Origin of the sequence: Commensalibacter communis, assembly GCF_947179015.1 — a bacterium.
In the GTDB taxonomy this organism is placed as follows: Bacteria; Pseudomonadota; Alphaproteobacteria; order Acetobacterales; family Acetobacteraceae; genus Commensalibacter; species Commensalibacter communis.
Window position 1 is genome coordinate 980,417 of sequence record NZ_CAMXCM010000001.1, and the last position, 41,750, is coordinate 1,022,166.

At 37.7% G+C, this 41,750-nt stretch carries 31 protein-coding genes and 2 tRNA genes (1 of these 33 cut by a window edge); 14 read left to right on the plus strand and 19 right to left on the minus strand.

The window, feature by feature from the left end; translation table 11 throughout:
• The 3 genes in view from galE to galK are tightly spaced (at most 27 nt apart) and all read left to right on the plus strand, a layout consistent with a single transcriptional unit that may run on beyond the window.
• Positions 1-599: the 3' portion of a UDP-glucose 4-epimerase GalE gene (gene galE, locus PQG54_RS04600; protein WP_271788651.1), read on the plus strand. The gene continues 415 nt to the left of window position 1, outside the view; only the last 599 of its 1,014 coding nucleotides appear in the window; the start codon falls outside the window, past its left edge; it ends in the stop codon at positions 597-599.
• A 27-nt stretch (positions 600-626) separates the two neighbouring features.
• The gene (galT, locus tag PQG54_RS04605; RefSeq protein ID WP_271788650.1) at positions 627-1,667 is read left to right on the plus strand and encodes a galactose-1-phosphate uridylyltransferase; all 1,041 of its coding nucleotides are present in this window, start codon (positions 627-629) and stop codon (positions 1,665-1,667) included.
• Between the two features lie 2 nt (positions 1,668-1,669).
• The gene (gene galK, locus PQG54_RS04610; RefSeq protein ID WP_271788649.1) at positions 1,670-2,821 is read left to right on the plus strand and encodes a galactokinase; all 1,152 of its coding nucleotides are present in this window, start codon (positions 1,670-1,672) and stop codon (positions 2,819-2,821) included.
• Positions 2,822-3,048: 227 nt separating this feature from the next.
• On the opposite strand, the gene PQG54_RS04615 is transcribed toward galK, so the two are convergent.
• Positions 3,049-4,629, minus strand: coding sequence for a BCCT family transporter (locus PQG54_RS04615; protein ID WP_271788648.1), 1,581 nt, complete (start codon positions 4,627-4,629; stop codon positions 3,049-3,051).
• A 213-nt stretch (positions 4,630-4,842) separates the two neighbouring features.
• On the opposite strand from PQG54_RS04615, the gene betI reads away from it, so the two are divergent.
• The 3 genes from betI to betA are packed head-to-tail and all read left to right on the plus strand — an operon-like array spanning position 4,843 to position 8,676.
• Complete coding sequence (betI, locus tag PQG54_RS04620) at positions 4,843-5,463, plus strand: transcriptional regulator BetI (RefSeq protein WP_271788647.1); 621 nt, start codon at positions 4,843-4,845, stop codon at positions 5,461-5,463.
• A complete protein-coding gene (betB, locus tag PQG54_RS04625) occupies positions 5,456-6,925 on the plus strand; it encodes a betaine-aldehyde dehydrogenase (RefSeq protein ID WP_271788646.1) in 1,470 nt (489 codons plus the stop codon). The genes betI and betB overlap by 8 nt, the downstream gene beginning before the upstream one ends.
• Positions 6,926-6,966: 41 nt before the next feature.
• Positions 6,967-8,676 carry a choline dehydrogenase gene (gene betA / locus PQG54_RS04630; RefSeq protein WP_271788645.1) on the plus strand — a complete coding sequence of 570 codons (1,710 nt, stop codon included), beginning with the start codon at positions 6,967-6,969 and terminating at the stop codon, positions 8,674-8,676.
• Between the two features lie 71 nt (positions 8,677-8,747).
• On the opposite strand, the gene PQG54_RS04635 is transcribed toward betA, so the two are convergent.
• Positions 8,748-9,230: a kinase inhibitor gene (locus PQG54_RS04635; RefSeq protein WP_271788644.1), complete on the minus strand. Its 483-nt coding sequence runs from the start codon at positions 9,228-9,230 to the stop codon at positions 8,748-8,750.
• A 164-nt stretch (positions 9,231-9,394) separates the two neighbouring features.
• On the opposite strand from PQG54_RS04635, the gene PQG54_RS04640 reads away from it, so the two are divergent.
• Complete coding sequence (locus tag PQG54_RS04640; RefSeq protein ID WP_271788643.1) at positions 9,395-9,904, plus strand: lipocalin family protein; 510 nt, start codon at positions 9,395-9,397, stop codon at positions 9,902-9,904.
• A gap of 78 nt (positions 9,905-9,982) precedes the next feature.
• Here PQG54_RS04640 and PQG54_RS04645 read toward each other — a convergent pair whose 3' ends face one another.
• The 4 genes from PQG54_RS04645 to rpsB all read right to left on the minus strand — a co-directional run bounded on the left by PQG54_RS04645 (position 9,983) and on the right by rpsB (position 14,298).
• Positions 9,983-11,086 (minus strand): aldose epimerase family protein, encoded by a 1,104-nt coding sequence (locus tag PQG54_RS04645; protein ID WP_271788642.1) that lies wholly within the window; start codon positions 11,084-11,086, stop codon positions 9,983-9,985.
• Positions 11,087-11,712: 626 nt separating this feature from the next.
• Positions 11,713-12,453: a DNA repair protein RecO gene (gene recO / locus PQG54_RS04650; RefSeq protein ID WP_271788641.1), complete on the minus strand. Its 741-nt coding sequence runs from the start codon at positions 12,451-12,453 to the stop codon at positions 11,713-11,715.
• 29 nt (positions 12,454-12,482) lie between these two features.
• Complete coding sequence (gene tsf / locus PQG54_RS04655; protein ID WP_271788640.1) at positions 12,483-13,388, minus strand: translation elongation factor Ts; 906 nt, start codon at positions 13,386-13,388, stop codon at positions 12,483-12,485.
• Positions 13,389-13,509: 121 nt separating this feature from the next.
• Positions 13,510-14,298: a 30S ribosomal protein S2 gene (gene rpsB, locus PQG54_RS04660; protein WP_271788639.1), complete on the minus strand. Its 789-nt coding sequence runs from the start codon at positions 14,296-14,298 to the stop codon at positions 13,510-13,512.
• 232 nt (positions 14,299-14,530) lie between these two features.
• On the opposite strand from rpsB, the gene PQG54_RS04665 reads away from it, so the two are divergent.
• On the plus strand, positions 14,531-15,880 hold the full coding sequence (locus PQG54_RS04665; protein WP_271788638.1) for a hypothetical protein: 1,350 nt from the start codon (positions 14,531-14,533) through the stop codon (positions 15,878-15,880).
• 10 nt (positions 15,881-15,890) lie between these two features.
• Positions 15,891-16,778 (plus strand): EamA family transporter, encoded by an 888-nt coding sequence (locus PQG54_RS04670; protein ID WP_271788637.1) that lies wholly within the window; start codon positions 15,891-15,893, stop codon positions 16,776-16,778.
• Between the two features lie 75 nt (positions 16,779-16,853).
• Here the strand turns inward: PQG54_RS04670 and PQG54_RS04675 are convergent, their stop codons facing one another.
• From PQG54_RS04675 to PQG54_RS04725, 11 genes are all read right to left on the minus strand, one after another.
• The gene (locus PQG54_RS04675; protein WP_271788636.1) at positions 16,854-18,803 is read right to left on the minus strand and encodes a tyrosine-protein phosphatase; all 1,950 of its coding nucleotides are present in this window, start codon (positions 18,801-18,803) and stop codon (positions 16,854-16,856) included.
• 248 nt (positions 18,804-19,051) lie between these two features.
• On the minus strand, positions 19,052-19,435 hold the full coding sequence (locus PQG54_RS04680; RefSeq protein ID WP_271788635.1) for a lysozyme inhibitor LprI family protein: 384 nt from the start codon (positions 19,433-19,435) through the stop codon (positions 19,052-19,054).
• A 30-nt stretch (positions 19,436-19,465) separates the two neighbouring features.
• Positions 19,466-20,794 carry a c-type cytochrome gene (locus PQG54_RS04685; RefSeq protein WP_271788634.1) on the minus strand — a complete coding sequence of 443 codons (1,329 nt, stop codon included), beginning with the start codon at positions 20,792-20,794 and terminating at the stop codon, positions 19,466-19,468.
• A gap of 77 nt (positions 20,795-20,871) precedes the next feature.
• Positions 20,872-21,138 (minus strand): hypothetical protein, encoded by a 267-nt coding sequence (locus PQG54_RS04690; protein ID WP_271788633.1) that lies wholly within the window; start codon positions 21,136-21,138, stop codon positions 20,872-20,874.
• A gap of 34 nt (positions 21,139-21,172) precedes the next feature.
• Positions 21,173-23,362 carry a xanthine dehydrogenase family protein molybdopterin-binding subunit gene (locus PQG54_RS04695; protein WP_271788632.1) on the minus strand — a complete coding sequence of 730 codons (2,190 nt, stop codon included), beginning with the start codon at positions 23,360-23,362 and terminating at the stop codon, positions 21,173-21,175.
• Positions 23,355-23,819 carry a (2Fe-2S)-binding protein gene (locus PQG54_RS04700; RefSeq protein ID WP_271788631.1) on the minus strand — a complete coding sequence of 155 codons (465 nt, stop codon included), beginning with the start codon at positions 23,817-23,819 and terminating at the stop codon, positions 23,355-23,357. The genes PQG54_RS04695 and PQG54_RS04700 overlap by 8 nt, the downstream gene beginning before the upstream one ends.
• Before the next feature lie 99 nt (positions 23,820-23,918).
• Positions 23,919-26,597 carry a cation:proton antiporter gene (locus tag PQG54_RS04705; RefSeq protein WP_271788630.1) on the minus strand — a complete coding sequence of 893 codons (2,679 nt, stop codon included), beginning with the start codon at positions 26,595-26,597 and terminating at the stop codon, positions 23,919-23,921.
• A gap of 413 nt (positions 26,598-27,010) precedes the next feature.
• Positions 27,011-31,537 (minus strand): glutamate synthase large subunit, encoded by a 4,527-nt coding sequence (gene gltB, locus PQG54_RS04710; RefSeq protein ID WP_271788629.1) that lies wholly within the window; start codon positions 31,535-31,537, stop codon positions 27,011-27,013.
• A gap of 91 nt (positions 31,538-31,628) precedes the next feature.
• Positions 31,629-33,038: an NAD(P)-dependent oxidoreductase gene (locus tag PQG54_RS04715; RefSeq protein ID WP_271788628.1), complete on the minus strand. Its 1,410-nt coding sequence runs from the start codon at positions 33,036-33,038 to the stop codon at positions 31,629-31,631.
• A 130-nt stretch (positions 33,039-33,168) separates the two neighbouring features.
• Positions 33,169-34,140, minus strand: coding sequence for a complex I NDUFA9 subunit family protein (locus tag PQG54_RS04720; protein WP_271788627.1), 972 nt, complete (start codon positions 34,138-34,140; stop codon positions 33,169-33,171).
• Between the two features lie 180 nt (positions 34,141-34,320).
• Positions 34,321-35,340, minus strand: a complete 1,020-nt coding sequence (locus PQG54_RS04725; RefSeq protein ID WP_271788626.1) for an Ldh family oxidoreductase — start codon at positions 35,338-35,340, stop codon at positions 34,321-34,323.
• A gap of 151 nt (positions 35,341-35,491) precedes the next feature.
• Here PQG54_RS04725 and PQG54_RS04730 point away from each other — a divergent pair.
• From PQG54_RS04730 to PQG54_RS04750, 5 genes are all read left to right on the plus strand, one after another.
• Positions 35,492-35,577, plus strand: a tRNA-Leu gene (locus PQG54_RS04730).
• Between the two features lie 195 nt (positions 35,578-35,772).
• Positions 35,773-37,098, plus strand: coding sequence for a restriction endonuclease (locus PQG54_RS04735; RefSeq protein ID WP_271788625.1), 1,326 nt, complete (start codon positions 35,773-35,775; stop codon positions 37,096-37,098).
• A gap of 109 nt (positions 37,099-37,207) precedes the next feature.
• Positions 37,208-37,298 (plus strand) — tRNA-Ser (locus PQG54_RS04740).
• A gap of 230 nt (positions 37,299-37,528) precedes the next feature.
• On the plus strand, positions 37,529-38,080 hold the full coding sequence (locus PQG54_RS04745) for a tyrosine-type recombinase/integrase (protein ID WP_370866894.1): 552 nt from the start codon (positions 37,529-37,531) through the stop codon (positions 38,078-38,080).
• Positions 38,081-38,085: 5 nt separating this feature from the next.
• Positions 38,086-38,598 carry a tyrosine-type recombinase/integrase gene (locus PQG54_RS04750; RefSeq protein WP_408869479.1) on the plus strand — a complete coding sequence of 171 codons (513 nt, stop codon included), beginning with the start codon at positions 38,086-38,088 and terminating at the stop codon, positions 38,596-38,598.
• Positions 38,599-38,973: 375 nt separating this feature from the next.
• Here PQG54_RS04750 and PQG54_RS04755 read toward each other — a convergent pair whose 3' ends face one another.
• Together PQG54_RS04755 and PQG54_RS04760 are read right to left on the minus strand one after the other, a co-directional pair.
• Positions 38,974-39,657 carry a hypothetical protein gene (locus tag PQG54_RS04755; RefSeq protein WP_271788622.1) on the minus strand — a complete coding sequence of 228 codons (684 nt, stop codon included), beginning with the start codon at positions 39,655-39,657 and terminating at the stop codon, positions 38,974-38,976.
• A gap of 730 nt (positions 39,658-40,387) precedes the next feature.
• A partial coding sequence (locus tag PQG54_RS04760) for a hypothetical protein (RefSeq protein WP_271807703.1) occupies positions 40,388-41,750 on the minus strand: 1,363 nt, incomplete at its 5' end.

Sequence of the window (41,750 nt, forward strand, 5' to 3'; positions counted from 1 at the left end):
CGATGGAAACTGGTGAACCAACGCAACCTTATGGACGTAGCAAACTATTTATTGAAAAAATATTGCAAGATTTAATTATTGCAGAACCTGATTGGTCCATTACGTTACTGAGATATTTTAATCCTGTCGGCGCCCACGCTTCTGGATTGATGGGTGAAGATCCACAAGGTATTCCCAATAATTTAATGCCTTATATGACCCAAGTGGCTATTGGAAAAAGAGAATCATTGGCTGTATTTGGTGATGATTATGAGACGGCAGACGGCACTTGCGTACGTGACTATATTCATGTGATGGATCTTGCCGATGGGCATTTAGCAGCACTGAAATATAACCAAGATCATCAAGGGGCGCATATTTTTAACCTTGGCTCTGGCCATGGAAATAGTGTGTTAGAGGTTATTGCTGCATTTGAAGATGTCTTTGGTAAAAAATTAGCTTGGCATTTTGCCCCTCGCCGTGCTGGTGATCTTCCTGCTTATTGGGCGGATGCTGATAAAGCTAAAGAATTATTGCATTGGGAAACTAAACTAAGCCTTCATGACATGGTGAAAGATTCATGGAATTGGCAAAGTAAAAACCCTAAAGGGTTTGTGTAATATTATCTAGAGATTAGGAGATTCCAAATGCCTGACTTCAACCCCGTCGACCACCCACATCAACGCTATAATCCATTGACTGATGAATGGGTGTTGGTATCTCCTCATCGTGCGAAACGACCTTGGCAAGGACAAACAGAAGTTCCCGTTCAAAAAGAGACCGTTCACCGCGACCCTAATTGCTATCTATGTGCAGGAAACAAACGCATAACAGGCGATATAAATCCTCAGTATAAATCCACTTATATATTTAATAATGATTTTGCTGCTTTACTGCCTGACACTCCTTTTTACCAAAAGAATGATGATCCTTTATTCAAAATAGAATCTGTTCAAGGAACGTGTAAGGTCATTTGTTTTTCACCAGACCATAGCAAAACTTTGCCTGAACTTTCTGTTTCTTCTATTCAAGACATCATCCAAATATGGATTGAACAGTTAAACGAACTGGGTCAACAATATAAATGGGTGCAGCTGTTTGAAAATAAAGGTGCCATGATGGGATGTTCCAACCCACATCCTCATGGTCAAATGTGGAGCAGTAATTTTATTCCAAACGAAATCCATCAAGAGGATTTATGCCAAGAGCGTTATTTTCAAGAGCATCAATCTGCATTATTGATGGATTATATGCAAAAAGAATTACAGCAAAAAGAACGTATTGTTGTTGAAACTGAATATTGGGTAGCCCTCGTTCCTTATTGGGCAGTTTGGCCCTTTGAAATTCTTTTACTACCCAAGCAAATTGTTCATCGCTTGAATGAATTATCATCAGAACAACAAGCTGATTTAGCAATTATTTTAAAAAGCTTAACCACAAAATACGATAATTTATTTAATTGTTCTTTCCCCTATTCGATGGGGTGGCATGGGGCGCCGTTTACAGAGAAAACGACAGAACATTGGCAACTTCATGCACATTTTTATCCTCCACTCCTCCGCTCTGCAACAACCAAGAAATTTCTTGTCGGTTATGAAATGCTTGCCCAAGCACAACGTGATATTACCCCAGAACAAGCCGCAGAACGACTGCGTATATTAAGTAATACTCATTATAAAGAAGTATAATTATGCAAAAAATGATTAAAGAAATACAACTTTTATTCGGAAAAAAATATGGTTATTCAGCTGGACTTATTGTTCAAGCACCTGGTCGAGTTAATTTAATTGGTGAGCATACGGATTACAATGATGGGTTTGTTTTGCCTTGTGCAATTAACTATAATACATTGATTGCCAGTAGACCAAGAACCGATTATCAAGTCAATATGATTGCTGCTGATTTCGATGGTAAAGACAGTTTTGAACTAAATAAACCTATTACACAATCAGAAAATAGCTGGGCGAATTATGTCCGAGGCGTATTTAAATATATTCAAGAAATACATCCTGACTTCACAGGAGTGGATTTAGTTATTCATGGTAATGTTCCTTTGGGGGCTGGGTTAAGCTCCTCCGCAGCTTTGGAAGTATCAGTCGCGACAACGCTTAAAACCCTGTATAACTTAACTATTGATCCAAAAGAGCTTGCCAAAATTTGCCAAAGAGCTGAAAATCAATTTGTTGGTATGAATTGTGGCATCATGGATCAATTCATTTCTACGCTTGGTGAAAAAGATCACGCTTTATTGATTGATTGTCGCAGCCTTGAAACAAAATCTATTCCAATCCCCTCTGATTTATCTGTAGTGATTATTAATAGCAACGTCAAACATGGTTTGGTTGATAGTGAGTACAATCTACGTCGTCAACAATGTGAGGAAGCAGCAAATATTTTAAATGTCCAAAAATTACGCGATGCAACAATTGAATTATTAGAACAACAAAAAGAAAATATGAATGATGTTGTCTATCGCCGGGCTAGACATATCATCACTGAAAATGCTCGCACATTAGAGGCTGCAACGGCATTAAGTGAAAATAACATTACAAGAATGGCAGAACTGATGCAGGAAAGCCACCATTCTATGAAAGATGATTTTGAAATTACTGCCCCTGCTGTTGATGCTTTAGTTGATATTGTTAAAGCGGTTTTAGGTGACAAAGGTGGCGTTCGAATGACTGGTGGCGGCTTTGGTGGCTGTGTTGTTGCCCTTGCCCCAACTGAAATGGTTGATGATATTCGTCAAGCGGTTGAAAAAGAATACCAAGCCCAAACAGGTTTAAAAGAAAGTTTTTATCTTTGTCATGCTACTAATGGTGCTGGTTCTGTTAATCAATAATGGGAATAAATGATTTATCCTGCAATATAGATTCGCAAGCAGTTTATCTTACTATTTAGTAATTCTCCAGTTTATTGCTGGTTGTTTAGCACCTGATATATTACATTAATACAGTAATTTAACGCACTTTACAGATTAAATCACTGAAAGATTATATTGGATTTAATACTATAAATACCAATATAATCATTTCGATACTTTTTATTTCACTTTAAAAAGCTGAAAAATTAATCCTTCACTTTCTCTTGTTGATCTAATTCATTTGTAATATTTTTATCAGCAAATAAAGGGTCGCGTTTTAATGCGGTGGCAAGACCATAGATATAAAGCAGCAGAATAGCCGAGAATGGTAAACCACATAAAACAACACCATTTTGCATAGCACCAAAGCTGCCTGCTAGTAAGAGGCTGATACTGACGATTGTAATCACAATTGACCAAAAGATTCTTAGCCAAACAGGAGAATCTTCGTCATTTGTTTTTCCTTTAGTAGATAAGCTTGCAACCATCATCGTCCCAGAACCGACTGGGCTAAGGAATAGAATAAAACACATGATAATGACAATAAATGCAACATAAGGATTCAAAGGCAAGAATTCCAAGAATTTAAATAAAGATAAAGCTTGGTCAGTCAATGCTAGTTGCCCTAACCCTGTTTGACCTTGTTGAAATACAAGTTCAATTGCAGAATTACCAAAGATGGATAGCCACGCTAATGTGAATCCTAAAGGTATCAAACAAACACCCAAGGTTACTTCTCGAATTGTTCTGCCTTTTGAAATACGTGCAATAAACAGCCCTACAAATGGTGCCCACGCAATCCACCAAGCCCAATAAAATATTGTCCAGTCAGCCAGCCAATCTGATGCTTTATTATTATAAGTATATAAATTAAAACTTTGTTTAACAAATTGACTTAAATAATCTCCTACATTCTGTACGAGTGCATTAATTAAATGAGTCGTTGGCCCAGTAAAAAATACAAATAATAACAATAAACATAACATACGAATATTGACGTTGGATAAAATGGCTAATCCTTTGTCAATTCTGACAACTGCCGTAATCGTTGCAACCATCATCATTGCAATAACGACAACGACAAGGTTGAAGTGATTATTCGCAATTTCAGGAAATACAAAATTTACGCCTGACAAGATTACCAATGCACCAATACCCAAATTGGTCACAAGTGAAGTAACGGTTGCCAATATTCCAAATCCGTCGACAAGATCACCAATGATTCCGTATATTTTATTACCAAAAATTGGATATAACGCAGACCTTAACGCCAAAGGAAAATTTAATCGAAATCCGAAATACCCAATGGTAATTCCAACAAGCGCGTATAAAGCCCAGCCATGAACGCCCCAGTGCAGAAAAGTATAAACCATTGCCTGACGAGCGGCATCACGTGTCCCTGGCACCCCTTCAGGAGGTCGTAGGAAATGATCCAAAGGTTCGGCAGTGCCATAATATAACAAAGCAATACCGATACCTGCGGAAAATAACATTGAAGTCCATGCTAAATACCCAAACTCAGGTCGATCATCATCTTTTCCCAAAGGCACACTGCCGTATTTGGAAAATCCCAACCAAATGACAAAACCTAGGCAGGATATCACCACCAAGATGTAATACCATCCAAAAAAATGGTTAGCTTGTCTTTGTGACCATTGTAAAATATTGGCACATATATCTGGAAACAAAACAAAAGCTATTCCAAACAGTGTAATGGAAACAGCTGACCCTAAAAATACAAGCAAATTTAGACCTGTTTTATCTCTACTTACTACGTCATGAGGCATTATAGACTCCGAAAAGATCTGAAAATAGCAAAGCCCATATGATTAACGGGTCTGAGATGTATTTTGCAGAAAAGATTTTATCTGTGGAAATAATATACATAATTTTATTTTTCATTCAAGCGATTGATTGATCGTTCAATCAATGTTACTGTATTTTACATAACATCGATACATATTCTTTGACACAGGCATTAATTATAAGAATGAACGATCATGAAAAAAAATAGATATGAACCAGAAAGTATCAGAACTAAACAAATCTTAGATGCCACGGTTGATGTTATTCATGAAGTTGGTCTCGCAAATACAACTCTTGCTAAAATAGCGCAAAAGGCTGATTTATCCACAGGTATCTTAAGCCATTATTTTGGTAACAAACAAGGACTTCTTAATGCCTGCATGCGGGATATGTTACGTAATTTACATTCAATAGGCGAGACAAAAAGAAAAACCGTAACAGATCCTGTAGAGATTATTAAAACGATCATTGATTCGAATTTTGATATTAGCCAAGTCAATAATAAAGCGATTCGTGTCTGGTTGGAATTTTGGAATTCCAGTATGCACGAACCTGAACTTCATCGCCTACAGCGTGTGAATGAAAAGCGTCTCTATTCAAATCTTAAATATCAATTTCAACGAATCATTCCAGTTGAACAAGCCATCATTGCTGCCCGAGGAATGGCTTCGTTGATTGATGGTTTATGGCTTAGAGGCAGTTTGATGAGTATCCATGTTCAATTCGATATTTTACAAGCTCGTGAAATTGCTTATCAATATTTAGACATGCAAATAAAACTATATAAAATAAAAAAAGAGGATCCTAATGGGTAACAACAAAACATACCAACTTTATATTCATGGTAAATATGTTAACGCAACCAGCGGCACAACATTCGAAACTGTAAACCCTGCAAATGGTGAGACGATTGGGATTGTTCAATCTGCGTCACAAGAGGATATTAATCAAGCAGTAAAAAGTGCAGAAAAAGGACAAGCTGTCTGGGGTGCGATGACAGCAATGGAAAGATCGCGTATCCTGAGGAAAGCGGTCGATATTCTTCGTACACGTAATGATGAATTGGCCGAGCTTGAAACATTGGATACAGGTAAAGCTTATTCTGAAACATCAACGGTTGATATCGTCACAGGTGCAGATGTCTTGGAATATTACGCAGGGTTAGCAACCGCGATCCAAGGTGAACAAGTTCCTTTACGTGAAACCAGTTTCTTTTATACACGCCGCGAACCTTTGGGCGTTGTTGCGGGTATTGGTGCGTGGAACTATCCAATTCAAATCGCTCTTTGGAAATCAGCCCCTGCTTTGGCCGCTGGAAATGCTATGATTTTTAAACCAAGTGAAGTCACACCGTTAACGGCTCTTAAACTTGCAGAAATATATACAGAAGCAGGCGTTCCTGATGGTGTATTTAACGTTGTTCAAGGTCTGGGTGACGTTGGTGCAATGTTATCTGCTCATCCTGTTATCGAGAAGATTTCATTCACAGGCTCTGTTCCAACTGGCAAAAAAGTGATGTCTTTGGCTGCCAGCTCTTCTTTAAAAGAAGTCACGATGGAATTAGGCGGCAAATCGCCGTTAATTATTTGTGATGATGCAGATGTGAACGATGCTGTTAATATCGCAATGATGGCGAACTTCTTTAGCACAGGTCAAGTTTGTACCAACGGTACTCGTGTTTTCGTGCCTGCTTCTATGAAAAAAGCTTTCGAAGCAAAACTACTAGAACGTGTTCAACATATTCATCTTGGTCACCCAATGGATGAAAAAACAAATATGGGACCCCTTGTTAGTTTCCAACATATGGAAAAAGTATTGTCTTATATGGAAAAAGGGAAACAAGAAGGCGCAAATTTACTTTGTGGTGGTTCACGCGAAACATCAAAAGATTTTGGCAAAGGTGCTTATGTTCAACCAACAATCTTTACCGACTGCCAAGACGATATGAGCATCGTTACAGATGAAATCTTTGGCCCAGTTATGAGCGTTCTGTATTATAATACCGAAGAGGAAGCAATTGCGCGTGCTAACAATACGCCTTTTGGTTTGGCTGCTGGTGTGGTTAGCAAAGATATTAGTCGCGCACATCGTATTATTCATCAGATCAAAGCAGGGATTTGTTGGATTAATACATGGGGAGAGTCCCCTGCTGAAATGCCCGTTGGTGGCTATAAACAATCTGGCGTAGGCAGAGAAAACGGTATCTCAACTTTGGAACATTATACACGTGTAAAATCTATTCAAGTAGAGATGGATAAATATAGCTCAATTTTCTAATTCATTCGTAATGTTACTTAATTAAGATAAGGATAAAAACAATGACCATTAAAGAATATGATTATATCATCATTGGTGCTGGCTCTGCGGGAAATACAATCGCAACTCGCTTAACAGAAGATCGTGATATAACCGTTCTGCTTTTAGAAGCGGGTGGACCTGATTATCGCTTCGACTTTAGAACCCAAATGCCTGCTGCATTGGCATATCCTCTTCAAGGACGTCGTTATAACTGGGCTTATTTAACTGATCCAGAACCGCATATGAATAACCGTCGTATGGAGTGTGGTCGTGGTAAAGGGTTGGGTGGATCATCCCTTATTAACGGAATGTGTTACATTCGTGGTAATGCCATGGATTTAGATAACTGGGCTGAACAAGACAAAAGCCTGTCTGATTGGACTTATGCTGATTGTCTGCCTTATTATCGTAAGGCTGAGACAAGAGATATTGGTGCTAATAACTTTCATGGTGGAGACGGTCCTGTCAGCGTGACCACACCGAAAGAAGGAAATAACGAATTATTCCATGCGATGGTTGAGGCTGGTGTACAAGCTGGATATCCACGCACAGATGATTTAAATGGGTATCAACAAGAGGGCTTTGGCCCGATGGATCGTACGGTTACCCCAAATGGTCGTCGTTCAAGTACTGCTCGTGGATATCTAGATACAGCAAAAAAACGTAAAAATATTAAAATTATTACCCATGCTGTGACCGACAAAATTTTATTTTCTGGTAAGCGTGCCATTGGTGTTCAATATATCCATGGTAATGAAACAGAAATGAATGTTGTTTACGCCAAAAAAGAAGTTATTCTAAGTGCTGGTGCCATCGCTTCTCCACAAATTTTGCAACGTTCAGGTGTTGGCCCAAAAGATGTTCTTGACGAATTCGGGATTACCCCTGTGCATGTTTTGCCTGGTGTAGGTCAGAATTTGCAAGATCATTTGGAAATGTATTTGCAATATGAATGTACAAAACCAATTTCTTTGTATCCTGCGTTAATTTGGTATAATCAGCCACCAATTGGTGCAGAATGGTTATTACTAGGCAAAGGTATTGGTGCTTCTAATCAATTTGAAGCAGGTGGTTTTATCAGATCTAGTGAAAAATTTGAATGGCCAAATATTCAATACCATTTCTTACCTGTTGCTATTAATTACAACGGAAGCAACGGTATTAAAAAACATGGCTTCCAAGCTCATGTCGGTTCTATGCGCTCCCCTTCAAGAGGTAGAATTCGTCTAACTTCTCTGAATCCTCATGACCATCCAAGCATTTTGTTTAACTACATGTCTGCTGACCAAGATTGGGAAGAATTCCGCGCTGGCATTCGTATTACTCGTGAAATCATGCATCAACCAGCCTTGGATGAATATCGCGGTAAAGAAATCAGCCCTGGTAAAATAGCCAAGACCGATGCAGAGCTAGACGAATTTGTTAAAAACCATGCTGAAACAGCTTACCATCCGTGCGGTAGTAACAAAATGGGATCTGATGATATGTCGGTCGTGGATTACGAAGGACGTGTTCATGGTGTAGAAGGTCTGCGTGTCGCAGATGCATCTATCATGCCGATCATTATTACTGGAAATCTTAATGCAACTACAATTATGATTGGTGAAAAAATAGCGGATGCAATTCGTGGTAAAAAATTGCCACGGTCAACCGTTGAATATCATAAAGCTAACGGCTCACCCGTTCGTAAAACACCAATGAGAGCGTTTACAGAAGATATGTTAAAATAGTCTAACTTATTTTAAACATTATTTATGATTAAGGGCATAAAGAATTTCCTTTATGCCTTTTTTTACCTAGCTTATTTTTCGGTTCCAAAAACACAAGTCAATTGCGCCGATCCTAAAGAATGGAAATGCGTATTGAACCCGATATAGGCTGGGGACACATCTTGGGTAATATCCAGTTTTTCAATATCCAGAGCGTGAATTGTTATAATATAACGATGTTTAACCCCAGGAGGCGGTGCTGCTCCACCATATTCATAAAAACTGAAATCATTACGAACTTGAATGGCCCCTTCTGGCATTCCTTTGGAGGATGCACCCTCGTCTAAATGCGTAACAGTTGTGGGGATATTTGCAACCACCCAATGCCACCATCCACATCCTGTCGGTGCATCAGGATCAAACATGGTAATTACAAAACTTTTCGTGCCTGTTGGTGCATTTTCCCAAAATAAAGAAGGTGACAAATTATCCCCATCTTGTCCCATTCCATTAAAGCGTTGTGCCTTTGGCATTATATCGCCGTTTTTATAAGAGTTGCTCCATAATTTAAACATTCTTAAATCCCTTCACAAAAATAATTATTAATAAAATATATTACTCGTTATTATTTAGTTGCTTCTAGCACATAAAAATTTATATCATACTCTTAATAATCAATCCATTTTAAATGGGATACCTCTCACAATCACACTATCGATTAATATTTTAGAGGATTGTTATGCGCTCACTTTTAGCTTTATTAAGCTCATTCCTGCTTTTTGGATGCAGTGTTAAACCGCCTAAAGATATTCATCCAATAACAAATTTTGATTTATCACGTTACTTGGGAACATGGTATGAAGTCGCAAGAATTGATAATCGTTTTGAAAAAGGATTAACACAAGCTTCTGCCAACTATACATCTCGTACAGATGGCGGTATCAGAGTTCTGAATAAAGGATGGGATCCTAATAAAAAAAAATGGAAAGAGGCCGTTGGTAAAGGTTACTTTGTTGAAAATCCTAGCATAGGTGCTTTAAAAGTTTCATTTTTTGGACCCTTTTACAGCGGATATAATATTATAAAACTTGACGAAGACTATCATTATGCTCTGGTTGTTGGCTCTAATAAAAATTATTTATGGATATTATCACGGACACCAACAATGCCATCTGACAAGTTAAAAGAATATGTCCAACTTGCGAAACAAGCAGGGTTCGATGCTCAAAGAATAATATTCTTTCAATGATCTAATATGACATAGATATAAATAAGAAATATCCTAAACCATTATACCTATGTCAAACATGATTGCTAACCCAAAAAACTATAATACTACAGAAAAACGATAAATCGTTTTCTCATCGAAAACTTCTGTTGGTTGTAAAGTCGTGGATGGAAAATTAGCCTGATTAGGACTATCTGGATAGTATTGTGGTTCAAAGGCAATACCTTCACATTGACGATAGGCTTTACCAGAATATCCTTTCAAATTACCACGCAAGGCATTACCTGTATAAATTTGCATGCCTGGCAAGGTCGTGAATAATTCTAATTTCCTACCACTTTGTTCGTGATGTAATATCGCTGCGGGGCGCATGGCTTCTTTTGAATATCCATCGATCACGAAATTATGATCGTAACCAATCGCTTTGTAAAGTTGATCAAAATTATCACGAATATGATCCCCAATATATTTATTTTCTCTGAAATCCATAGGTGTATTTGCGACAGAAGCAATCTCTCCAGTTGGAATCATATACCGATCGACAGGCGTGTAACCACTACAAAAAAGTTGCAATTTGTGGTTTTCGATTGAACCATTCCCCTCACCTGCTAAGTTAATATAACTATGATTAGTTAAGTTAATGACTGTTGTTTGATCCGTTTTTGCCTGATAACGAATAGAAAATTCGTTGTCATTATTAAGGCTATAAATCACTTGAACAGACAAATTTCCTGGGAAACCTTGATCTCCGTCTTGACTATGTAATGATAATCCTACAGATAGTTGATGATCTGATTGCTCCAATACTTCTGCTTGCCATACTTGTTTGTCAAAACCAACTTTACCCCCGTGCAAGCAATTGGAATTTTCATTTAAAGAAGGACTATATTCTTTCCCCTCAAGGCAAAATTTCCTTGCAATACGGTTAGCATAACGCCCGATTAATGCACCAAAATAAGGCCTAGCTCCTGGATCATTTTCATATTGTTGAAGACTAAAAAAACCAAGGACTACATTTTCAAAATTACCGTTTTTATCAGGCACTTTGACAGAGGTAATTGACCCACCATAGGTAATAAATTTCACCTCTACGCCATGAATATTTTGTAACGTAAATTCTTTTACAGTTTCACCATGTGCAGTTGTGCCATAATCTTTTTCTTTGACGAGTAATGTTTTGGTATCTTGAACAGCAACCATCATCTTTTCCTAATTTAATATCATTGTATAATAACGATAGCTTTATTACAAAAGAAAAGGAATGGATGAATACGTTCAATTTATGAATAGCTGTTGTATTTCCAAGTTATAAGCTTGCTGATCGATACTATCAATAGTCATATTGTCGAAACGAAAATAACATTTAGTAAAAACGTCCCCATTATCTGCTTACCGAGTTTCTAAATGTAAAAACAATTGTTTCTCTATCATTACAGAGTTTATTCAATGTGATAATTTATTCAAAATAAATAAGCATTATATGCTAAAAAAATGATTGAATGTGGTCTTTATCTATGGGCGAAATGCATTAATTAATCATAATTATGCTATTGAATTACAGCCCCTTTCAATATTAAGCTCAAAACAAGGTTATCAATAACTTTGTGCAGAGCAACACCAAGAATATTTAATGGATTAAAATCTGTCGAAGTCATCTTTCATTTTTATAATAATAAATGATTACAAATTTATGCTTTAAATGATTATCCGTATTCAGATGATCTTGTGTCATACTTCATTTAAATAGTAAAAACCATTATACATAATGATTCATTCTAGCAACTGATGATCATGTTTTTGAGGTTATTGGGAAATATCGTCTTACTTACTCAGAGTAATTGATTAATTTTCTCTGTAAGTAATCGTCTAGCATTGGGTAGAGGTTTGTTTTTCAGATAAAACACGTGTTTTTCCAAGAAATAACCAGTCAAAATTAAACCATCATACCAATCTTGATGATTGCCTTCGTCAGTTTCATCAATAAATAACAAAGGAAGACGGAGTAAACGAGGTTTCCATTCGCCAGCCATTTCTTCTGTTACAACTTTCCCTGTTTTGGGAGACACCCAATAAGCTCTGTCTGCTCCATATTCTTTACATACAGAGAAATCCAAACCATAACCAAGCTCAGCCAACAATAAAACTTCCCAACGAAGAAGTTGTGGCATCGCTTTTTGTTCTGCTTCTTGAGGATCTAAACTTAAAAAGGTCAGTATTTTAAATAATAATCGTGCGATATCTGGGACGGGTTGTCTTTCAATCAAGCTACTTTCTGCGACCGAGCAGATTGAAGATAAAATTGAATATGCAAATGGAAATGGTGAGATAGAAGCAAAATTGGCTCTGACCAACTCCCCTTTAAAATGTCCCAACTGATCTGACAATCTTGCTGACCATTCGGCCGCAACAAAATTGCCCATTTGCCAAATAGAGGTATTTTTTCGAGCCCCCATTGCTCGTACTAAACCACGATATAATCCTTGATCCAAAGACAGAAGACTGACAATTCCGTCAGTTTCACCATAATTTCGTGTGCTTAGGATAATAGAAGGAGAAGACCATTCAAGCATGAATCCCCTCTCCTTTCTTTAAAAACAGATTAACCTTTAGCAGCTTGCGCAACTTCAGCAGCAAAATCTGATTCTTCTTTTTCAATGCCTTCACCAAGGTGGAAGCGTTCAAAAGCAACAAGTTTAGAACCACTTTTTTCGATTACAGCTTTTACTCTGCTTTCGCCATCATGGATCCATAGTTGTTCAAGTAACACAACTTCTTCATAGAATTTGCGGATACGACCATCAATCATTTTTTCAATGATATTGTCTGGTTTACCAGAAGCACGAGCTTGTTCAACAAAGATCGCTTTTTCACGTTCTAATTCTTCAGAAGAAACTTCTTCAATTTTTAATGCAATTGGACGAACTGCTGCAACTTGCATACCGATTTTACGACCTAAATCTTCAAGATCAGCTGAAGCTGCTGGAGCTTCTAATGCAGCCAATACGGCAATTTTACCAACAGTTGGACGTAATGCACCGTGAATATAGCTGCCCACGACACCATTACCAACTTCTAGTACACGCACACGACGAATGGTCATATTTTCACCAATGGTTGCGATCAAAGTAGTTAAGTTTTCAGCAACTGTTTTACCATTTTCCATTGTTGCATTTTTCAATGCTTCAACGTCGTCACCTGTTGTTAATGCAACTTTTGCTGCATCTTCAACAAATTGTTGGAATTGTTCGTTACGTGCCACAAAGTCTGTTTCAGCATTGATTTCAACAACTGCAGCTTTATTACCAGCTGTTGCAACACCAACAAGACCTTCAGCAGCAACACGACCTGATTTTTTAGCAGCCGTTGCAAGACCTTTTGTACGCAACCAATCGATTGCTTCTTCAACATTTCCAGCGGTTTCGTTCAGTGCTTTTTTACAATCCATCATACCAGCACCGGTTTTTTCGCGTAATTCTTTTACTAACGCGGCTGTAATTTGTGCCATAATTGTCCTCTTTTTTAAATGCAGAAGCGCCCCGATCAATTCGAGACGCCCACTTATCACTATTCAGACAAAGCCGATGGCTTTGCCTATATCAAATCAAAATTCTGATAACTTATGATAATTAAGCAGGAATTTCTGATGTTTCTTCGATAGAAACTGTTTCCATCATGACTTCAGGAGGTAATTCTTCTGAAGCGCCTAGGTCTTCACCAGAAGCACCAAGTTCAGCAGAAATACCGTCAAGAACTGCACCAGAAATCAACTCACAATAAAGATTGATAGAGCGTAATGCATCATCATTACCAGGAACAGGATAAGTAATTCCTGCTGGATCAGAGTTACTATCCAAAATCGCAACAACTGGAATACCAAGTTTATTTGCTTCTTGAACAGCTAATTTTTCTTTGTTGGTGTCGATAATGAAAAGAATGTCTGGAAGACCACCCATTTCTTTAATACCGCCCAAAGAACGTTCCAATTTTTCACGTTCACGTGTTAATTGCAGAACTTCTTTCTTTGTCAAACCTGCCGTATCACCATCAAGGGTTTCTTCAACTTGACGTAAACGTTTAATTGAATTGGTGATTGTTTTCCAGTTGGTCAGCATTCCGCCCAACCAACGATGGTTTACATAATATTGACCACAACGTTTTGCGGTTTCAGCAACGCTTTCTGCTGCTGTGCGTTTTGTTCCAACAAAAAGAACACGTCCACCATTAGCAACGGTATCACGAACTGCATTTAATGCGCGATCCAACATAGGAACGGTTTGTTGCAAATCGATGATATGAACCTGATTACGAACCCCAAACAAAAATGGAGCCATTTTTGGGTTCCAACGACGGGTGTGATGTCCGAAATGAACACCAGCTTCTAATAATTGACGTAAGGTAAAATGTGGCATCGCCATTTGACGTGCTTCCTTTCTTTCTGGTTAAACCTCCGTAAAGCGCCGATCCATATTGCAGGCACCAGTGGCAAAAACTTTACGTGTGAATTTATCGAGCAATCTCGATAGAGTTTATATGAAAGAATTTTTCCAAAAAATCAAGTGATTATTTGTATAATTATCTGATGAAAAATGCATTTTTTAAATATGATGATATATTAATAAAATACGCATCATAAAGGTAGAAAATGACATGGATAAATTTGATATTGAATCGTTACAAGAGAATATTCATTTCAAAGAAACAAAATTATATTTCCAAGAAGTCATGATGGCCTATCAAATTGGGGCATATCGATCTGCTGTGGTGACTTTGTGGTCGGTTACAGTCTGCGATATTGTTTTACGATTACAACATTTAATTGATTTATATAATGATCCCAATGCCGTGCAAATATTACAAAAAATCAAAGACGAGCAAAATAAAAATAGTAAATCCTCTGCTTGGGAGCTTCAGATCCTTGAGGAAGTTTTAATACAAACACAGCTTATTAATCATGCAGACTTTGAAAACTTAAAATATTTACAAAAACAACGTCATTTATGCGCTCATCCAATCCTGAGCGATGGGTTACAACTCTATAAACCCAATAAAGAAACCACCAGAGCGCTTATTCGCAATACCCTTGAAAGCGTATTATCGAAGCCACCATTTTATACTGATAAAACTATTCTTACAATCTTAGAGGATTTATCTGAAGCACAAAATTTCTTAACAACACGCGATCAAATAAAACGATATATAGAAGATCGATACCTTAATAGGTTACCTTTGGAGGTTGAGTTAAAATTATTTCGCTTGTTATGGAAATTAGCATTTAGACTAGATAATGATGATTGTAGAAAAAATCGTCTAATTAATTGCCAAATGTTAATAATATTAACAGAACGTCACTCTTCCGAAATCTATAACCTAATTTCTGACGACAAAGAATATTACAGTAACATATCAAATTTAATCAATAAGATCAGATATATAATAATATATTTATCAAAATTCAAAAAAAATCTTTTCTGTTTATTATCTCAAGGTGCTCAAACAATAATTAGAGAAATATGCAAAAAAGATGATGAATGTTTATTATATGGGTGGTTCGTTCACGACAGCCTAACAGATTACTATAATACTGTTTTAAATTGTATGAATACTAACCTCTCATTCTTCATAGAAGAATATGATTGGAAAAATGTTTTTAATTTTTCTGATAACATAGAATGGGAAATGCAAGTCAATCAATTAATAACATTTTATTACTGTAGCGCTTCATCTAATGATATTGCCCTCGAACGTTCTAATTCAACGATTTTACCTTGTTTTGATAAATTCAATAATCAAGAAAAAATAGAGTTCTTACTTACAAATATAGAATTGAGTTATCAGCTTTGTAACAAAGAAAATCTTAAACGTAGTCACCAGTTTCTTCGCAAGCATTTTGAAAAAATCTTACCCAAAGAATTTGACTTTACTGTCTATCCACAATTTAATGCGCAGACTCTTCAGGAAACATTCCCTGATATTTCTCAGCTCAATAAGTTAGATTGATATATAAACAATGTCTGCAAAGCTACAAGGTATTATTCTAGTCCTCCTCGGCACCATCAGCTATGGGTTGCCAGCTTCTTTGATTAAACTGTCTAAACAAGATGGGATCACCGAAGCGAATATTCTCTTTTTCCAATTCTTCTTCGGTTGCCTTGCTTTGGGCATACTCTATTTCTTTAGCGCGAAGAAAATCAAAACCAATGAAACACCACTAAATTCCAGCGCAAAGAGAAGTCTTATTCTGTCTGGTACTGCCTTGGCATTAACAAACTCTTTTTATTTTACGTCTTTAGAATATGTATCCGTAGCCATTGCCGCGGTCATGCTGATGCAATCTGTGTGGATTACGTCCGTTCTGGATTTCATCTTTAAAAAAGTTGTCCCAAGCCCGATACAAATCATCTCTATTATCGTGGTTCTGGTGGGAACGATTTTTACAGCCGATCTTATCAATACAACGATGGTCATTTCTCCTTTTGGATTGTTCCTCAGCTTTATGTCGGGGGTTTGTTATGCAGTCACGATTATGGTTACCAATAATTTAGCCCCCCAAGCCTCTGCTGTGGGCAGGTCATTTTATATTTCTTTGGGTGCATTTATCGTTATCAGTCTTCTTTGGGGATGGTCAATTAATTTCACTATCATTCCACTCTCTTTAAAATGGGGAATGATGATTGCTTGTTTTGCGATTGTTTTACCTTTGTTACTCTTTGCCAAAGGTATGCCAAAAATCACAGCGGGTATTGGGGGCGTTTTATCCGCGTTGGAGTTGCCCGCAGCAATTGCTTTTGCTTATTTTATTCTTGATGAACACATAACGCTTTTACAATTTATTGGCGTTATATTAATTTTCATAGCCATTAGCAGTGTTAATTTAGTCCGAAAAAAAATCTATTGAAATATAAAATTCAAAAAATAATCACAATACCGTCATAAATCATACATAACGGTATCGGATTTTTTTTTTATTTAGTTAAAAATTTAATGTTGTTCCAAGCATTCCATTGACACCATGACTGTTTAGTCCAGCACCATAGTAATCTGCACTAATATTAAAAGACCACTGACCTCTTTGAGCCGTCAAATGTGCGCCTGCCTTGTAGATATTTGGACTGTTAAACGCTGAATATTGTTTAACACCAACTCCGTAAATACTGCCATATTGATTGACACTGGCATTGCTTAAAATACGTTCATAACCCAAAGTCATCCCTGGTGTGAAACTCCATTGTCCCGAATGTAATGGATTAAAGTTGAGATCAACATTCGCAACCAAGCTGGGTTGGATTTTGTCAAACCTAGACATATTTAATGCCAGCTCACTGCCTTTTTCGCGAACACGACCTAAATGCAGGCTGGTCACTTGTATTCCAACCGATGGATCAATGGTGAATGCATTAGCTTTGAACAACCACCCTGCCATCGCACGACCGCTGTAATACGCACCACTAGTATTGCCTTTCGTTGAGCTGAAACCATTCCCTAATTGGCGTTCACTTTGATAATTGACGTAACCGATATTTGCTTGCGCTCTTATCCATGCGCCAGAATTATCAAGCCCTTTAAATGCATAATTTCCACCTAAGGTAACAAAGCCACTATTGGTTGTAACCCGTCCACCATTACTGTTGACATTACCATAATTATAACCCAGCCCACCGTTAACAGATAGTTTCTGATTAAAACGATGCGTTAATCCAAAAACAGTGCCACCTGTATATTCATTACTGGAATTAAAACCATTTCTTGAATCTGTGCTGAGATAATTACTCAGCCCCTGCATCCAAAAAGCAGTTTCACCGTTCTTCATTCCTCTGCCTGTTGTCAAAGGCATTAACATATCATTCATTTTAGAAGGCTGGCGTAATAAATAGCTTGCTGCATCAGCGTAAACTTGTCCACCGACACGCATTTCCAAACCATTCAACGTGCCTTGATCAATTGCGGATTGAAGATAGTAATTATAATTTGTGTAAGCCCCCGACAGAGCAGTACCTTGCAATGCATTTAATAGATTGGCACCAGAAGCAGCATTGCCTTTAAAATTTTCTTTTCCAGGTAAAGTTAGGTAACGCACCATCTTTCCGCGCAAGACATAGATAGTGGCTTGATCCAACCCCAATCCCTGCTTAAGATAATTATCCATTGTACCATAAGTTTTAGTAACTTGATCTAACCCTGCTTCGAGCCAAGATTGATCTACAGACATAATGGTTCGGTAAGAATCCTGCATAGACACAGGTAATTTTGCCACCGTTGCATTAATGCGTGAAGCTGTGTATGCATTTGTTGCTAGATAATTAGATATAATATCTTGTTTATCCACACCTGCGAGAGACTGTAATACTGCTGCAGTCCAACCCGTGCGATCTTTTCCAGCTGTACAATGAAATAAAGCCGCGGAATCAGCATTTGCTAATATTTTCAACTCATCCCCAAAACCAGATCTGGCATAAGGATCGGTCACAAAGCTACGCTCAGTTTGCTGCATCATACTATTAACCTGGTCTTTGTTTAAACTACCATAATTGAGCGTAACGACACTATTTTGGTTTCCTATAATATCAACATGATAATAGGACATATTTGGAGAAAGTGTATCTGGCGTTGCGGTAATTTCTGAATTGGTTCTTAAATCAATAATGGTGCCTATATTTAGTTTTTCCATCACGCTAAGGTCATTACCAATAGGTGTTATTGCATTCGAACGGTAAAAAACCCCTGATCTCATTATACCATTATGGGCTGTTGTATAAGCAGTATCAATCCCAGCAATATCGCGGAAATTATCCATCCCTTGCATTCTCGGTGTATTTAATTGCACCGTTTGCGCCGTTGCCACATCCATAGGATATAACAAAGGAGTAATGAATAATAGGCTAGCAATACAGGAAGAGGATAAAAAAGAAAACTTTATGTTCATTATAAAACCATCGTTATAAGTAAAAATTATACCAATCGGTTTAAAGAACAATTTGAATAAATAACAATGAATAGAATATTAATTATAGGTTAAGATTTTATTATATTACGAGGACATTATATAACCACATGCATTCTAAAATACAAACATACTTATTAAATATTAAGCATCAGTCATATTGTTTACAGTAATTTTAAATCTATACCAATTGATGTATCTTTTAAAACAATCTGTAAACAATAAAATTGTTAGTCTACTCTAGATAATAATGCTTTGTCACAACCAGAATTTTTACATTCTCTTTCGATTGATTTTAACAAAGAAATACGTCTTTCCATTTTATCATTAACACAATTCAAAGCAACAGTTCCCCCATCAGAACATTCTTTATCACGAGCTCTGATCCATTGAATTTGTGTCTTTTTAACCGCTTGTTTTTGATCAACTTTTAGAACTTTGATCGTTTTTCCATATTGATCGTTAATCTCTTTATCTAACTGAGTCATTTTCAAAGACGCACAATACGTATTATCATATGCAGTAATAGGGTTACTACAACTCATAGCGAAAACAGCTGGTGCCAATGAAAATTGTGCCAATAATCCTGTAACTAAAAGAGTCTTTTTTAACATTATAGGTTCCTTGTGAAGATATAGCTTTATTTATTTCATATTTAACAAAGCACGCTCTTTTTTAACCTGTTCGACCGTAACATGTCCATTTCTATTTCCAAAATGTGCAATCACGTAATTGGCAATATCCGCAATATCTTGATCACTATAACCATCTTTAAAACCTGGCATGGAAAATGACCCAAGTTTCGAATCTTTTAATTCTGAACCTTCCAAAATAACTTTGATCAGATTGGTTCCTTGAGTCAATGTCGCCGTCTTTGATCCCCATAGACTTTCATATTCACCTTGCCGTCCCGCACCATTATCCAAATGGCAACTGGCACACAAAGCAGCAAAAAGATGGCTGCCATGACTGTGACTTGGCTCCGTATTTTGCAACTCTTCAACTGGAATATTTGCTGGTGCTTCTCCTTTTTCCTGAGGAGGTAGGGAACGTAAGTAGACAACCATTGCACGAATATCCTCTTGGCTCAAATGTGATAACCCATCATTGATCAATTTCGCCATTGGACCAACAGCGGCACCATGCCCTTCAACATATCCTTTGGATAAATATTGTTGCAGATCTTTGTCACTCCAAGATCCTATGCCTGTATCTCCATCAGAAGATATATTATAAGCAACCCATCCATTAACTATTGATCCAGAATAGTCAGGTGTTTTACCCTTTACCCCATCAGTTGATGAATGACAAGAAGCACAATGTCCTGGACCTTCTACTAAAAATTTACCTCTATTCCACTTGGCTGATTTTTGTGGATCTTCTTCAAAACTATCATTGGTATTATTATTTTGATTTCCTGCAGGAACAGTCACAGTTCCTTTTATTACTTTATTAACAACAGCAGGTTGCTGATCTAAATAAGCTTTGATCGCCAATATTTGATCCCTATCCATTAAACGATAAGCAGAATATGGCATCACAGGATTTAAAGACCTTCCTTTATATCCAACACCATCGCGTAAGGCACTGACGAATTCATCATCTGTATACCGACCAATTCCTGTTTCTGGGTCAGGTGTAATATTGGACGCATAAACAGTTCCTTGATTTTTGATTTTAAACCCCCTGCCTCCAGCTAGAAACTTTCCATTATCTGCAGTATGACAGGTCTGACACCCAGAGGCATAAAATAAATACTCACCCATTTTGATTTGGACTCGTTTAGGATCAGACTGTTTAGGATCAGACTGTTTAGGATCAGACTGTTTAGGATCAGACTGTTTAGGATCAGACTGTTTAGGATCAATTTGAACTTCATCTGCAAAGACTTGCTGCAAAGGCGATAATATCGTACCTAGCATTATCCCTATTGCAAGCAATATTTTTAATTCAAACCTAATAAAATAAACCATAAAACAACTCTAATCCTAAGAAGATTCTCAATTCTAAGTTTTAATCGTAATCACATTAAAAAAATAATAGATAATGATTAAACCTTGCTTCTTCCAACCATTATTCCAAACAATGCGCCAGTCACTCCTATAATAATACCGATAATTCCCATATCTATACCCAAAGATTGCCAATCATCGATAAGAATAGTTCCGTTTCGAATATAGGAATGCCCCAATATCACGCCTTTAAACGCCCACAAGGCACCAATCATTATGCCTAAACAACCACATAGGATACCAATTGAGCGATATAGTGATGTATGCTTCGTCTGTTTATCTATAATCAATATGCGATACTCCATTTTATTCACCAATAAACTGAAATTTAGTGTAAGACTAAGTCAAATATTTGTTCAAAGGTAAGCTATATAAATTCTTATTCAAAATTGATCCCAAAGCATCAGCCAATGCTGGTGCTGAAACAATTGTTCCCAACTCTCCGACCCCTGAAGGATGCTCATTGCTTTTAATGATGTGAACTTCTATTTGCGGAACTTCATTCATATGTAGAACACGATATTGATTAAAGTTACGCTGCACGATTTGACCATTTTGAATTTGCACCTCGTTATACAAAGCAGCGCCTAATCCATAAATAGCACTACTTTCGATTTGTGCAGAAATTTGATCTGGATTGACAGCTAATCCACAATCAAGCGCAACAATCACGCGATGTAAACGCACCACTGACATGGCTGTGATTTCAGCCTCGACTACCATGGCAATATAACTGCCAAAAACATGCGCCATTGCAAAGCCTCTGCCAATATCTTTGGGAGGTTGCTGTTCCCATTGGGCATGTTGGGCAACCATATCAATGACGGCTATCGCTCGAGCATCTGGTTTTAGCAATTTACGGTATTCGATGGGGTCTTTTTTAGCTTTCTTAGCACATTTATTGATCGTAGATTCCACTACAAAAATATTTCTGGTGGCTCCGTTCCCTTGCCACCAACCAGGAATAATAGATTGAATATCACAATTAGTGTAATTTAACTGATAATGTGGAATTTGATATGGAAGCGTGTCAATTCCTAACAATAAATCAGGATCCATACCCTCTTTTGATAATAATGATTTATCCCAAAAAGCAGTTACAGATGGGCCTATGATATGATGCTTGACTGCTGTTATTAAACCATCTGCATCGACGCCTGCTTCAATTTGATCCAAATAAGGTGGACGGACATGATCTTGAACAAAATCCTCTTCTCTCGACCAAACACATTTTAGAGGATAAGAAACCTTTTGTGCAAATTGAACAGCTTGCAAAATATATTCATCATTCAAACGCCGACCAAAACTGCCACCAACAAAGACATTATGAAAATATATCTCTTTTGTATCTCTTTTTAATAGTGCTGCAACTTTATCCCTTGTCCATAAAGGTGTTTGTGAGCAAGACCATATCTCACATTTTGTTTCATTTATGAATATTGTGCAACTTAGAGGCTCTAACGCAGCATGCAGCAACATTGGCTGTTTATAAGTCCCATTATAAATATGACTTGTAGCATTTAATGAAACTTCAATTTTTTCTGAACTATTATTATATCCAATGATCGCCTGTTGTTCATCCGCAGCTTGATCTAATTGCTTATAAATACTGTCTGTTGTCGCTGCGCTTTGGGAACCATAATCCCACTCAATAACCAATTGCTTGGCGGCTTTGGAGGCAATCCAGAAATTTTCTGCAATAATACAAACAATATTCTCTAAAGATACTATATCAATAACACCTTGTATCTGTTTTGCATTCTTGTCATCAAGATGTGCTAATTTTCCACCCACTACAGGACAAGCAATCATTAACCCTGTTCTTATCGCTGGAACAGATGGATCTTCAAGATGAATATCTGTTGCGTAGATTGCTTTGCCTTTAATTTTCTCAGATGTATCTACACGTGGTTGCGATTTACCAATCAAACGATAGTCCTCTGTTTTTTTTAAAGGAACTTCTTTAGGTATCGATAAATTATAAATATCATGTAAAAATTGTGCGTAAGGTGCCTGTTGACCATTTTGGCCATAAATTTGACCTGCTTTGGCATGACACTGGTTGATATCTATTTTCCAAGATTGTGCAGCAGCTTGCAGTAACATCGTACGTAATATTGCTGCTGATTGTTGCAACGGAAACCAATCTTTTTGAGTTGATCCAGATCCCCAAGTGACTTCAGTCACTTCCCCTTTTAAAATATATTCTGGGTTTGGCAAAGCAGCATCAACCTTGATTGCTGATAACTCAACCTCCAGCTCTTCAGCCAGAAGCATCGCTGCGGCTGTATAAATTCCCTGCCCAAATTCAATATCAGGAATATGAAACAAAATTTGATTATTTGATGTAATTTCAATATACGCGTTATGATACTCATTATTTGTTGGCGTATTGACACTATGATGTGAATTGTCTTCTGATTTCGATGTAACAATTTTGTCCTGCGCTTTTGCCAATATTGGCAAAGAAACGCCCAAGATCAATGCACCTGTCTTCGTGAAAAAAGCACGTCTGGATAAATTACTCATCTTCTGTGCTCCCTACCGCAACTTTGATCGCATTGCGAATACGCTGATACATACCACAACGACAGACATGTCCCGATAAAGCACGATTAATTTCTTCTTTGCTTGGCTTTTCTTTTTCATGTAACAAAGCAATTGCAGCCATAATCTGACCTGGTTGACAGTAACCACATTGTGTCGGCTGCTTCTCAACCCAACCATCAAGTATCTTTTGAGCAATTGGATCATTATCCAATCCCTCTATGGTAATAATCGATTGATTGCCAATGGATCCCACTGGTAAAGAACAAGACCGAACTGGTTTCCCGTCTAAATGCACCGTACAAGCACCACATTCACCAATGCCACAGCCATATTTGGTGCCTGTTAAACCCATTACATCTCGTAAAACCCATAATAACGGCATATCATCAGAAACGTCTAAACGAACTATTTTATTGTTTATATTTAATTCAACCATTCCGTTCTAAATCTTTTATTTTTTACGTCAAACAGAGTAACCGAACATAAAGGAAAATTCAAACTTTCCTCTATGAACAATTACTTTATGATCTGAACTTTACTGAAAAGGATCTTTTTCACTATCTTCATTAGCCTTAGGCTGATTTTTCGGCTGTTTCTGATCCTCTTTCTTTTGTTTATCTTTTTTCGCCTCATTAGAAACAGAGCCCCCTTCAGGTGGCTTTTCTATTGCAAGAGGATTGTATTCTAACAAAGGAAGATTATTGTCCACGACAATATCACCCTCAGGACGATGGCGTGCATAATCTATCTGTATCAAATTATGACGAACAATAGAGTATTCAGATATTAATCGTTTGAATACATCGACAGGCATGGTCAATAAATAACCAAAACGCAAAGAGCGATATATTGATTCCGTTCTTTTCTTATTAGCGATGATCTCTTTTGCCCCTAATATATCCCCTGAACCAAATGTAAAGACTTTATCTTCGACATGTGTTTCGAATAATCCGTTACTAATAAAGAATACATTTTTAATTCGTTCTCCACGAGAGAAAATCCTCTCACCAGGCGAAACAAAATAAATAGACATCGACATCGAAATATCATACAAAACAGCTTGAGGAACGCCTCTAAGGCAAGGAAGCTCCTGAACGCGTTGCTCAATCCCACTCTTTAAATTGAATTTTAAAGAACGATTATACCGCGCAAACCGCTTTTCAACAGCTTTTTCTAACTCTTGATATAACTCTTCACTGATCAGAGTTTCTGTATGCAAATCATCATATTCTTCGTTTTCAAACCTTAACGCAACCATTTGCAAGAAACGTGCTTCCAAGGCTTCAATATATCCTTGATAATGCATTCTCATCGTTTCCAAAGCATCATCCAACATACGATTTTGTCTGTCTAGCACTTCAGAAACAATATCCGCCACACGTGATCCCAACGTCGGCTCAATTTTGCGTTTAACAAAACGAGTTAACGATATAGCAACAAATCTTGAAATCAACAAAATCTCAAAACGTTCCATCATACAATACATCAACGGACGATCTATATGTAGTCTGCGGTGAATACTTTGAGCCATTCGAAACCGTAAAGGCGGATGTAATCGTTTATGCATTTCCTTTACATATCCATAGCGACCATCTTGCCAAGCACCATCAAGAGCAGCTTCAGCTGATCTTAACAATGTTTCCATCACCCTTCTGGGTAAGCCTTGCATACGGAATAAATCAAGTAGAATTGAACGCTCTTGCGCGGCAATGGTAATCAAAGCCAATGTAATTTGTTGACGGTTGCCCAAAGCGGTATCAAACGTATTCGCTTCTTGCTCGTCCTCAATTCGCCTTTCAAGACCTTCGATAACATATCCTGTAATACGATTATTAAAACCAAATTCATTGGCTGTACGTCTTGTTTTATCTCTAACTCTTCCTAAACCAATACCTAATATCTGATGGCGTACAGCCTGATCGATCGGGGTTAGTTCATTTAGTCGGAAATAAACAACCACGGCACGTAAAGTCGTTCCATTAACTAACAATGTAATTAATACAAACCCCGTTGCGATGATTCCAACAAAATGAGATATCGGTGTTGAAACCAACTCATTTTCAGTAACAGCCAATGCCAATGCCAGCGTGATTGCGCCGCGCAATCCCCCCCACACCATTGTTGCTTTGAAAGGTGTAGGAATAGGCGGAGAAATCTTTGTTGCCGCTAGAATAGGTAACATCCCAAAAACAACAACTGCACGTGCGATCAATCCTGCAATTGTAGCAATTAGAATCAACACACAATCCCACTTGGTCATCCCAATTAACAAACGAGGCACCAACATGGAGGCTAGGACAAACAACAATGACCCTGCCCAAAAAACAATCTGTTGCCAAATCTCGTTTAGAAAACGCCAAGTTTGAGGGCGAAATGTCGACGGCCCGTATGCGGAAAGCGTAAGCCCTGCTGCTGCTGCTGCAACAACACCAGAGAAACCAATAATTTCGTCACAAACAATATAAGAAATGTAAGGCAAAGCCACTGTTAATGTAATTTCAGCAGCCCGTCCTGAAGTAGACCCTAGTGCCACAATCATCCATAAAGAGAGACGTGCAAAAATAAAGCCAACAATCACTGCCCCAGCAAACGAAACCAGAATACTAATTGCAGAGCTCATTAAATGAACTTCTTTGTGCGCGATAATGGCTGCTGTTAATGTGGAGAAAATGGAAATTGCTGCCGCGTCGTTTAATAAAGATTCACCCTCAACCAAACGGGTTAATCGTGTCGCAGCACCGATCTCTTTAAAAATCCCAGCGACTGCGGACGGATCCGTTGTTGCAACAATAGAACCCACCAATAAACAAACAATCAAAGGCATTCCAGAAAACGGATACAGAGCCAGCCCAATCATAGCCGTCGACAGCACGACAGCCACAATAGCCAATAACAACACAGTACCCATTTCATGGTAAAGTCTTCGCACATCAATGGCCAATCCCGCTTGGAATACCAAGATTGGCAAAAAGATTAAAAGAAACCCCTCACTATTGATTGGGAAATCTAATAAGACCTCTGCGGCAGTATCGAAAATATAAATATGGGAACTATGCAATACAATATCTGCAACGCCCCCTAAAATAATCCCTACGATCGCCAACAGAACTGTTTCTGATAACTCAATACGTTTGGCCAAAGGCTGAACCGCACTGACGATGACTAAGAGGATGGCTGTTGCTAATAAAACAGTAGCCAGACCAGTAACTGGCATATTAGTCTCTCTCCGCTTTAAATAATTAATATAATGTTTGTATTTTATAAATGTATTATAAACAGAGAAATCATTCAAACAATCTGTTTATTCAGATTGTGTTGATCGTATATAATGTTCGGTTATGAAATTATTGTCCTTGCTTAAAATACTTTTCAATTTGTTTGTATATCATATTTTATACATAATAAGAATTATAAATTTCGTTACAATTTATTTCATAAATTTTATAGACTTTAATCTAGCTTCTATTTAAGTTTATTATGAAATTAATTTTTTGTTTTAAATCGCTTCATAATTGTTAAAATGATCTTTGATTACATACTATCATCGCACGAAATTTATCTTTTATCGTCCAAATACCAAATATCCCTGTATCATTCTTAAAAGATACAGGGATATTGTATAAAGATTTATGCTATTTTCTTATTGAGTTCGGACGTCAAATCCAACCCAATCGCTTTGGCATATTCAGTTGGAATGACATGCCAGAAATGTTGCACAATATTTTGCCATTCATGTAATAATGACATCGCATAATGACTTTCAGTTTCCTCTACATGACGTTCTATGTGTTGACGTAAAACATCCTCCCATTTTGGATCTGCAATTCGCTGCCACATTAATGTTTCGGAATTGACACATTTTTCGAATTGCGCATGTGGATCATAAATAAAAGCCATCCCTCCTGTGAAGCCAGCCCCAAAATTGACGCCGATTTCACCCAGAATAACGACCGTTCCACCTGTCATATATTCACACCCATTTGCACCACACCCTTCAATCACAGCAGTGGCGCCAGAGTTACGAACAGCAAAACGTTCACCAGCAATCCCCGCAGCATACAGACTGCCAGAGGTTGCACCATATAAGACTGTATTACCAATAATCATATTATGTTGAGAAATTAATTTCGTTTCAGGAACTGGACGCACCACAATCGTCGCACCAGATAGACCCTTACCAACATAATCATTCGCATCGCCAAACACTTCAAGTTTCAACCCTTGAACTGCAAAAGCTCCCAAAGATTGACCAGCTGAACCGCTAAGACGCACAGTCAAATGATCTTCTGCCAACCCTTTCATGCCAAAACGACGTGTAATTTTGGATGAAATCTTCGTTCCAATTGCACGGTAAGTATTCTGCACATTATAACGCAATTGCATTTTCTCACCATGCTCAAATAACGGTTGAGCATCAACAATCATTTGCGCATCCAACGTCTCTGGAACTTCGTTTCGACCCTCACGCGTGCAATATCTTTCATACGGACCTGCATCCACCCGAGCCAACAAAGAGTTTAAGTCTAGATCATCAAGATAAGATGCCCCACGCAGGACTTGCCTTAACAAATCAGTGCGTCCAATAATTTCTTTCAACGAAGAAAAACCAAGAGAGGCAAGAATATTACGAACATCTTCCGCAATGAAAGAAAATAAGTTAATCACACGATCCGCACCATCTTGAACGAACTTTTTACGTAGTTCTTCATCTTGAGTACAGACGCCGACAGGACAAGTATTAGAGTGACATTGACGCACCATAATACAACCCATCGCAATTAAACTAAGCGTTCCAATACCAAATTCTTCAGCACCCAACATCGCTGCGATCACAACGTCACGACCCGTTTTAATCCCACCATCAACACGCAAAGTAATCCGATGACGTAAACGGTTCAGCATTAACACTTGATGTGCTTCAGCCAAGCCCATTTCCCAAGGAATACCACCATATTTAATCGATGTTTGAGCAGAAGCCCCCGTCCCACCATTATGACCAGAAATCAAAATTGTATCTGCTTTTGCTTTTGCAACCCCAGCAGCAATCGTTCCAATTCCAGAGGATGCTACCAGTTTAACCGCAACCGTAGCATCAGGATTGATTTGTTTTAAATCATAAATGAGCTGAGCCAAATCTTCAATAGAGTAAATATCATGATGAGGCGGTGGAGAAATTAAGGTTACCCCAGGTACAGCATGGCGTAATTTACCAATTAACTCGGTAACTTTAAACCCTGGCAGCTGACCACCTTCACCTGGTTTAGCCCCTTGAGCCACTTTAATCTCAATCTCACGACAATTATTCAAATATTCCGCCGTTACTCCAAAGCGCCCAGACGCAACTTGCTTAATAGCTGATGACGCATTGTCGCCATTAGGACGAGGTTTATATCGACTTGCGTCTTCACCACCTTCACCGGAATCAGAGCGTGCCCCAATACGATTCATCGCAATTGCCAAAGTTTCATGAGCCTCTGGACTTAATGCTCCTAACGAAATACCCGGGGAAATCAAACGACGGCGTAATTGAGTAATATTCTCTACAGATTCAACTGGAATAGGTTTATTAGAAGACTGAAAATCTAATAAATCGCGCAGCGCCATCGGAGGTTGTTCTTTGATGGCTTCAAGATATTGTTGATATAAAGGCCAACTGTCTTTTTCCACCGCTTGTTGGATTAGTTTAATCACATCCCCATTCAGCGCGTGCTTTTCACCTTGTTGACGCCATTTATATAATCCACCAATTGGCAAGATCTTAACATTTGGATCCCATGCTTTTTCATGAAAAGTGCTGACATTATGAGCAATCCCTGACAACCCAATCCCTGAAATACGAGAAGACATTCCTGGGAAGAATTCTGCCACCAAAGCACGAGACAACCCAATCGCTTCGAAATTATATCCACCACGATAAGAAGCAACGACAGAAATTCCCATCTTTGCCATAATTTTAAGCAAGCCTTTATCAACAGCTTTACAATAACGTTGCATGGCTTCACGCAGAGAAACATCACCAAATAAACCTTTTTTATGACGATCTGCAATACATTCTTGCGCCAAATAAGCATTGACGGTTGTTGCACCCACACCAATCAATACAGCAATCGAGTGCACATCTAATGTATCCGCTGAACGCACATTTAATGACGTGAATGTTCGAAGAGACTGACGAACCAAATGGGTATGCACTGCTGCGGTTGCCAAAATCATTGGAATTTGTGCAAGGTCTTTGGTTTGTTTTTCATCGGTTAAGAATACATGAGTGCATCCAGCCCGAACAGCTTCTTCAGCTTCGAAACAAATACGAGCAATCGCATCACGTAACCCTTGTTCCCCTTCAGTAACCGTGAAATTACAATCAATCGTTACACCTGTTTTTCCACAAAATTCTTGCAGTGCACTAAATTCACTGGTGGTTAATACAGGACTAGATAATTGCAACATCTGACACTGTTCAGAAGTTTGATCCAGAATATTCCCTAAATTACCCAAACGTGTGCTGAGGGTCATCACCTGAGTTTCACGCAAACTATCAATAGGCGGATTAGTTACTTGGCTAAACCGTTGTCGAAAATAATGGGACAATCCACGATAACGATCACTTAACACCGCTAATGGCGTATCATCCCCCATAGAGCCTATCGCTTCAGCAGCAGTTTCAACCATTGGCTGTAAAACGGTTTCTAAATCTTCAATACTGATCCCTACCGCCAGTTGTCTTCTGCGTAATTCTTCTGAAGGAAATAAATGCGTTTCAGTTTCTTGATCCCTCACGATCGATGTGATTTGCTGAGTATTTTTTACCCATTCACTATAATCATGACGCTGCACTAGCATGTCGGTAATATCATTAGGTTTATATAATTTGCAGGTCTGCATATTAAACCCGATGGTTTGCCCTGGCCCTAGACGCCCTTTTTCCAAAACATCTGGTTCTGGCACACGAACCATTCCAGTTTCAGAACCCAAAATCATTAAATTATTCGTCGTGATTGTATAACGCAAGGGACGCAATCCGTTACGATCCAAACCTGCAATCACCCAGTTGCCATCCGTTCCACATAATGCTGCTGGGCCATCCCAAGGTTCCATTACAGCATTAGAGTAACTATACATATCTCTCACTTTTTGAGTTAAGTGATTTTGCATCCCCATTGCAGGAGGAATCATCAATGCCTTAACAGTTGGTGCATCACGCCCCGCAAAAGTCAATAATTCAAACACATTATCCAAAGCCGCTGTATCAGAACCATTAAACTGAATAACGGGTTTTAAATCAGCCATATAAGCATCAAGATCAGGATGAGACAAACGGGTCTCGTGGCTTTTCATCCAGTTGATATTTCCTGATAAAGTGTTGATCTCACCATTATGCGCAATTTTTCTGAATGGTTGCGCCAATTTCCAGGTTGGGAATGTATTGGTTGAATAACGTTGATGATAAATCGCAAAGCGACTGACAAAGCGCTCATCCAATAAATCAGGATAAAAATCGGCGACGTTCTCAGCTAAGAACATTCCTTTATAAATGACTGAACGACAAGATAGCGAACAAATATATAAATCGACGTGACTTTCCGTGGCGCGTTTTTCAATTTTACGACGAATAATATATAAATTACGTTCGAATTCCTCTTCTGAATGATTTTTAGTATTACTAATTAAAATTTGTTCAATTTCAGGGCGAGTTGCATTGGCTTTTTCACCAATACAATCGGTATTAATTGGCACTTGACGCCATCCATAAATTGAATAGCCAAACGCGATAATTTCAGTTTCAACAATTTGACGACAACGTTCTTGGCTTGCTAGATCATTTTTTGGCAAAAATACCATTCCAACAGCCAAATCACCTTCTTTGACATGATGATGGCCGCTGCGGATGGATTTTAAAAAGAAGTCCTGACAAATTTCAACATGGATCCCCGCACCATCGCCCGTTTTACCATCAGCATCCACAGCCCCTCTGTGCCACAACGCTTTTAAAGCTGTTAACCCAGCTTCGACAACATCACGACGTTTTTTACCATCCAGCGCAACAACAAATCCCACACCACAAGCATCATGTTCTTGATCCTGAGAATATACCCCTGCACGCTCAAGGATTGTTTCGTTTCTTTTTCTATCTTCAATATAATTCGTATCACTCATCTGTTTATCCGCCTATAGATGATAAAACCCCGCCATTCTTTGGGCTGGCTTTTGTTAACTCAATAATCCGTTATGATTTTTTGGAACAAAATTATTGTTCTTGTAACCATTTGGCAATTTGCAACGCCGCATCTTGACCATCGCGCACTGCCCACACAACCAAGCTAGCACCACGCACAATATCGCCACCTGCAAAAACGCCATCAATAGAGGTCATAAATTTCTGCCGATCAACGCTGACTGTGCCATATTTAGACGCTTTTAAATTGGCATCGTTCCATAATTCGGACAAGGGTTCTGGATCAAATCCCAATGCTTTAATCACCATATCTGCAGGCAATGTAAAATGACTATCATCAATAATGCGAACACTTTGACGTCCGCCTGCATCTGGTAAACCCAATTCAGTTCTTAATGCACGAATAGACTCAATTTTTTCATTACCAATAAATGCTTCTGGTGCAGCTTGCCAAATAAATTCCACACCCTCTTCTTCCGCATTTTTAACTTCACGCATAGAGCCTGGCATATTAGCTTTGTCACGACGATATAAACATTTAACTGATTTTGCGCCTTGACGAATGGCTGTGCGTAAACAATCCATTGCCGTATCACCACCACCAACAACAATTACATCCTTGCCTTTGGCATCCATGTCGGCTGTTAAGGCTTTATCGGTTTGTTGTGAAGTCATTAAATAATCCAATGCTTGCACAACACCATTCAAATGGCTTCCTAATAATTTAACTTCTTTCTTCTGATAAACACCTGTTGCAATGAACACAGCATCATGTTTCTGACGCAAATCAGCAAAAGAGATTGTTCCCTCACCTGTTTGATCCGCAATATTCGTATTAAAATGAAAAACAACATTTGAGTCTTCTAGCCATTTTTGACGTCTTGCAACAACTTCTTTTTCAAGTTTAAACGTTGGAATACCATAAGTCAGCAATCCGCCTGCGCGATCATAACGATCATAAATATGGACTTTATACCCTTTTTGACGTAATACCACCGCAGCAGCCAATCCACATGGACCAGCCCCTATAATCCCGACAGATTGAGTTTGCTCTTGTGCGGGAACGACCGGTTGAATGAATCCATTTTCGAAAGCATGATCGGTAATATATGCCTCAACCGCACCAATAGTTACACTTTTAAATCCTGGCTCGATGACGCAACTGCCTTCACATAACCGATCTTGTGGGCAAATGCGACCACAAATTTCTGGAAAACTATTGGTCTCAGAAGATAACGCATAGGCTTCTTCTAAACGATTTTCAGCGGTAAGTTTTAACCAGTCAGGAATATAATTGGATAAAGGACATTTTGTTGAACAAAAAGGAACGCCGCATTGAGAACAACGACTGGCTTGTGTTTTGGCTTGTTCATCTGAAAACCGACGATATGTTTCCATGAAATCGGTTTTACGTATTTCTGCCGGCCGTTTTTCAGGTTGCTGTTGATCGAGAGAAATAAATTTTAACATAACATTAGGCATAATATTACCATCGCCTTTACGATTACAAAATCAATTACACCTAATGTTTATTCTATTCCTCGATCAAATAAAAGACAGTACTGCTGACCTATTGTTAAAATAATTTAAAAAAAGATTATTTTATAGTATTTTATTGCTCAATCCGATGCTGTAAGCGTTTTAATTCCGTAAAATCATTAATAGAACGATAACAATATAAATAAATTGGGGCGATCATTTCTATTGGTGTTGGCACTATTCCCAAAGCCAATAAACCATTTTCATTTTGACTTGATACAGAATCATATTCCATCATATTCAGCAACGCTGGCGTCATAATAGCACCAGGCATAAATTGCAATGTAAATGCCATTAATCGAATCAAAGCTGGACTTAACCCACTGACATCATTACCTGTTCTGAGCCATCCGACCAACCAGCTCATTAATTCGCGGTTGGTATAAATTTCTGCCCCAGCAATTTCATAAATTTTTCCATCACATTCGACTTGTTGCACAGCCTTCATAACAGCATCAGCAACATCACCCGCATATACAGGTTGTAATTTGGTATTTGCATTATATGCAGGCATAATTGGGAAATAACTGGCGATTAAAGCTAATTTATTTAAAAATTGATCTTCAGGTCCGAAAACAATCCCTGTGCGTAAAACCACAGCAGATGGAAAAGCTTGTAAAACGGCATCTTCGCCTCTTTTCTTACTGACTAAATACGCAGAGCGACTATTTAACTCTGCACCAAGTGCTGAAAAATGAATCAATCGTTTTACACCTGCGGCTGCACTAATCCGTGCAATCGTTTGAGCTGCTTGCACATTATGCAATTCAAGTTTGGATTTATTTTTACCAAATGCAAGCTCTGATACATTAATAACAACTTCTGCGCCTTCTATGGCACGGATAAGCGTGTCTTCTTTATTAACAGAACAATATAGAGGTGTAATTTGTCCAACATTTCCAAAAGGTCTAATCACATTAACCAATGCAGGTTGAGGAACAGCAACGCGAACAACATATCCCGCTTTGACTAATCGTTCTACGATATAGCCTTCTACGAATTTATTATTCCCAATCACTGTTGCTACTTTACGTGTATCGCTCACTTAGACACTCCTTTAAACAAATATCACAAGATTTTGACTCTAATGTTCTTTATATACTTCTTATACCTCGTATATGTATTGATCAAGATTCAAATAACATAACGGGCTTTAAATATTTCTGAAATTTCTTTTACAAACCCGTGTGAATATTGGCCAATATCCTCTGAGCAATCCCAATATTTACTTTAAAAGATTTTGTATATCGGCATAAATATGCTCGGAAACAAATACCCCTTTTTCTTGACTACGCTTGCGTGCTTCGAAACGACGTTGTGAAGGCAATCTGGCCCCTTGATCGACAATAGATTTAAATAATTGTTCAGCACTTGCTTCACTTTTTGAAATATTACCAAGACCAAACTTGCTTGGATCAAATGCGAAAAGCAATTCACCATGACAAGGCGTGCATTTATTGCCATCATCTAATTTCAATGATTCTTGGCTAGTTAAATCTTCAATTAAGGATCCTGACATTAACTCGATCATTGTTGATAACGCGCTGCCTTTATACCCACCAAATGTTAACATTGACCCACCATCAATAGCAGCCTTAGCATTTTTCGTTACCTTACCATCTTTATCAAGTGCAACATTATCCGGTAGATCAGTATTGGTACGATGATGCAGCTCAAGATCTCCCCTAGCAATGGCACTGGTTGCAAAATCGAAAACATAAGGATTTTCTGCATGTTCCCGAGGCCAGCTGAATGCCAGAGGATTTGTTCCTAATACGGGACTATTACCTCCTGCTGGAGTAACCCAAGCATGACTTGGCGTCATTGCCAGCCCAACCAGACCATGAGCTGCAATCGCTTCTACCTCTGGCCACAAGGCAGAAAAATGGTAACAATGATTAATCTGTAAAGCAGCAATACCCACTTGTTTTGTTTTAATCGCCAGTTGCTCTATTCCTTTTTCAAAAGCGAGTGGCGAAAAAGCATATTGAGCGTCCACTTTGACAATCGATGTTTCATCAATAGTGACTTTGGGTTCTGCTGTTTTAGAGACATGACCTTGTTGTATCGTATGTGCCAATACCCCTAACCGATAAACACCATGAGAGATACACTCATCTCTTTCACCCGCCAAAATCACTCTGGCGATCGCCTTAGCATGAGCGTCAGATAAGCCATATTTTGAAAGTATCTGAACAGATAAATCATATACTTGATCCAGAGATAAATTGACTTTCTTACTCATGTAATACTATCCTTTAGACTAAATGAAATGATTAATAAATTACTGTTAAAATTATGCCAGCTTAATCCTTACTCTTAAAGGGAAATAAAGCGTCTTCGTCATCAAAACTAATTGACCTCTTGCGATAATTTATATAAAACTCGCTTTACAAGCCCCAATGGCGGAATGGTAGACGCGCAGGTTTCAGGTACCTGTGACCGCAAGGTCGTGGAAGTTCAACTCTTCTTTGGGGCACCAAATATTCAATAAAATCAATTGTTTAGAATATGATTTGGAGTAATATTAAAAATCCATAATAATTTAACCAATTTTAAAGTGATGTATTATTTAACCTTATTCACCTTTACAATTAGCATTATTTTAACATAAGTTGCTTAATATTATATCAAATATATTAATAATACATCATATAGTATTTACTGATGACTATTTATGAAAACTAAATTTTTATACGTCTTTTTATCAATCTGCTATTTATTCTGTTTTAGCCTACCCAGCTTTTCGGCATCCCAAATTGTCGCAGATAATGCGCTGTGGCGATCCTCTATCAATACAAAATCTCAACAATTAACCATTAATGGTCAAGATAATGATTTCATCATAACTCTTTTCATTTATTCAGGTAGGCAATCTTTATTACAAATCACATATCTTCAAAATAGCAACTTTCTTAAAGATACTTATGCGTTAAATTTCAGCATCGGCACGCAGAATTTCACCTTAAGAAAACAAAATTCCATCACCAAAAATAATCAAACTTATTTCAAAATTAATTTAACCACTCAGCAATTAAAAATCTTTATTCATGATTTTACCGCTAAAGAAAATGCCTATATCACGATCAATAATGATATTATTCCAATATCATTAACAGGAACCTCTTTAATCGTTTCACGTTTGTTGCAATATTTAGACAAACAACCTATGCCAGAGCTTCCCTCTCCTTTTGGTAAACTTAGCGCATCTAATACAATTTCTTTATCCGACTTCTCGATATTTCATAACCAACTATTATATGGAATGGGCATTGTTGTATTCCTGCTTTTATTCGGTCGGCCATTAATTAACTTTTTTGTTTCTATTTACAAACGGAGAATGAAAAATCATTCACGTAAAAAAGCCTTGAGAATTGCAAACTATCAAATTAAACAATATGCAAATATTTTATATATCAAACGTGACCAACTGATATACAAAGACGAATATGGCAGTTTGGTCGAAGATAAATGGCTGCAAGAAGTAAACCGTTTTATCAAGTCTAAAATTAAGCCAGATTTATCCGATTATCAACTTCTCAATTTTTTCCCTCAAATTAAAAAAGAAGTCATAAAGAATATTTTATACACAGCTAAATATCCCCCTAAAAAACAGACAAGATTTTTTCAACGAACAAAGAAAATAAGACACAAATTTTCTCCTAAAATGAATCCTTTTGATTATGAAGTTTATTGTGCAGAACTTTTAAACCAATCTGGATGGGATGCCGAGGTCACTACAGCAAGCGGAGACCAAGGTGCAGATGTAATTGCTGTTAAAAGAGGGGTGACGTTGATTATCCAATGTAAATTATACAGCAAACCAGTGGGAAACAAAGCTGTTCAAGAGGTCAATGCTGCGAAAACTTTTTATCATGCGCATTATGCTGCTGTTGTTTCTAATGCAGCCTATACCACTTCTGCACGACAGCTGGCTGCATCCACAAAAGTAGCTTTATTACATCATGAAACCTTAGAGGGCTTTGCCAGTTCTTTGACATAGAAATATTACGATTTAATTTAACAATATAAAAAAGTTTAAATCCAAATAAAATTATCTTGCCTCTTGAAAAAAAAATGGTATGGTGTTCTCCAATTAAAGGCAATCTATTGGAGAGATGGCCGAGCGGCTTAAGGCGCACGCTTGGAAAGCGTGTGTGCGTTAATAGCGTACCATGGGTTCGAATCCCATTCTCTCCGCCATTTGCGATTCCCATATAGTACCATGTAGAACCAAAACCCCTACAAAACAGCCATTTATATCAAAAATGTAGTCTCAAACAGTATCAGATAGACTCATTGCATCCCGTAAAAATGGGGGTATAATAGGGAGTATCGTGGCAAAAACTATAGAGCCTTTATCAGATTTTAAAATAAAAAATGCCAAAATTAAAGATAAACAATATAAAATGTTCGACGGTGATGGCTTATAAATTTTAGTTAAGCCCAGCGGGTCTAAACTATGGCAGATGAAAATCACAATTCATGGTAAACAAAAAACTTTATCGTTTGGCCAATATCCAATTACATCTTTAAAAAAAGCACGAGATAAACGTATAGAGGCACAACGTGACCTTATAGACGGTATTGATCCACGCCTTAAAAACATAAAACATCAAAATTTATCTGCAAGTCAAATCAATAATTCATTTGAATATATCGCTCGTGAATGGTGGGACTTAAATAAAGCTAGTTGGGTGGAGCGTCATGCAAGTGACGTAATAGGAACACTCGAACGTTGTATCTTCCCTAGCCTTGGTAAAATTAGAATCGATAATATCGATACCTCTCTTTTATTAGGAGTATTACAGAAAATAGAAAAGACTGGAGCTGTTGAAACAACTCATCGAATCAGGCAACGAATTGAAGCCGTCTTCAATTACGCAATATCTAAAGGAATAGCTTTCACCAATCCAGCTACCGTTCTAAAAGGTGCTTTAAGACCGAATATAAAAAAAGACAACAGCCAGCGATTACTAATTTAGATGATCTGCAACAAATGATAAATATTGTCACAGATCGTCCAGCACGCCCGCTTAGTAAGCTCGCCTCTAGATTATTGGCATTGATCGGCACAAGATCAGGTGAATTTCGTCAAATGCGCTGGGATCAAATAGAAGGCGATGTTTGGACCATCCCAGCAGAACAAATGAAAATGAAGCAAGAGTATAAGTTGCAAAACAAGCGCAACCATAAAGTTTTCCTATCAAAACAAGCTCTTGAAATACTCGAATTAATACGACCATTATCTGGAAACTGTCTTTATGTATTTCCAAACAGTAAAGATGCGTTTTCTTATATGAGTGAAAATACAATAGGAAAATTAATTAATACAGCAGGGTTTAAAGGGCAACATACACCTCACGGCTTCCGTACTTCACTCTCTACAATTATGAATGAACGTTACCCTCAAGATAGAGCTGTCATTGATTTAATGTTAGCTCACATCAATCCAAATGCTGTAGAGGATGCTTATAATAGGTCACAGCATGAAGCGAGATGACCGGAATTATACCAAATATGGGCTGATATATTATATGATGAACTAAGTGACCCTTGTAATATCATTAACCAATTACGAAAACATTGAAAAATAAAACGTCTCCACCGAATAGATTAGACTTTAATCGCGATTATAAAACTGCTACTATTTACGGTCACCTTTCAAATTTTTAATCATACCCTCAGATAATTTTTTTATAAAATGTCTTAATTAATTGTTCCGCTCTTAGAATCAACAATTACTAACTATTAGCTCTTCACTTTGTTTCGTTGATTTATCGTTACATGAGTATTTAATACACATTACCTCAGACTAAAGTTTACTGAACAATTGCCTGTTTAGTATTTAAGCGTTGATTGCTTGTTGGAAATGATCTCAGTTTGCCATAGGGTCTTTGCACAGATCGGTGTAATAGTATTTCTTATAATAATTGGATAGCTCCATCGTGTCTGTGGCATTTGGAATGACGATGGGCACTCCTAGGCAGAACACACGGCACATTGCTGCAAAAAATAGATCACCAATCATGGTCCCTGCTCTAGGGATATCATTATTATCGGTGTTAAAAGTGCCAGTTATATTTTTAAGCAAGGCTGCAAGATGGCTGCGTTTTGAAGTGTTCAAAAAGTTTTTCCAAATATCATCACAGGTTGCAGGCTCCATCTGCATTGGCACCCACGGCAGGTCCTTTTCCAATAAATTCCCCGTTGGAAGTTCTCTATTAAAATACACACCATCAATCGCAAAGCATGTGTATCCTTTGTAATTATTATTTAAGATAAAATAGGCTGTATGGAATTTTTCATCATGAAGATTAATAGTTAGTTTACTATAATCAATACTGTAAGATTTTGTTTGTGCATTATAAAACGATACTGTCTTTTTCCTGGATTGACACGGATGTTGAAGCAATACATCCACATTTAACCAAGGACTGCCATCACCAGTATCAGAGGTTAATAATATCTTAATAAATGCCCCGCTAATAGTTTCTACATCACTGTGGGCAATAAAGAACCTAAACATGACAGATCTACCAGAAGGGTTAGTGCGAGACATAGTTTAAGTGACCTTTACCATAATTTGCAACTCGACTTCAGAATATAAATCACTAAACTTAGCCTGATAAACTTCTGCCCGATTATCATTCTTTCGAATGATGATTATTTGATCCGTAAAGAATATTTTTGCGTAGCTTGAATTGTCTCTGTTGCACCGGTACTCGTCGTTTGTTGATCGTTACAAACAGTATAATTATCCAACGGACTACACCCACATTGTTCGTCTTTTCTCGTTCATAGCCTCATGAAAAAAACCGCTATCAATAATGAGATAACGGTTGTTAATCTGAATCGCATTTAAAGGAGGCTTAGCGTCTGGAGGCTTAACATCTTCCGTAAAAACCAAAAAAAAGAAATCGACTCTTTAGTTTCCTTTTGTTGCTCTGTGATCGGTAAAACTATTTCTTGGATATAACATCCACCAAAATTAGTCTGAGCTTCGAACGTAAAAAAAGTTTGATTGGGCAACCCACCCTCAATAAACGCAGTTAGATATGAAGCGTTTCTAGTAACAGAAGTAATTTTTAGCCCACCCCATTAACCGTGACATTCACCTTGATTATATGTTCGCCATCTTGCAATCTTCGGCTGTAATCGACACTATAATCAAGATAAGAAACAGATTTTTTTTAGAAATATTGCAACTTCCTTATTCGTTCTTTTGTAAACTTTATAAATACGATAAGGGTTTAATCAAAATTACGATAAAAACTGCATGAATTTCCTTTTTATTTGATTGCAAAATTTGGGTTGATATATGCATATCGTTTGGAAGGTGTGCTAATAACCGTTAGTGTAGTTTCTGTATAAGTTTGATGTTTACTAAGAAAATCAACAGCATCATTATTGATATAAGAATAATTCGTAGAAGGCATTACCGTTTCGCGATTATCGCTGACAGTTAGTGTAATACTACTATTAACACCGATAAATAAACCATCTCTGCTTTGCTGATAATCTATAAAACTATTTTGTCTTCTAAATGAAACATTTGTTGTCGTTATATCTGTTCCACCCACAGAGTATTTCCATGGAGCATTTGCTTTATGAAGACATAAATTATCAGTTATAGTCCCATTATACATATAATTCCCTCCTACTCTTTCAAATGCAGAAGCCACATAATAGAGAGCTGATTCGAGCTCTTGTAGATTGTAATTAACCAATCGACACCCTAAAAAACCCACAGAAAAACTTCCTTGCACACCATCAAAACCGCAATATCTTAAGGAAACAGTTATCCATTGATTTCCTGAATAAATATAGTTATAACACCACATTTTGTATAAAACTGGTCTTCTTAACCCTCGTGATGCTAAGGCCTCATCTGTTAAACAATACCCCCACCATCCATCGCCAACATTTCTTTGAGCTAATTGAATTAGTTCTTCCCAACCATCTGGTTGAGTTGGATCACCATTTGGATTGTTATAAGGTTGAATAATAATATTTCTTATTCCTACATTGATACTCCCTGACAGAGTTTGCCTTGGTTCTTCTTGAATATTATCACCAACATTGTATGCCTTACCGGGACTATAATATTTGATATCTTGAGCTGATTTATCATCAGAACCTACGATATAATGATCATCAACATCTAATATTTTAATAATAATTTGACCTGTAGAAGGCGCTTTTTTAACAGCCATATCAACGGTTTTGAAAGGCTTTATCCTCGTTCCATCGCCCGTCATATCACTTCCCGTAGTCCAAGAAACATATTTGTAAATAGAATTCTCGGAAGTGAATATAGCCAACTCTCCCAGATCATTGTAATAAAGTGTCGAACCATCTTTATCCTCAATCACAGGGTAGCGTTGCCACCCGTTTTGAGGTTTAGATACATTGATTTTATTCTCGTTGGGATCGTTTATATTACCATCTTGGACACATATCCATAATACCCAAGGTTTAGATGGGTCATTGCCTTGTAATATAGAACCCGCAGAATAACCATCAATTTTATTGCATAAATCTTGATTAAAAACAGGATAACCACCAGCCTGTGTCCATTGATTTGCTTCTGATAATCTATATAAGATCCCATTATGATCACGCCCCCAAGGTGGAACACCTCCTTGTAGAACA

Coding starts and splice junctions, on each gene's coding strand:
- PQG54_RS04670 (WP_271788637.1), top strand. CDS start 15,891: ATGTCTGCAAAGCTACAAGGTATTATTCTAGTCCTCCTCGGCACCATC.
- galK (WP_271788649.1), top strand. CDS start 1,670: ATGCAAAAAATGATTAAAGAAATACAACTTTTATTCGGAAAAAAATAT.
- PQG54_RS04705 (WP_271788630.1), bottom strand. CDS start 26,597: ATGCCAGTTACTGGTCTGGCTACTGTTTTATTAGCAACAGCCATCCTC.
- PQG54_RS04675 (WP_271788636.1), bottom strand. CDS start 18,803: ATGAACATAAAGTTTTCTTTTTTATCCTCTTCCTGTATTGCTAGCCTA.
- PQG54_RS04685 (WP_271788634.1), bottom strand. CDS start 20,794: ATGGTTTATTTTATTAGGTTTGAATTAAAAATATTGCTTGCAATAGGG.
- betB (WP_271788646.1), top strand. CDS start 5,456: ATGGGTAACAACAAAACATACCAACTTTATATTCATGGTAAATATGTT.
- PQG54_RS04700 (WP_271788631.1), bottom strand. CDS start 23,819: ATGGTTGAATTAAATATAAACAATAAAATAGTTCGTTTAGACGTTTCT.
- tsf (WP_271788640.1), bottom strand. CDS start 13,388: ATGGCACAAATTACAGCCGCGTTAGTAAAAGAATTACGCGAAAAAACC.
- PQG54_RS04735 (WP_271788625.1), top strand. CDS start 35,773: ATGAAAACTAAATTTTTATACGTCTTTTTATCAATCTGCTATTTATTC.
- PQG54_RS04680 (WP_271788635.1), bottom strand. CDS start 19,435: ATGTTAAAAAAGACTCTTTTAGTTACAGGATTATTGGCACAATTTTCA.
- PQG54_RS04635 (WP_271788644.1), bottom strand. CDS start 9,230: ATGTTTAAATTATGGAGCAACTCTTATAAAAACGGCGATATAATGCCA.
- recO (WP_271788641.1), bottom strand. CDS start 12,453: ATGCTTGAATGGTCTTCTCCTTCTATTATCCTAAGCACACGAAATTAT.
- PQG54_RS04755 (WP_271788622.1), bottom strand. CDS start 39,657: ATGTCTCGCACTAACCCTTCTGGTAGATCTGTCATGTTTAGGTTCTTT.
- betI (WP_271788647.1), top strand. CDS start 4,843: ATGAAAAAAAATAGATATGAACCAGAAAGTATCAGAACTAAACAAATC.
- PQG54_RS04640 (WP_271788643.1), top strand. CDS start 9,395: ATGCGCTCACTTTTAGCTTTATTAAGCTCATTCCTGCTTTTTGGATGC.
- galT (WP_271788650.1), top strand. CDS start 627: ATGCCTGACTTCAACCCCGTCGACCACCCACATCAACGCTATAATCCA.
- PQG54_RS04665 (WP_271788638.1), top strand. CDS start 14,531: ATGGATAAATTTGATATTGAATCGTTACAAGAGAATATTCATTTCAAA.
- PQG54_RS04645 (WP_271788642.1), bottom strand. CDS start 11,086: ATGATGGTTGCTGTTCAAGATACCAAAACATTACTCGTCAAAGAAAAA.
- betA (WP_271788645.1), top strand. CDS start 6,967: ATGACCATTAAAGAATATGATTATATCATCATTGGTGCTGGCTCTGCG.
- PQG54_RS04725 (WP_271788626.1), bottom strand. CDS start 35,340: ATGAGTAAGAAAGTCAATTTATCTCTGGATCAAGTATATGATTTATCT.
- PQG54_RS04690 (WP_271788633.1), bottom strand. CDS start 21,138: ATGGAGTATCGCATATTGATTATAGATAAACAGACGAAGCATACATCA.
- PQG54_RS04695 (WP_271788632.1), bottom strand. CDS start 23,362: ATGAGTAATTTATCCAGACGTGCTTTTTTCACGAAGACAGGTGCATTG.
- PQG54_RS04615 (WP_271788648.1), bottom strand. CDS start 4,629: ATGCCTCATGACGTAGTAAGTAGAGATAAAACAGGTCTAAATTTGCTT.
- rpsB (WP_271788639.1), bottom strand. CDS start 14,298: ATGGCGATGCCACATTTTACCTTACGTCAATTATTAGAAGCTGGTGTT.
- gltB (WP_271788629.1), bottom strand. CDS start 31,537: ATGAGTGATACGAATTATATTGAAGATAGAAAAAGAAACGAAACAATC.
- PQG54_RS04715 (WP_271788628.1), bottom strand. CDS start 33,038: ATGCCTAATGTTATGTTAAAATTTATTTCTCTCGATCAACAGCAACCT.